Here is a 57,671-nt window from a genome sequence, read left to right as displayed (position 1 = left end):
GAACTGCGGGATCATCGTGATCTGGCCCGGGATCATCATCGTCGCGATGACGATCAGGAACAACGCGTTCTTGCCCGGCGCTCGCAGCCGCGCGAACGCGTAACCGACCAGTCCGCTGGACAGCACCTGCCCGGCCACCGCACCGACCGAGATGATCACCGAGTTCAGCAGGAACCGCTGCATCGGCAGTTCGGTGGAGAAGACCCGGGTGAAGTTCTCCCAGTGGAACTCGCGCGGGATGATCGTGAAGGTGTTGGCGTTGACCGTCTGGTCACTGGACAGCGCGATCGAGACCACGAAGACCAAGGGAACCGACAAGACGGCGGCGACAATGATCAGCGTGGCGTAACTCAACGGCGTGGCGCGGAACGCACGCACGGACATCTACCGCACCTCCGTTTCGTAGAACACCCAGCGGCGGGCGCTCCGGAACGCGATCAGCGTGAACACCATGATCACGGCGAACAGCAACCACGAGAGCGCGGACGCGTACCCCAGGTGGTAGAAGGAGAAGGCCTGGTCGAACAGCAGCGGAACCATCGTCTGGCTGGCGTTGTTCGGCCCGCCCTTGGTCAGGATGTAGACCTGTGAGAACACCTGGAACGCACCGATCAGCCCCATGATCAGGTTGAAGAAGATGATCGGGGTGAGCTGCGGGACGGTGATGCTCCAGAACTGCCGGATCGAGCTGGCACCGTCCACCTCGGCCGCTTCGTACAGTTCCCGCGGGATGCCTTTCATTGCCGCCAGCAACAAGACGGTCGCGCCGCCGGCACCCCAGACCGACAGCAGGATCAGGGCGGGTTTCACCCAGGCCGCCTCGAGCAGCCAGGACGGGCCGGGGATGCCGGCCAGTCCCAGCAGGTCGTTCAGCGGTCCGGACGGTGCGAGCACCATCTTGAAGATCATCGCGGTCGCGACCAGGGGGACCAGGGTCGGCAGGTAGATCAGCGTCCGGAACAGCTTGCGCATCCGGACCCGCTTGTTCAGCAGGTTCGCCAGCCACAGCCCGAGCACGAGCCCGAGCGGGACCGAGATCGCCGCGTAGTAGAACGTGTTCCACAGGGCCTTCCAGAACACCGGGTCGTCGGTGAGCAGGCGCCGGTAGTTGTCCAGGCCCACCCACTTCGGCGGCGTGAAGGAGTCCCAGTCGGTCAGCGAGAAGTAGATCGAGGCAACCATCGGGCCGAGCAGGAACACCACGAAGCCGATGATCCAGGGCGAGGCGAACAGGTAGAACCAGAGCGCCTCGCGGCGGCGGAGCTTCGACAACGTCGACATGCGGGGGCCTACCCCGCCGGCTTGATGACCGACTCGAGCTTCGCCTGGATCGCGGTCAGCGCGCTCCGGGCGTCGGTCTTGCCCAGCCAGAAGTCGGCCAGCCCGTCGTCGAAGGCCTTCTGCATCTCGTTCCAGGCCGGGATGAACGGCGCCCGGTAGATGAACTCGCTGGACTCGCCGAAGACCTTCAGGTCGACCGGCTTGGTCATCCAGGCCGGCTTCAGGAACGCGTCGCTCTTCTGCACCTCGATGGCGGCCGGGACGTCCTCGCCGGTGGCGATGATCTGCTGCTGGGCCGGTGGCGAGGTGAGGAACTCGATCGCCTTGAACGCGGCGTCCGGATTCTTGGTGGTCCGCGAGATGGCCAGGCCGCTGCCGAACGCCGTCACCGCCTGCTGCTTGCCCCGCCACAGTGGCGCGATGTCCCAGTCGATCGTGGCCTTGGACAGACCGTTGATCGCCCAGAAGCCGGTCGTGTTCACGGCGACCTTGCCACTGGCGAACGCCGCATCACCGCCGACGTCGGCGCCCAGATCGGCGTACTGCTTCTGAGTCGGTACGACGCCGTGCTTGGTGACCAGGTCACCGGCCCACTGCAGAGCCTCGATCACCTCGTCGGTGGCGACTGCGGGCTTGCCGGCGTCGTCGATGATCTTGCCGCCGTTCTGGTACACGAAGCTCCACCACTGCGCCCACCAGCCCGCTCCGGAGTATCCCCACTGCTTACCAGGCACAGTGAGTTCCTTGAAGGCGCCGAGGGCGTCGTCCCAGGTCCAGTCCGCGGTCGGCGCCTTGATGCCCTTGGCCGCGAACAATCCCTTGTTGTAGTACAGGATCATCGCGCCGGAGCGGTCCGGGATCGCGTACACCTTGTCCTGGTAGCTGTAGATCTTGCCGATCGAGCCGAACCGCTGGGTGAGGTCGAGGTTCGCCTTCGTCGCCAGGTCGTCCAGCGGCAGCAACTGGTTCTTGCTGGAGTAGACGTTCACGTTCTCGGCCACCTGCATGATGTCCGGGCCCTTGCCGCCCGCGATCATCGTCTGCACCTTCTGCGCGTAACCGTCGCTGGGGATCAGCTGCAGCTTCACCTTCAGCTCCGGGTACTTCGCGACCAGCAGATCGATCCGCTTCTGGTACGTCGCCTTGTCGTTCTCGCCGCCCCACACGGTCATCACGAGTTCGGCCGAGCTGTCGCCACCGGAGGCTTTGTCTCTGTCCGCGCCGCAGGCCGTCAGCGTGATCATGCCCGCGGACAGGCCCAGTCCGAGGAAGCCTCGACGCGAGAGACCCCCGTTCGACGTCGATGCCATCGCCGTGCTCCTTCCGATCCGGGTTGAGGTGGGGGTTAACCTAACCATCAGAAAAACTCTTGCCAAGACCTCGGCGAGGATCCGGCCGAATCGTGACCCGATTCCTGTTAGCGTGAACAACCCACCACCTGAAGGAGTTTTCGTGCCGATCGACGAATCCGCGCCGGGCCGGCTGCGGTGGACCGCCGGGGCGGTTGCCCTCGACCTGCTGACCGACCCGGCCGCGCCGGTCCGGGTCTGCTCGCTGCGTCCGGGCGCTGCGGAACTGCCGGCCGAGCAGCTCGCGGTCAACCTGGTCGAGCTGAACCTGGCCGGTCAGGGGCGGATCCATCAGCCGCCGGGGACCCGGCACCGCACCTACGCGGCCGCCGATGCGCTCCGCCTCGTCGAGGTCACTGAGCAGACGGATGCCGAGGGCAATGAAGTTCTGTTGGTTCGGCAGGCATCCCCGGACCTCGAGGTCGTGAGCCGGCTCGAGAGCTGGGCCGGTATATCGGTCCTGCGTGCGACGACCGAGGTGATCAACCGAAGCGACGGCGAGCTCACCTTGACCTACGTCTCGTCATTCGCGCTGGCGGGGTTCGGCGGTGGGCTGAGAGCGGGCACGCGGATCCACCAGGCGCGGAACTCGTGGTGTGCGGAGTTGCGCTGGCAGGTGCTGACGCCGGAGCAGGCCGGTCTGGTGAGCATCCTGGGCTCGGGTGATCCGAAGGACCGGTTCGCCGCAACCAATGCCGGCAGTTGGTCGGGCGCTGAACTGCTGCCGATGGGTGCCGTCGAGAATGTCGCCGACGGGCTGACGTGGACCTGGCAGATCGAACACCAGGGTGCGTGGCACTGGGAGCTCGGCGGACTCAAGGAAGATCTGTACCTGCAGGTGTCCGGTCCCACTGATGGCGAGCATCAATGGCGGCAACGCCTGGCGCCGGGGGAGTCGTTCACCGCGGTTCCGGTCGCCGTGGCGGTCACTCGTGGTGGTCTCGACGACGGGTTGCGCGCGCTCACGTCGTACCGGCGGGCGATGCGGCGGCCGCAGGCGGACCACAGCGAACTGCCGGTGATCTTCAACGACTACATGAACTGCCTGTGGGGTGATCCCACCGCGGCCAAGCTGACCCCGCTGATCAAGGCCGCCGCCGAGACCGGCGCGGAGTACTTCGTGATCGACGCCGGCTGGTACGCCGATGATTCGGGCTGGTGGGACACCGTCGGGGCCTGGGAGCCGTCGCAGGTCCGGTTCCCGGATGGCTTCGGCAAGACGATCCAGGAGATCCGCGACGCCGGCCTGGTGCCCGGGGTGTGGTTGGAGCCCGAGGTGGTCGGGGTGCGGAGCGAGATCGCCGACCAGTTGCCGCCGGACGCGTTCTTCTGGCGGAACGGACGCCGGATCGCGGAGACCGGTCGCTACCACCTCGACTACCGGTCAACCGCTGTTCGCGAGCGGATGGACGCGGTGGTGGACGGCCTGATCGCGCAGTACGGAGTCGGATACTTCAAAGTTCGACTACAACATCAACCTACCGGGCACCGACGCGCTCGGGGAGGCTCCGGGTGCCGGGTTGCTCGGTCACAATCGCGCCTACCTGTCCTGGCTCGACGGCCTGCTGGACCGCCATCCCGGGCTCGTTCTGGAGAGCTGTGCGTCCGGTGGCATGCGACCTGACTACGCGATGCTGGCCCGGATGACGTTGCACTCGACCAGCGATCAGGTCGATCTGGTCGCGTACGCGCCGATCGCCGCGGCAGCGCCCAGTGCGGTCACGCCTGAGCAGGGTGCGGTGTGGGCCTATCCACGGCCTGTGCACACTCCGGAAGAAGCCTCTTTCGCGCTCGTGAATGCGTTGCTGGGCAGGATTCATCTGTCCGGGCGGCCGGACGAAATGAACGCTGAGCAGCTCACCCGCGTCGCCGCGGCAGTTTCGATGTACAAGGAACATCGCTCGCTCATTGCGCGGGCGGAGCCGCATTGGCCGCTCGGTCTCCCGGGCTGGTACGACGAACAGCTCGCCCTGGCACTCGTGGGTGAGGACACCGCATTGCTGGCGGTCTGGCATCGCGGTGACGGCGCCACGACTGTCGACGTACCGCTGCCAGGTTCTTGGCGAACCGCGGACGTGCTCTTCCCGACCGACCTGCCGACCACCCTCGCCCTGGCTGATGACCGGCTCGGGGTGAGTCTCCCCGCCGGCCCGGCCGCACGGCTCATCCGCCTGCAGCGCTGACCGGGTCGAGGTCTTGACCTCCACCACTGTGAGCGCCAACATGTGAGCGCTAACAGTCGTCCGAGTCCCCGGAAGGGAAAGTTGTGATGAAGAGGTTTGTGGCCACCCTGAGTGGCGCCCTGCTGGTGCTCGGTCTCGCGGCCTGTGGCGGCGAGGGAGCGGGTGGGACGACGGACACGGCGAGTCAGCAGCCCGCGGACCTGACCATCGGCGTGTCGATGCCGACGCAGACGTCGGAGCGCTGGATCGCCGACGGCAAGTCGGTCAAGGAGAAGCTCGAGGCGAAGGGGTACAAGGTCGATCTGCAGTACGCGAACGACGACATCCCGACGCAGTCGCAGCAGGTCGACCAGATGATCACCCAGGGCGCCGACGTCCTGATCGTGGCCGCGATCGACGGCACCGCGCTCAGCGGCCAGCTGCAGGCGGCCGCCGACAAGAAGATCCCGGTGATCTCCTACGACCGGTTGATCCGCGGCAGCCAGAACGTCGACTTCTACGTGAGCTTCGACAACTACAAGGTCGGTGTCGCCCAGGGCAAGTCCTTGCTGCGCGGTCTCGGCCTGGAGAACGCCGACGGCTCGAAGGGCACCAAGACCGGACCGTTCAACATCGAGCTGTTCGCCGGCTCGTTGGACGACAACAACACCCAGTACTTCTTCAAGGGCGCCATGGACAGCCTGCAGCCGTACCTCGACAACGGCACGCTGGTCGTCAAGTCCAAGCAGACCAAGGTCGAGCAGATCGCCACGCTGCGCTGGCAGCAGGAGGCCGCGCAGAAGCGGATGGAGAACCTGCTGACGTCGAGCTACAACGACGGCGCCAAGGTCGCGGGTGTGCTCTCGCCGTACGACGGCATCTCGCGCGGCATCATCACCGCCCTGCAGAACGCCGGCTACGGTACGGCGGCCAAGCCGATGCCGGCGATCACCGGTCAGGACGCGGAGATCGCCTCGGTCAAGCTGATCAACGACGGCGTCCAGAGCTCGACGATCTTCAAGGACACCCGCAAGCTGGCCGAGGAAGCCGTCAGCACGGCCGAGGCGTTCCTGCAGAAGAAGACGCCCGAGGCCAACGACACCAAGACCTACGACAACGGCGTCAAGGTGGTACCGGCGTACCTGCTGCCGATCCAGGCCGTCTTCAAGGACGACGTGACGAAGGCGCTGGTCGACTCCGGCTACTACACGGCCGCGCAGGTGGCCGCCGGTAAGACCAAGTGACCGACGTACTGCTGGAGATGCGGGGAATCACCAAGAGATTCCCCGGGGTGATCGCGCTGCAGGACGTCTCACTGGAGGTCCGGCGGGGCGAGATCCATGCGATCTGCGGTGAGAACGGGGCCGGCAAGTCGACGCTGATGAAGGTGCTGTCCGGGGTCTATCCGAGCGGTAGCTACGACGGCGAGATCCGGTTCGACGGCAAGCCGGCCCCGTTCGCCGGGATCCGGGACAGTGAGGCCGCGGGGATCGGCATCATCCACCAGGAGCTGGCGCTGGTGCCGTACCTGTCGATCGCGGAGAACATCTTTCTCGGCAACGAGCGCCGCGGGGCCAGTGGGCTGATCGACTGGAACCGGGCCAACGCCGATGCCGCGGAACTGCTCGCCTCGGTCGGGCTGGACGAGCGCCCGGTCACGCCGGTGATCCAGCTCGGCGTGGGCAAGCAGCAACTGGTCGAGATCGCCAAGGCGCTGTCGAAGGAGGTCAAGCTGCTGATCCTCGACGAGCCGACCGCCGCGCTGAACGACGTCGACTCCGCGCACCTGCTCGACCTGCTTCGCCGGCTCCGCGACCGGGGCATCACCTGCATCATGATCTCGCACAAGCTCAGCGAGATCACCGCGATCGCCGACTCGACCACGGTGATCCGCGACGGTCGCACGGTCGAGACGCTGCGGATGCAGGCCGGGGAGATGACCCAGGAGCGGATCATCCGCGGCATGGTGGGGCGCGACCTGGACAGCTTCTACCCGGTTCGCGACTCCGCGCCCGGAGCGGAGGTGCTCCGGATCGAGGACTGGACGGTGTGGCACCCGGTGCAGCCGCGCAAGGTCGTCGACGGCGCCGGCCTGAGCGTGCGGGCCGGCGAGGTGGTCGGGATCGCCGGCCTGATGGGCGCGGGCCGGACCGAGCTGGCGATGAGCGTCTTCGGGCGCTCGTACGGCCGCAACATCAGCGGCCGGCTGTTCATGCACGGCCAGGAGGTCCGGGCGCGCACGGTGGCCGAGGCCATCAGCAACGGCATCGCCTACGCCACCGAGGATCGCAAGCGGTACGGCCTGAACCTGATCGCCGACGTCCGGACCAACGTGTCGGCGGCCGCGCTCGGCAAGCTCGCGCAAGCGGGCTGGGTGAACGGCCACGAGGAGATCAAGGTCGCGGAGACGAGCCGCCGGGATCTGAACATCAAGACCCGGACGGTGCTGGACGTCGTTGGCACCTTGTCCGGCGGCAACCAGCAGAAGGTCGTGCTGTCGAAGTGGCTGTTCACCGATCCTGACGTGCTGATCCTCGACGAACCGACCCGCGGCATCGACGTCGGGGCGAAGTTCGAGATCTACACGATCATCAACCGGCTCGTGGCCCAGGGGAAGGCGGTCGTCGTCATCTCGTCGGAGCTGCCCGAACTGCTCGGCACCTGCGACCGGATCTACACGCTGTCGGCCGGCCGGATCACCGGGGAGGTCCCGGTCCGGGAGGCGACCCAGGAAGGCCTGATGGCGCTCATGACCATGGAGAAGGAGCTCGCTGGATGAGCACGACCGAAGACCGGGAGGCCACGGTGGCCGAGAGCGCCCCGGCCGCCGCACTGCACGCCGGGACCAGCGATCCCCGGATGCTGATCATGCGCAACCTGCGCCAGAGCGGTATCTACATCGCCTTCGTCGTCATCGTGGCACTGTTCGCCGTGCTGACCGACGGCGTCCTGCTCAGCCCGGGCAACCTCACCAACATCGTGCTCCAGTACTCCTACATCCTGGTGCTCGCGATCGGCATGGTGATCCTGATCATCGCCGGTCACATCGACCTGTCGGTCGGTTCGATCGTCGCGCTGACCGGCGCGGTCTCCGCCGTACTGGTCATCCAGCACGGCCAGCCCTGGGCTGTCGGGGCGCTGGCCGCCATCGCGGTCGGGGTCGCGGTCGGTGCCTGGCACGGCATCTGGGTGGCCTTCGTCGGGATGCCGGCGTTCATCGTCACGCTCGCTGGCATGCTGTTGTTCCGTGGTCTGACGTTGCAGGTGCTCGACAACGTTTCGCTGTCGCCGTTCCCGACGGCGTACCAGAAGGTGGCCAGCGGCTTCCTGAACGGGCTGATCGGCGGCAATGGGTACGACGCGTTCACTTTGCTGATCGCCGCGCTCGCAGTCGGTGGGTACACGGTCAGCGTGTTCCGCACCCGGCTGGCCCGGATCCGGTACGAGCAGCCGGTCGAGTCGTTCCCGCTGTTCGTCGCCCGGGTGCTGCTGGTCGCGGCGATCGTCATGTACTTCGCCTGGCAGCTCGCCCACGCCCGCGGACTGCCGATCGTGCTGATCGTGCTGGCCGTCCTCGTGATCGCCTATGGATTGGTAACCAAGAGCAGCGTCTTCGGCCGTCAGGTCTACGCGATCGGCGGGAACCTGTCCGCCGCGATGCTGTCCGGGGTCAAGGTTCGCAAGGTCAACTTCTGGATCTTCGTCAACATGGGTTTCCTGGCCGGCGTCGCCGGTGTCATCTACTCGTCCCGCTCCAACGGCGCCCAGCCCGCGGCCGGCAACATGTTCGAGCTCGACGCGATCGCGGCGGCCTTCATCGGCGGTGCCGCGGTCGCCGGCGGTGTCGGTACCGTTGTCGGAGCAGTGGTCGGCGGCCTCATCATGGCCGTGATGAGCAACGGCATGCAGCTGATGGGTGTCGAGCAGTCGACCCAGTCCGTCGTCAAAGGCCTGGTGCTTCTGCTGGCCGTTGCCTTCGACATCTACAACAAACGCCGAGCCGGTGCCACCCGATGACCATCGCTGGACCCGCAGTACCGCGAAGACTCCCGTACGTCGCTCCGCTACCACTGAGCGCCGTCCGGTTCGATCCTGCGTCGATGCTGGGCAGCTGGCAGGAGCTCAACGCGGTGGCCACGATTCCCCATTGCCTGGACAACATCCGGCGTACCGGCGTGATCGAGAACTTCCGTCGGCTCACCGAGGACGACCCGCCGGGCAAGTTCTTGGGCTTCTGGTTCGCCGACTCGGATCTCTACAAGACGCTCGAGGCGATCGGCTGGGAGATGGGTCGCAGCGGCACCGGCCAGTGGGCAGAGGTGCTGTCCGAGGTGGCGGATCTTCTAGAGAACGTGCAGGAATCCGACGGCTACCTCAACACCTACGTGCAGGGGACCGCGGGCCAGGAACGCTTCGGCCGTCTTGAACAGAGTCACGAGCTGTACTGTGCAGGGCACCTCGTCCAGGCTGCCGTAGCTCTGCACCGCGGTGGCGGTGACGAGCGCATCCTCGCGGTCGCGCGCCGAGTGGCCGACCTAATCGTCGACCTGCCGTTGATCGACGGGCACCCCGAGGTGGAGACCGCGCTCGTCGAGCTCTACCGCGAGACGGGCGACGAGTCCTACCTGCGTGCAGCCGAGCTGCAGGTCGAGCGACGGGGGCAGGAGACCCTGACCGGCGGTTTCGGCCCGCCGTACTATCAAGACCATCTCCCGGTGCGCGAGGCGAGCGAAGCCACTGGGCACGCCGTACGGCAGCTGTATCTGGCCGCCGGCGTCAGCGATCTCTACCTCGAGAACGGCGACGAGTCGTTGCTCAAGGCAATGGAACGACTGTGGGACAGTGCCTTCGGCAGCAAGATGTACGTCACCGGGGGACATGGGTCACGGCACCGCGACGAGGCGTACGGCGATCCCTACGAGCTGCCGCCGGACCGTGCGTACGCCGAGACCTGCGCGTCGATCGCTGCCCTGCAATGGTGCTGGCGGATGCTGTTGGCAACCGGCCAGGCCCGGTATGCCGAGGAGATGGAGCGCGCACTCTTCAACGCCATCGCCGCCTCCATGGCGACGACCGGTACCGCCTTCTTCTACTCCAACCCGTTACAGCTCCGCACCGGTCACGACGGTTCGAGCGAGGACGCGCCGAGCGAACGGCTGCCGTGGTACGACTGCGCTTGCTGCCCGCCGAATCTGGCCCGGCTGCTCGCATCGCTGCACGGCTACGCGGCGACCTCGGATGTATCCGGACTGCAGCTGCACCTGCTCAGCGCGGGCACGTTCGCCACGGACACGATGACCGCCGTCGTCGAGACCGGCTATCCCTGGGACGGCGACGTCGTGGTCACCGTCAGCGGACAAGGCGAGCTGGCGATCCGGGTCCCCACGTGGGCAGCTGATGCCGATCTCACCGTGACCGGCGCGACGGTGCTCGTCGATCCGGAGCCGGGAGCGTATCTCCGGGTGGCTTGTGAAGACGGCGCGAGGGTGCGGCTGAAGCTCCCGATGACTCCCCGACTGATCCGTGCTGACGAGCGAGTCGATGCTGTCCGCGGCTGCGTGGCGATCGCCCGCGGGCCGATCGTGTACTGCGTCGAGCAGGCCGATCTCCCCGACGGCGTCCTCATCGAGCAACTACGTCTCGACACCTCGGTGCCGATCACCGAAGAACGCGTACCCGACGACCTGACTCCCGTCCGGCTCCGCCTCGCGGCCATCGCCAGACCGCTGGACACGGACCTGTACGCGGCGTACCAGCCAGACCTTCCAGCCGGTACGCCGATCACTGTCACCGCAATCCCGTACCACGCCTGGGCGAATCGTGGGCCCGGCGCGATGCGGGTCTGGCTGCCCGTAGCTACTGCCCGTTAGAACGGCCGACGTAGACGTTGCGGGCGCGGTAGTAGGTGTCACCGGAGCAGACGCGGAACTGGCCCCGCCCACTGAACCCACTCGGCGCGGAACCATCGACTGTGCGGACTGTGCCGTCGGCCCCGCATCCCCGCCAAACCGTAGCGTCCGAAAAACCGGAGGCAGGCTCTCCGATCTTTCGGACGTTGGGGGACCTGCCGGGTCAGAAGCCTTGGGCGAGACGGTGGTAGGCCTGGGACCAGCGGAGTTCCTGGGTGAAGCGGCGGGTGGTGGTGTCGGCGTCGATGACCGCGAGTTCGGTGCGGGTCATCTCGGCGAGGTCGGCGAGTTCCTCGACGCCGATCGCCGTACTGAGGACCGTGTGGTGCGGGCCGCCGGCGGTCAGCCAGGCTTCGGCCGAGGTGCGGAGGTTGGGGCGGGGCTTCCAGACGGCTCGTGCGACCGGGAGCTGGGGGAGTGGGTGGTCGGGTGTGATGACGTCGATCTCGTTGGCCACCAGGCGGAAGCGGTCGCCCAGGTCGGCCATACCGACGACCACGCCTGGGCCGGGTGCGGCGTCGAAGACGAGGCGGACCGGGTCTTCGCGACCGCCGATGCCGAGCGGGTGGATCTCGACGGTGGGCGTGCCGGCGGCGATGGACGGGCAGACCTCGAGCATGTGGGCGCCGAGGATCCGCTCCGCGCCGGGTGTCAGGTCGTACGTGTAGTCCTCCATGAACGACGTACCGCCGGGGAGGTTGCCGGCAGCAACCTTCAGCGTGCGCAGCAGCACGGAGGTCTTCCAGTCGCCCTCGCCGCCGAAGCCGTAGCCGTCGGCCATCAGGCGCTGTACGGCGAGGCCGGGGAGCTGGCGCAGTCCACCGAGGTCCTCGAAGTTCGTGGTGAAGGCGGTGAAGCCGCCGTCGGTGAGGAACGCGCGCAGACCGGCCTCGATCCGTGCGGCGTACCGCAGGGATTCGTGTCGCTCACCGCCGGGGCGCAGTTCCGGTACGACGTCGAAGTCGTACTCCTTGAGCAGCGTGTCGACGGCGGTGTCGGAGATCTCGTCGACGACCGCGACCAGGTCGTTGACGCCGTAGGTGTTGACCGAGACCCCGAAGTGCAGCTGGGCCTCGACCTTGTCGCCTTCGGTCACGGCGACGTCGCGCATGTTGTCGCCGAACCGGGCGACCCGCATCGTCCGCATGGCCGCGTATCCGGCCGCCGCGCGGGCCCAGACCGCGATCCGGGCCCGGACCGCCGGGTCGGCGACGTGGCCCGCGACCGTCGTCCGGGCGACGCCGAGGCGCGTCTGGATGTAGCCGAACTCGCGGTCGCCGTGCGCGGCCTGGTTCAGGTTCATGAAGTCCATGTCGATCGTTGCCCAGGGCAACTCGACGTTCGCCTGCGTGTGCAGGTGCAGCAGCGGGGTGCGCAGCGCGTCGAGGCCGGCGATCCACATCTTGGCGGGGGAGAAGGTGTGCATCCACGCGATCACGCCGATACAGGAGTCGCTGGCGTTCGCCTCCAGGCAGACCCGGCGGATCGAGTCCGCGTCGGTGAGCACCTCCTTCCACACCACTCGCGGGGCGAGATCGCCGGACGCTTGCAGTTGTTCGGCGAGATGGCGCGACTGGTCAGCCACCTGGCGCAGGGTTTCTTCGCCGTACAGGCCCTGGCTGCCGGTCAGGAACCAGACTTCGGTCGAGGTCACAGAGGTCTCCGTCATCGTTGGCCGTACACGTTCTGATAGCGGTCGTAGAGCCGGTCGACGTCGTCCGCGGCGATCGTGACCAGGTCGCCCGCGGACCGGGCGAGGTGCACGGTGCGGGCGACGTCCTCGCACATCACTGCCGCCTTGACGGCGGCTTTCGCGTCCTTGCCGATCGTGAAGACGCCGTGGTTGCGCATCAGTACGGCGGGGGAGCGGTGGCCGGCCAGTGTCGCCACGATGCCGCGGCCGATGTCGTCGTTCCCGATCAGGGCGAACGGCCCGACCGGGATCTCGCCGCCGAACTCGTCGGCCATGGCGGTCAGCACGCACGGGATCGGCTCGCCGCGTGCGGCCCAAGCGGTCGCGTACGTCGAGTGCGTGTGCACGACACCACCGACCTCAGGCATCTCGCGGTACACGTAGGCGTGTGCGGCGGTGTCGCTCGAAGGATCGAGATCTCCCTCCACCACCTTCCCGTCCAGGTCGCACACCACGATCGCGGCGGGGTTCAGGTCGTCGTACGAGATCCCACTGGGTTTGATGACGAACAGGTCCTCGCCGGGCACCCGGCCGGACACGTTGCCGGCGGTCCAGGCGACCAGGCCGTAGCGGACCAGTTCGGCGTGCAGCGCACAGACCTCTTCGCGGATCCGGCTGAGCGTCATCGGGCCACCTCGTTCCGGAGGGCGCGAAGCCGATGGAGTACGCCGCTGCCGCCGTGTCGCTCGCCCGCGAAATAGTCGTGCAGGGCGCGGTACTCGGCGTACAGACGGTCGTACACGTCGGCGCGGTCGGGGTCGGGGACGAAGGCCGCCTCGGTGCGCCCGCCCATGGTGGCGGCCGCGGCCTTGACGTCCGGGTAGGCGCCGGCGGCAACGGCCGCGTGGATCGCCGACCCGAGGGCAGGGCCCTGGGTGGAACCGATGACCGACAACGGCCGGCGCAGAACGTCGGCGTAGATCTGCATCACCAGCTGGTTCTTCAGCAGACCGCCGGCGACGATGAATTCGTTCACCGGTACGCCGGACTTGTCGAAGGCGTCGAGAATCGTGCGGGTCCCGAACGCGGTGGCCTCGATGAGCGCGCGATACGTGTCCTCCGGTCGGGTCTCGAGCGTCTGGCCGATCACCACGGCGGACAGGTCGTGATCGACGAGGACGGAGCGGTTGCCGTTGTGCCAGTCGAGCGCGATCAGGCCGTGTCGGCCGACCGGTTGCTGCTCGGCGAGCGCGGCGAGGTGGTCGTGCACGGTGACACCACGCTGCTCGGCCGCGGCGTGATACTCGCTGGGTACGCAGGTGTCCACGAACCAGCCGAAGATGTCGCCGACCGCCGACTGCCCGGCTTCGTAGCCCCACAGCCCGTCGACGATTCCGTCGCGGACGACGCCACACATGCCCGGTACTTCGGCCAGTTCCTCGGACGACATCACGTGGCAGGTCGACGTACCCATGATTGCGACCAGCTGACCGGGCCGTACGGCGTCCGCCGCGGCCGCGGTGACATGGGCATCGACATTGCCAACGGCTACTGCGATGCCTGCCGGGAGTCCGGTCAGAGCGGCCGCTTCGGTGGTGAGACGCCCGGCCCGTCCGCCGAGCGGAGACAACTGGTGCCCGAGCTTCTCGGTGAAATCACCGAAGGCGGGATTGAGCGCCTCCAAGTATTCCCGCGACGGGTAGCCGTCCTCGGTGTGGATGCCCTTATATCCGGTCGTGCAGACGTTGCGGGTCTCGACACCGGTCAACTGCCACACGATCCAGTCCGCCGCCTCGATCCAGCGATCGGCCCGGCGGTAGGTCTCCGGGTCCTCCTCCAGCACCTGCAGCCCTTTGGCGAACTCCCACTCCGACGAGATCCGGCCGCCGTACCGTGACAACCAGCGCTCGCCGCGTTGCTCCGCGACAGCGTTGATCCGGTCCGCCTGGGCCTGTGCCGCGTGGTGCTTCCACAGCTTGGGCCACGCGTGCGGACGGAACCACATCCCGTGCACCTCACAGAGCGGCGTACCGTCGGCAAGCGTCGGCAGGACCGTGCACGCAGTGAAGTCCGTGCCGATCCCCACCACCTCGTCCGCCGAGACGCCGGCCGCCGCGACCGCCTCCGGCACCGCATGCCGCAGGACGTCACGCCAATTGTTCGGCGCCTGCAGCGCCCACGCCGGCCCGAGCGTGATATCCGACCCGGGAAGCCGGTCCTCGATCACCCCATGCCGGTACTCGGACACCGCCGTCCCCACCTCGGCCCCGTCCGAGACCCGAACCACCACGGCCCGCCCCGACAAGGTCCCGAAGTCGACCCCGACGACGTACCCGCTGTGAGCGTTAACACTCTCAATCATGGCGTGCCCTCTACGATGCGGCCAGGGATGGCGTGGTGGAAGAACTGGAAGCAGTTAACGCTAACAGTCAACCCGCCGCAACGTCACGGGGGCAGAGCGAGTTGCTGCCTACGGTCTAGGTGCAGGACTACGTAAGGGCGGGAACTACGTAATTCTCACCGACGCGCGCGGTGCGCGGGCGCTGCGAGGCTGCTGGTCATGGAGCTGATGACGAGGGGACCGACACGGACGGCCCGGGGGACGCTGCTGGCGACTTCGATGGCGACGATCATGGCGGCGGCGATCATCGCGCCGAGTCTGCCGGAGATGAGCAGGTACTTCGGGTCCGCCGTACTGGTGCGGCTGGCGCTGACGATCACGTCGTTGGCGATCGCCGTGAGTGCACCGGTGGCCGGTCGCTTCGCCGATCGATGGGGGCGGCGGCGGTTGCTGATCGGGAGCTTGCTCCTGTACGCCGTCGCCGGGAGCGCCGGCTACTTCGCGCGGGACCTCGCGGTGCTGATCGCGACGCGGGTCCTGCTCGGGCTGGCGGTCGGCGGGATGATGACGACGGTCAGCGCGTTGATCACCGATTGGTTCGACGGTCCGCGGCGTGCTTCGTTCCTGGGGTTGCAGCAGGCGTTCGCCAGTTTGGGTGGCGTGATCTTTCTGCCGCTGGCGGGGCTGCTGGCCGCTGGGAACTGGCGATGGCCGTTCTGGATCTACGTCGTCGCCGCGCTCATCGTGCCGTTCGCGATCAGTTCGGTGCGGGACGAACGCCGTACCAGGGGAGTGGCCGTTTCGCTCTCTGAGCGGCCGACCGAGTGGCCGCGGGTGCTGGGGATCTATGCCCTGGCGTTGGGAGCGACGCTGGTGTTCTTCATGGCACCGACGCAGTTGCCGTTCCTGATGGCCAGTCTTGGCCTGGGGCCAGTGGTCACCGGCATCGTCGTGTCCGCCAGTACCGTGACCGGGATTCTTGGTGCGCTGGTGTTTCCGGCAGCGCGTCGCCGGTTCACGCCGGCGACCATCACCGCCGCGAGCGTGGTGCTGCTCGGCGTCGGCTGGTCGGTGATCGGCAGTACGGCGTCAGTCGTCGTGGTGCTGGTCGGGCTGCTGATCGGTGGTGCTGGCGTGGGCGTCGTCGTACCGAACCTGAACCTGCGGCTGTCCGAACTTGCCCGCAGCAGCCAACGGGCTCAGGTCCTCGGCGGTCTGGTATCCGGCATCTTCCTCGGTCAGTTCCTGTCGCCACTGGTGGCGCAACCTCTCATTCACTCCCTCGGCATCCGCGCGACGTTTGCCGCCAGCGGTCTGGTGATCGCCGTCGCGGGTGCGGCCGCATTGGTCCGATTTATTCACAACGAAAGGAAAGTTCGATGATCTACCACGGCAACCGATTCACCCTGAAGCCCGGCGCCGACCCCGAGCAGGTCGAGGTCGCGCTGGAGAGCCTGCGCAACCAGGGCCGCTCGATCCCGGCGGTCAAGTCGTTCGTCGTCGGCCGTGACTTCGGCGGCGAGTTCGAGTACGGCGCGACCTACGTGCTCGAGGACCTGGACGGGTACTGGGAGTACCTCGTCCACCCGGCCCATCTGAACACCGACCGGGTCGGGCTGCCCCTGGTCGAGAAGTTCGTGTCGTTCGACATCTCCGACGACGACGACCCGGAGCTTGGTGCCAAGATCGCGGCGCTGCACAAGCGGCGCTACGACACCATGCCGGACATCAACGACCTGGTGTCGAATCTCCCGGAGTACGTCGGCAGCGCCGCCCCGCAGGCCCACGACGCCTGAGCACTGCGTCAGAGGCGGATGGTCAGGTTTCGGGTGGCGCCGGCTGCGTTGCTGACGTCGGCGGTGATCTCCAGGCCGAGCAGGGTTCGCCGTACGCGGACTCCTTCGTCGGCCTGGACGATCGTGGCCCCGGGCAACAGTAGACGCAGGTGTACGACACCGGCCAGCTGGGTGGGATCGGAGAGTGCGAGGTCGAGTTCGCGACCGCGGGCTCTCCGAACCACTGAGCAGGGTGTGTCGGCAATGACTTCCGCAACCCGGCCGGGGGTCCAGAAGTTGGCCAGGAGGAGCTGGCCGCTGAGGATCGCTTGGGCGTCGGCGGTGTTGCGGAGGACGAGCAGCGGGCTGCGGCGGGCAAGTTGTTTGGTCTGTGCCACGGTTGCGCCGGGGGCGACGAGATAGCTGTACGTCGCGTTGGCCGGATTAATGCCGTGGTCGAGCCACATCGTCAGGTAGCGACGACTGATCGGTGTGGTGGGGCCGCCGGTGTTGATGTCTCGCCAGGAGCCGGTGCGGGTCTCGCGGTGCAGGTGCAGTTGGGGGCTGCCGTCGAGGAAGACGTAGCCGGCGACCCCGTCCAGTTGGGCCCAGCGTGCATCGACGGTCGCGGTGTCACCGAGTTGGGGGACCGCTGGGGATCCGTTGACGATCAGGGGGTTCGTGCCGTCGCTGTGCAGGTTGCGGTTCTCGACGATCGTCTCCACGGAATGACCGCTGGTGCTGGTGATGCCGGCACCGAGCGCTACGACGTACTGGTCGAGGCAGAACCAGGACTTTCGCGCTCGCATCGGTGCGGCGGGGCCTTGGAGATCCTGGCCGATGGCGGCGTACCCGGCGAGGGTGGCGCCGCCTACCCAAGTGGTGGTGGGCCGGGCCGCACCCCATTCGCCTCCTGCTTTTGGTGCCAGCGGCAACTTGTCGACCGTGGTCCCGGGGAGGCGGTAGCGATCCACGGTGGGCCAGAAGGCGTCGGCGTACTGGCCGTTGTCGCTGGTGTAGAGGTACGTCATCCCGGAGCCGCTGTGGAAGCCTTGGTCGTTCTCGCCGTTGCCGCATTCGTAGTACGCGATCCGCGCACTGGCCATCGAGATCGAGTACGCCCAGCCCGAGCGACGGTGGACTGAACGATCCATGCTCGCGAACAGGGTGTGGCCGTTCGGTTCGGGCGCCGCAGTCACACCCTGCAAGCTCTTGATCAGGGCGACGCGGGGAATGGTTGCCCCGGACAACACATTGCCGAACGTGTCGCGCTTGACCCAGCCGGCGACGGCCGCCCGCCATTGCGCTGCGAGTGCCGCGTCGACCCCGTTGGCCAGGCGCAGGATCGCCTCCATGGCGGTGTAGCTGTCGTTGTGATCGGACGCGTTGTAACGCGAGACCGCGCGGCCGCGGACGAAGTCCATCATCCGTGCGTCGTGCACGACCGGGAGGTACGCCTTGGCGACCGAGTCGAACAGGATCTGTCGCTTCGGGTCGGTGACCTCCCAGGGAGAGTTCGCCAGCAGGGCGAGGAGCTTGCCGATGCCGTTGAGCAGCACATGGCCGTAGGTTCCGGTGTAGGCGACCCAGGTGTGCTGGACGAATGAGCCGTCCCGGTAGAAGCCGTCGCCGCTGGTGACGTACTGCCAGGTGTCGCTGAGACCGTCGCGGGCGTGGGTGAGCCGGGTCTCGTCCTCGGTGACCAGCGATCGCACGATGATCGCCTGGCAGAGATCGACCCGGTTCGCGCCGGTCGAGACGATCGGACCGCGTTCGGGCGGGAACATCAGGTACGGGTCGGGGACGAAGTGGTCGATGGCCGCGCAGTACCGGTCGCGAGCCTCGGCCGGCAGCTTGTCGTAGAGCAGGACCATGATGTTCGCGAGCGGCCGGGTCGCGCCGATCTCCCACGACCACCAGTTGCCGAACTCGACCGTGGCCGTGCTGTAGATCAGCTGGTTCATGGATTCCAGGGCAGCCAGTACGTCGGTCAGCAGCGCGGCATCGGCGTGATACTTCGAGCCTGGGGTGGCCCACGCCGTCGCGAGTTGTTCGAGCCGGACGTAGGTGTTCGGGATCGACGGGTCGGCGGTCAGCGGCTGGTCGGTGAAGACGCGGGTCCGCAGCGGAGTGCGGTCGAGTTTGGCCAGCGTCGACACCACTGCGGAGTCCAGGCGCTGCAAGGCGGCTGCGTAGTCGGGGTCGGCTGGATCGATCGCGGTGCTACCGGTCAGGTCGGCGGCCCACTTCGCGCGCAGCGCGGCGAAGTCCGAGGGGGCCGCGGCGGCCGGGAGCTGAAGAGTGAGGGCGGCTGCGGCGGCGGTGGCGCCGGCCAGGAAGGTACGTCGATGCACGGGGATCTCCTGAGGCGGATTCAGGGGGTGTTCGCATGAGTGTGGGTCAGGTCATCCTCTGGGTCAACAGATTGATACGAATGAATTTCCGTCGACCAGCCCAGTAGAGTCAGCGCGTGAGCGGATCCGAGGTTCCCGCGGCGGACGCCAGACGCGGGCAGAAAGCACGGCACCTCGCGGGTGACCTGCGCCGCGGAATCGCCGAGCTGCGCTGGCCCGGCGGGAAACTGCCGACCGAGCAGCAACTGGCCCAGGAGCAGGGCGTCAGTCTCAGCACGGTCCGCCGGGCGGTCGATCTGCTGGTCCAGGACGGCCTGGTCTACCGGCGGCAGGGCTCGGGCATGTACATCGCGAGCAACGAGACCGGGCCGCTGATCGGCGTGGCCGTGCCGTCGATGACCTACTACTTTCCGCGCATCATCGTCGGGATCGAGCGCGAACTCGCTCGCCACGGGGCGCAGATGCTGCTGCGCTCCACGGAATGGGAGCCGGCGGCCGAGCGGCAGGCGGTCGATGCGCTCGTGCGCGCCGGCGCGGCCGGGTTGATCCTCGCGACGGAAGGACCCGGGCTGGACGATCCCGGCGTACCGGTGGTGCTGGTGGAGCGTGGGCTGGAGGATCCGAGTACGACGCACGAGTTCGTCGGGTCGAATCACGCCGCTGGGGCGCGGGCCGCGGTCGACCACCTGCGCGGACTGGGGCACGAGCGGATCGCCTACCTGGAACGGACGAGTCCGCACACGGCTCCACAGTTGCGGGCCGGACTTGGCGACGTACCGGTGGTGTCGGAGTCGCGGGAGCGGTGGACGAGCGCCGATGCCGACCGGTTCCTGGCCGAACTCGTGCGTGAGCGGGTGACCGCGGTCATCTGCTTCGCCGACCGCGAGGCGACCTTGCTGGTCAACGCGGCAGCGGTCAAGGGGATCTCGATCCCCGGCGACCTGTCGGTGATCAGCTACGACGACGAGGTCGCGGACCTGTCCGATGTCCCCCTGACGGCGGTCTCGCCGGCCAAGTTCGAGGTCGGCCGCATCGCGGTGGAGACCTTGCGCGCCCGGCTCGCCGAGCCCGGGTCCCCGCGACGCCAGGTCTCCCTGGTGCCCGAGCTCGTCGTCCGCGACTCGACCGGCCCGGTGGGTCAGTACTCGTAGGCGCCCGCGTCGTACGGCGCCGTACGGGCTCGGCCGTCGGCGTCCGTCGCCGGTGCGTCGGTGGTGGTACCGAAGCCGATCGCGGGACTGCCGGCCTTCAGATGCACGTTGCCGGCGGGATAGTCGACGAAGTACGTCGAGTAGTCGGTGCCGACCGTCAGATTGTTGCTGTGCCGGGCGTTGGTCGCGGCGCCGGTGTTGAAGGCGTGCGCAAGGTTGTTGCGGATGACGTCGTTGTCGGACGGGTTGCCGTCCTTCTGATCGGTCAGCCGGATCTCGCTGTCGGTGGCGGGTGCCGCGGGGACGACCGTGTTGTTGACGATCCGGCTGTTGTCCATGCCGTAGAGGCCGATCGCCAGACCGACTTCGACCATCACGACGTTGTTCTCGATGGTCCAGTTGTCGTACGGCCCGTCGTACGCGCCGATGCCCTGGACGGTGTATTTCCCGTTGTACTGAAAGGGAATCTTGGTGTATCTGGTCCCTTGGCGGCTGATGAAGACGTTGCCGCGCAGGACCACGTTCGTGATCGGCGTGAAGCTGCCGTCGCCCCGGTAGCTCTGGAACATGTCGCGGTGCGGCGGGTCGTCCTCGGTGCCCGGCGGTACGACGGCGTAGCTGTTGGTCGCGGTATTCCGCTCCAGCAGGCAGCCGCTGACCTTGCAGCGATACGCGTCCTCCCAGAAGTGATCGACACTGTTGCCTCGGACAACCGCTCCGGTCGCACCGGCGCCCGCGGTGCTCGTCCGCTCGAGCATGACTCCGTTGCGGACATTGCGAATCCGGTTGTTCAGGACCTGGTTGTTGCTACCGGCCACGAGTACCGCGGTACCGCTGCGGTTGACCCAGTCGTTGTTCGCCCAGCCGGCCGCACTGCTGTCACTCGCTGCCCGGATCTGGGAGTTCTGTACGACGTCATCGGTGGCGCCCGCGTCGAACTGGATCAGGTTGCCCGCCGTGAACGAACCGTCGGCTTCCTGCGGAGAAACCACCACGCCGTCGACGGTCCAGCGAGTAGCGCCGCTCTGGAAGCGCAGCGTGCGCATCCGTGGGGTCTGCCCCGGTTCGGCCCTGATGGTTCGGAGGCCGGAGGACAGGCCGCCGCGGATCACGGGGTTGCCGTGGTTGCCGCTGCGCAGATAGATCACGTCACCAGCCGCGAACGTGCGGCCGGAGTCGAAGACCTCCTGCAAGGTGCGCCACGGACTGGCGGCGGTCCCGGGGTTGGATGACGAGCCGGCTGCCGGATCGACGTAGTACGCGACGGCAGCCGGGGCGGCGTGGGCGGGTGTGAGCGAGGCGGCCAGTAGGACGAGGGCGGGCGCGACGAGACGCAGTCCGAACATTCGAAGCTCCTCCATGGGGCGGCGGCTGGGGATCTCGAACGAGTCTGATCCAGGTCCTGGACAGCGTCAATAATTCATCCGAATGACTTTTCCTCTGGGTCGCGGACTATGTCACCCTTCCTGCGCACCCAGTTCACCCAACTGCGCGCCACACACGACCCTGCGCGGTCGCGCCGCGCAGGCCCTGCAGATGTTCGGGGCCGGCGAGGGCTGCGATGCCGGGGTGGGCGAGCGAGGCGAAACCGAGGGTGCGGTCGGCGCGCCAAGGAGTTGACCAGGTAAGGCGGCGGATCATGTGGGCGGTGCCGGCTGGGGCGCCGGTCATGACCCAGAGATCGGGGTCGTGTTCGACGAAGCGGTTGGCGTGGCGGAGCCACGAGGCTGCTTGGTCGGGCCAGAGGACCGTTTGGACGACTTCACCGCCGGCAGCCGCCCAGGCTCGGGCGAAGGCAGCGACGGCGGGCGCGGTGCCGGGTCCGTGGCCGATGGCAACGGTGCGCGCGTCGTACTGGCGTGCAAGCCTTACCAGGCAGGCGATCTCCTCGGTTGTGTGTGGAGCCGGTACGTCGAAAGCGCCGTCGACGGCGTGGAGACGGGCGGGTGCGATCAGGGGTGATGGCATGTCAGGCGGCGTCGTGGAAGACGAGGGCGAGGGTGTGGCGTTCGCCGCTGCGGATGGCGGAGACGCCGTGGCGTATGGGGGCCGCGGACCAGCCTCGTTGTGAGGGGACCGGGCGGTCGCGGGTGGTGAAGACGTAGCCGTGGCCTTTGGGGAGAAGGGTTGCGGTGCCGCGTGACTGGGCGCGGGGGCGTTGCTCGAGGAGGAGGAACTCGCCTCCGGTGTGGTCGACACCTGGGTCGTTGAGGTTGATGACCACTTGCAGCGGGAAGACCAGGTCGCCGTACAGGTCTCTGTGGAGCGCGTTCCAGTCTTTCTGGTGGTACTTCAGCAGGATCGCAGTCGACTTCGTCTGGCCGGCCTGGTGGCACATGACGAGCCACTCGTCGAGGGTGTCGGGCCACGGAGCCTCACGGCCGAGCCTGGTCCACCAGTCGCGGGCGATCGGGAGGAGGCGGGGGTAGAGCGCCTGCTTGAGCTCTTCGATCGCGGCCGGGTACGGCGTTGCGAAGTAGCGGTACTCGCCTTCGCCGAAGCGGTGCCGGCCCATGTTCACGGTGGACCGGAAGGCGTCGTCGTTGGTGTAGAGGTCGCGGATGGTCGCGGTCTCGGTGTCGTCGAGCAGGCGGGGCAGCAGCGCTCCGCCGTACTCGTCGAGCTCCGCGGTGATGCTTGGCCAGTCCCCGTTCTCGACGCGATCTCGCCACGGTGCGGCCTTGGGGTTGCTCACAGCGCCTCCTGTCGGTTCGTTCGTCCGGCAACTGAACGTTCCGGGCGGGGGAGGTGTGAGTGGTTGACCAGTGGTTAGACCGATCCGAGCATCTTTCACGCTCACTTTTGACCTTGACTTTACCAGTTGGATAACCCATCTTTGCGGGGAGACGCCCCGAGACGAAGGTGTGAACCCATGGCTCGCTCAAGCAAGTTCCTGGCCGCAGGTGTGGTGGTGGCGGCCTTCGGGCTGGTTGCTCTTCCGGCGGAGGCCTCGGTGTCTTCGCCGGTGCTGGCCTATCAGGAGGAGGGGGCCGCGACGTCGCTGATCGCGGCCAGTGCCGGTGCCATCGAGATGGTGGGGGTCGATGGAGTCAACATCGCCTCGAACGGCGCGAGTGTCGGCCTGCCGGACTCGGCGGCGACCGGCCAGCTGGCTGCTGCCCATGCTCGCGGGAAGAAGGCCGAGTTCCTGATCGGAAACTTCTCGGAGTCGATCGGCGACTTCGACGAGTCCGCGGCGTACAAGCTGTTGTCGTCGACCGCGCACATCAACACGGTCGTCGGCACGTTGAAGAGCGCGGTGAACTCGCAGGGCTGGGACGGGGTCGAGATCGACCTCGAAGCGCTGCAGGCACGCGACCGGCCCGGGCTGGTCAACTTCATCAAGGCACTCAAGGCAGCGATTCCGGGGAAGCCGGTCGGTATCGCGGTCACCACCTTCACCACGGAGCAGGAGTTCCAGGACAACGGCTACGACCTGTGGGCGATCGGGCAGGCCGTGGACCGGCTTGTGCTGATGGCGTACGACCAGCACGGTTTCGGCGACTCCGGGCCGGGCTCGGTCGGCGCGTTGGCGTGGCAGTCGACCGGTCTCGACATCGTGCTGGGGGAGATGGACGGCCACAACGACAAGGTGATCCTCGGTGAGGCCGGCTACGGATACCGCTGGTACCAGGACTGGAGCAGCGGTCACGTCGACCAGGTGTCGGACGCCCAGGCGCGTTCACTGGCCGGCTCGAAAGCCGTCTGGGACGGTGCGGCGCACGAGTGGCACGCGACGTTGTCCGACGGATCGATCATGTGGTGGGCCGACGCCAAGTCGCTGGCCGACCGGCAGTCGCTGGTCACCGATCGCGGGGTGCACGGCTTCGCCGTGTGGGACCTCGGACTGTCCGATCCCATCACGCATTCCTGAACCAGCGAAGGAGAAACATGGCACGGCAACGAACGACCATCTTCCTCGTCACCGCCACCTCGATCGCCTCGCTGCTGGGCGGCGGCTCGGTCGCGGTCGGCTCGACCGGGCACGGCGATCACGGGTCAGCCCGCTGTGGGGTGCTGTTCGACGATTTCCTTTACCAGTCGTCGGCCGATCCTGCGCTGGCCGCGCACGGCTGGAATGCCCGCAGCGAGGTCGGTGGTCCAGGCATACCGGGCGCGAGCTGGCCGGCGAGCAACGTCTCTTTCGTCAAGCAGGACGGGCAGAACGTCGCTCAGCTCCGGGCGACGACCAACGGCACGGCGGCTGGGACGACGCACGCCGAACTTCGCCGTACGACGATGAATCTGCGCAACGGAACCTATGCGACCCGGGTCCGGTACGCCGACAAGCCGGCCGCCGGACCGGACGGTGACCACATCAACGAGACGGCGTTCGCGATCGGCCCGACGAAGTTCGACTACGACCCGATCTACAGCGAACTCGACTTCACCGAATACCTGCCGAACGGCGGCTGGGGCGAGACCGGCCCGATCAACTTCCAGACGAGTTATCACACGTTCCGCGAGGATCCTTGGGACGCGCGGTCCGCGGCCGACAACCAGGCCAGGTCACTCGACGGCTGGCATACCTATGTCACCCAGGTCGGTCACGGCCATGCGAAGTACTACATCGACGGCAAGCTCACCGCCGACCACACCGTCGACCAGGACGGCAACACGGTCCTGCCGCGCCAGGACATGAGCATGAACTGGAATCTGTGGTTCATCGATCTGGACGCGCATCAGGGCACGGCGACCAGCGAGTACCACCAGCAGATCGACTGGGCGTACTACGCCAAGAACGAGACGGTCTCGCCCTCACAGGCCGCGGCCCGCGTGACGTCGTACCGGAAGCACGACACGTCCTACCAGGACACCTTGATCAACACCGGGAGCTGCGAGAACTACCAGCCGCCGGAGCACTGATCGCGTTACCAGGCAGCCAGGAGGCGGGTCCGCGAATTCTCGAGGTGGGCCCGCATCGCCTGTTCGGCCCCGGGGTGCGGATGCTGCTGACGGTCCGTCGGGGATTCGGCCTCCATAACTCTGGGTAGCCTCGGAGCAAGACGGGTTGGTCCGGGGAGGCATGGTGCGGATCACGGTGTATTTGTTACGCCCGAGTGCGCAATTGGCAAAAGAGACTCTCCGGGACCACCGTCGCTTCAAGGAGTGCGCCGTAGTACGGCCAGGAGCCGAGGACGTCGAGTGGCGACTCTTCATGGACCCGGGAATTCCCCTGGATGCCGCGTGGCTGAAGCACGTCCGCCCGCTCTTCTCCGGTCCACCGCCGGTTGCCAGCTTTGGCCTGTCTCCGGGCGCGGTGCTGTTGGTCAAGGCGCACGGACGGGTTTTCGCGGTCACGTTCGGGACAGGCTTCCATGCCATCGATGACAGCCTGAAGGAACCTGACTTCGGCCTGCTCGTTGCTGCGAACTCGGTTGATCCGGCGCAGGTGATGCTGGCGGAGGCGCGAGGCATGGGGAAGGGACGGCGCAATGCGTTGAGTACGCTGCCGACGCCCAACGAGATGTTCGCCCTGGGCCTGCTGACCGACGAGGAGTGGGTACGGCGTTTCGGTGGGGTGGTCGAGCTCCCGGGCTTCGCACGCACGATCGCTGGAGCGGACTCATTGAGCCTTGCGATCGACCAATATCGCCTCGCCGATCTGCCGGCGACCTTGGGGAAAGCTCTCCAGCTCTGGCAGGCAAACGACTACAAAGCCCGCTTCCCGTTCCTGACTTACTTCCGTCGGATCGCCGACAAGGTACTCATTGCAGAGTTGGACGAGGCAGTCGAGACCCTCCTGTGCGCTCGCGATCCCGATGTCGGCTTCGCACTTCCGGATGAGCTTCGAGTCACCGCCGACTGGTACCGCGTTGCGAAGCGTCGGAAATCCTACGATGTCTACGAGTTGCTGACCGATGAGATCTACACGGCGATCGACGCAGTCGGCGGTTGGGAGGCTCCACTGACGACGGTCAAGGTCGAGTCCTACGACATGAACGGCGACCTCGTCAGCAGGTCGCGCCCTCTGAGGTCGTACGTGGTTGCGACGGTCGAGCGCCTCGTCGGGAAGGTCAAGCAGCAATACACCTTGACCGCTGGTATCTGGTTTCGGGTCGACCAGGAGTATGTCGAACAGGTCGATCGCTTCTTGAGTGCCAAGGTGCCCGATCTGACCGAGGTGCTCGGTTTGCCGGTCTGGGACGAGAAGTTCCTCGAAGAAAACGTCGTAGGTAAGTACGGCGAGCAGCGTTACAACATCTGGGTAGGGGATCGGCTCGGGTATGCAGTCCTGGACCGAGAGCTCTACCGAGGCAGAGCAGGAGAAAAGGTCGAGATCTGCGATCTGCTCACCAGGGCAAAGCACCTGATCTGCGTGAAGCGCATGGACGGTAGCGACAAACTCAGTCACCTGTTTCAGCAGGGATCAGTGTCTGCTCAGCTGGCTCTTGGCAATGACGACTACCAAGCCATGCTGATGAGTCGACTGCGCGAACTCGATCCGAGCGCCGAGTTCGGCGTCGCTCAGGAGTGGACCGTCGTGTATGCCCTGGCTACCAGCAAACCAGGTGTGCTGAAGGACATCATGTACTTCTTCTCGCGAGCAGCCCTGAAGATGCATGCCGAGGCGATCATCAGCCGCGGCTACAAGGTCGGAGTCGTCAAGATCGACCGCCTTGCCGGAACGCCGCCAGGCGCGTGACTCGGTCAGCCGGCGGACTATGCGCAACGCCGGCTGGCGCCGAGGTGGACCTCGACGCCTGATCCACGCACCGGTGCAGGCCTAGCCGCCGGATGAGCTCCTAGCCGAGGCGGCCCTCGCAGGAGGCTGTTGTGGCTGGGGCGATTCCGCCGTTGGTGGACCGGCCGGTGGGGTCGTAGTCGCTGGGGGCCGCGCGGAGGCCGGCGAAGGAGATCCAGCCTCGGTTGTCGGCGAGGTGGAACCAGATGTCGCTGTCCCACGGCGAGGGGTTGTTCGGATAGGCCACCTTGGCGTGGATCCAGCCGTTGACCGCGACGATCTCGTTGGCGCCGAAGCCGCCGACCTTCGCCGAGAGCGGGTCCGGGGCGCGCCGGATCGAGGCGCCGACCGGGTTCCAGCGGTTCTGCGCGTAGAGCTGGTAGCCCCCGCAGCCGCCGCTGAAGGCTGTTGTTTCGTGGCCGAGGAGGTGGTCGAGACCACGGTGAGCGGGCGGCCACCACCAGGGGGCGCTGCCGGCGGTCACGATGCCGGTGATCAGCGAGATGACGATCGCCTCGGTCCATCGGCTCCGTCGGGTCTGTGTCACAGCGGCCTCTCGCATCGATCAGGAAGGGCAGGTTCGAGGGTTCAGCAGTTGGGGATCTTGCCGTTGTGCCCGGCCGGGATCACGTAGCCCCGGAAGACCCAGCCGCGGGCCGGATCCTTGGGCTGTGAGTTGGCGAACTCTTTGCCGGTGGTCTGCGGCCAGTGGATCTTCAGCCAGACCGGCCCGACGCCCATACTCGGGTCGCCGTTGAACGACGAGCGCTGCTGGCAGTCGGCCCAGACGATGCCGCGGTTCCCGACCGACCCGAACTGCTCGTCGTCGGCCTCCGGTCCGGTCCGGACCATCAGCCCGAGCTTCCCGGTGTCGACGACGACGAACTGGTAGGGCCCGGCGCCGGCCGGGGCCGCGGTGGAGGCCTTGGCCATCTCCTTGCGGAACTCGGGGTCGGTGAGCGTCTCGTCGCCCATGATCTGCTGCACCGTGCAGCTGGACTGGTCACCGTTGATGTTGCAGCCGTTGTTGCCGACGGTGCCGGTGTTGTCGCTGTTGGCCGGGCCGTCGTCGTGCTTGACGAAGGCGGCCACGCCCCCGATGAGGGTTCCGAGCGCGAGCACGGCCGCAGCGACGATCGTCACGGTGCGCCCGATGCGGGGCTTCGAGGGCGGCGTCGGCGCGGGCGTGGGGGACGCTGATGGGGTGGGAGTCGAGGTGGACAAAGCAGCCTCCGAGATGAAGGTTGTGCACCGGCCTGCGTCGGGGGCGCAGCTCAGGCCGGATGCGCTCACTGCGTGGATGCCTCTCAGAGTCAGCGATCTTCACGCTGTAAGCAACAGTTTCCTGACAATTTTCGTCAGGAAATTGATAGGCAACGTTGTCAGTTTGTTGGTATACGCTATCCGAAAGTCGAGGAGGGCATATGCGGGACGATCTGCGGGACTGGTCCCGCGAGTTGACCGGCGCTCTGCAGGAGCGGCGCATCAGTAACAACGCGGCGGCGCAGCGGGTGAACGTCAGCCCGGCGACGTTCACGTCCTGGGCCAACGGCGTGACCCGCCCGAGCGTCGAGGCGCTCCCGGCCATCGCGCGGCTCACCGGGCTCTCGGTGTGGTACCTGCACGAGCTTGCGGGCTATCTGCCCGACAGCTACGCCCCGGCGACGGCGGTCATCCAGGCAACTGAGACTCAGCGCGGCCTGTACCGGTCGATCAGGCGATGGGCCGAGCAGTCGCTGGAGGCGACCGGGCTTACTCCGGCCGCCCACGCCGCCGGCTTGATCCTCGACCACGACAAGTCCTGGGAGCTGACGCTCCGGCCGAACGTGAAAGGTCAAGCTCACCCGATCGCGAGCCATACGCTGATCGGGCTGCGGCAGCCACGCGGCAATTCGCGACCGCTGCACGAGATCCGGCGTGAGCTGGACGCGGCGATCGGTCCCAGCCTGACGAGCCTGGGCGTTCGCTGGCGCAACCGACGGGTTCCCGGCTGGCCTGACGCGCCCGACCTGCTACTGGAGGTTCCCGAGTTTGAGCGCACCCGGGCGGCGACCAGGAGCGATGCCACCCCGACGCCCCTGCCGCCGGTCATCGCGGTGCTCGGCGTTCCGTATGCGCACGCCGAGTTGGTGGGCGCGCTGGCCGCCGATGCCGTCGGCTACGGCTACGTGAACTCCTATTCCGAGATCTGCGCGCGTTTCGAGCTCGGCCTGGGACCGTCGAACCAGGACGTCGCCGAGAGCGGCGCCCGGTTGCTGCAGACCAACCTGGAACGCCGGGACGGATTCCCGCGCCGGACAGTCTGGACCTGCGCCTACCCGGAAGCGTTCGAGGAACCCGTGATCGACGCCTTGGCGGAGCGGACCGACCAGTTCTTCGTCTATGTCAGGGTCGGTCCGAGGCTGCTGGAGTTCGGCGCGGACGTCTGGAAATACGACCTGGCGAAGTGCCGGGCGATGGCCGACCGCTTGGAGGCGTTCGCCGAGCGGATGGGTCCGCACCGGTGCGGCGTCGTCACGTTGACCGATACCGAGGTCTTCGCCCGGGACGCACAGGACGGCGTGACCGACCAGGCGGTGCGGGCGGCCGCGTCCTTGCTGGAGTTGCTGGATGTCCGGCCCCAGGACCGCACCGGGTATCTCGGCGACCTGTAGCTCGCAGGGATCCGTGTAACACGGCGTTCATCAGGGTGGAACAGGGCCGTCATGGGTAGTTGAAACTGTCGGACGTGGTGCGTTCAGGAACACCTGAGGGGACGACCGCGACGAAGGGGCAGGCAGTTGAGTTACAAGGCCGAGTACATCTGGATCGACGGGACCGAGCCGAGCGCGCGGTTGCGCTCGAAGACGAAGATCCTTGCGGACGGCGCTGAGCTGCCGGAGTGGGGCTTCGACGGGTCGAGCACCAACCAGGCACCGGGCGACAAGTCGGACTGTGTGCTCAAGCCGGTGTTCTCGTGCCCGGACCCGATCCGGGGCGGGGACCACAAGCTGGTGCTGTGTGAGGTGTACCTCGTCGACGGGACGCCGCATTCGACCAACAACCGGGCCAAGCTGCTGCCGATCGCGGAGCAGTTCGCCGAGCAGGATTCGTGGTTCGGGATCGAGCAGGAGTACACGTTCTTCCAGGAGGGACGCCCGCTCGGCTTCCCGGCGGTCGGCTTCCCGGCGCCGCAGGGACCGTACTACTGCGGTGTCGGCGCCGACGAGGTCTTCGGGCGCGAGATCGTCGAGAAGCATCTGGACGCCTGCATCGACGCGGGCCTGAAGATCTCCGGCATCAACGCCGAGGTCATGCCCGGCCAGTGGGAGTTCCAGATCGGCCCGGCGGGACCGGCCGAGGTCGCTGACCACCTGTGGGTGGCGCGTTGGCTGCTCTACCGCATCGCCGAGGAGTACGACGTCGCCGCGACGCTGGACGCGAAGCCGGCCAAGGGTGACTGGAACGGCGCCGGTGCGCACACCAACTTCTCGACCAAGGCGATGCGCGAGGGCTACGACGCGATCATCACCGCGTGCGAGTCGCTCGGTGCGCCGGGCAAGGTCGAGGAGCACATCGCCGGGTACGGCGACGGGATCGAGGAGCGGCTGACCGGCAACCACGAGACCGCGCCGCACGACGCGTACAGCTACGGCGTCTCCGACCGCGGCGCGTCGGTGCGCATCCCGTGGCAGGTCGAGGTCGACAAGAAGGGCTACATCGAGGACCGGCGCCCCAACGCCAACATCGACCCCTACAACGTCGCCCGCCTGATCGTGAACACCTGCTGCTCCGCGCTGGAGAAGGCCGGCCAGGTCTAGTAGCCGTACCTCCGCGCGGGCAAGGCCGGCCCGCGCGGAGCCGGGCGGGGGAGTGATCCCGCGCTGGAGTGCAGGCACGCGGACCGGCCCTGCCCCGGACGGGCGTACGCCCGGTCGATCCATCACCCAGTCAGCCGCCGTTGAGCGATCGCTCCGGCTTCAGGCGCCGCCGGCCGGTACGACATGTCTGAGGTTCAGGCGGTCGGGTACCGGCGGGGCGAGTCGTCTCGGGTGAAGGAGTTGTCGATGTCGTCACTGCACGCGCTAGTGCTGAGTTGTTCGTTGAAGAAGTCACCGGCGAAGTCGAGTTCGGAGCTGATCGGCCGGGAGTTGCTGGCCGCGCTCGCGGATCACGACGTCGACGGTGAACTGGTCCGGGTGGTCGATCACGACGTCCGGTTCGGGGTCAGCGTCGACGAGGGCGACGGCGACGAGTGGCCTGCGCTGCGCGAGAAGGTGCTGGCCGCGGACATCCTGATCATCGCGACGCCGATCTGGATGGGGCAGCCGGCCAGCGTCTGCAAGGTCGTGCTCGAGCGGCTGGACGCGGAGCTGGCCGAGAAGGACGACCAGGGCCGGCCGCTGGTCTACGGCAAGGTCGCGATCGTCGGTGTCGTCGGGAACGAGGATGGCGCCCATCACGTCTGCGCCGAGGTGTTCCAGGCGCTGAACGACGTCGGATTCACGGTTCCCGCGGCCGGAGCGACGTACTGGGTGGGTGAGGCGATGGGATCGGTGGACTACAACGACGCCGGCCCGAAGCCGGACACCACCGGTACGACGACCAAGACCGCCGCGGCCAATGCCGCACACCTGGCTCGGCTCCTGCGAGCCGACGCCTACCCCGCAAGCTGAAGGAGAGAATTTCGATGAGCAAGATCGCATTCCTGGTCGCCGCCGAAGGGATCGAGCGGGTCGAGTTGACCGAGCCTTGGAGGGCTGTGCAGGAGGCTGGTCACGAACCTGTGCTGGTGAGCCCGGACGAGGGCGAGGTGCAGACGTTCGACCACCTGACCGCGGCGGAGAAGTTCCCGGTCGACCAGGTGGTCGCCAAGGCCGCCGTCGACGACTTCGCCGCGCTCGTTCTTCCGGGCGGTGTCGCGAACCCGGACGCCCTGCGTCGCGACGAGAAGGCGGTTGCCTTCGTCAAGGACTTCGTTGCCTCCGGCAAACCGGTGGCCGCGATCTGCCACGCCCCGTGGACCTTGATCGAGGCCGACGCCGTCCGCGGCCGGACCCTGACGTCGTGGCCCAGTCTGCAGACCGACCTCCGCAACGCCGGTGCCAGCTGGGTCGACCAGGAGGTGGCGGTCGATGGCAACCTCATCACCAGCCGCAACCCCGATGACCTCCCCGCTTTCTCCGAAACCCTCCTGAAGGCGCTCAGCTGACTCACGGTTCTCCTTCGGTTAGGAGGATTCGACTTTGGTCGGATGCCGGTGGCCCGGGATGTCTCTAGCCTCCTGGGCATGACGAAGTCTGGGGATGCGCCGCTCGAGCCGGTCGCTGCATTGTGGGTACGGCGGGCGGTCGTGCTGCTGTTCGTGAATCTGGTCGTGAGCGCGGCGTTCGCCGTACTGACGGTGGCGTTCGCGACCAATGTCGTGGACTACCAGCTGGCGGCGGGTAGTGCGAAGACGGCCGAGGAGCTGCGGATCTCGCTGTGGATCCGGGCGGCGATGGTGCTGGTGATCGCTGCGTTCTACTGGTTCATCGCGCGGCGCATGCTCCGTGGCCGGCGCGGCGCGTATGTCCGGGTTCGGACCCTGTCGCTCGCCGGTCTTGTCGCCGTCAGCTACCTGTTGGCGACCGCCGCGTACCCGCTGTGGCTGCGCGGGGTGCAGGTCATCCAGTGGCTCGTGTTGCTGGCCCTCGTGATCGTCACCAACCTCCGCCCGGTGCGAGCCGCGTTCCCACGCCCGCCCAAGGCCCCGCGCGAGAAGGGCTCCGGCAAGGCAGCGTGGAGCCTGGTCCTGCTCACGCCGCTGATCGCGGAGTTCTCCCTCGGCACTGTGCCGGTGCGGATGCTCTACCTGGTACTCCTCTACATCCCGATCTACGGCGCCGGAACCCTGCTGATCCGCGAACTCGCCCGCCGCGTCGGAGGCGGCTGGCCCACGATCGCGGTGCTGGGTCTCTGTTACGGCCTCCTCGAGGAAGGGCTCGCGCTGCAGAGCCTGACCAGTCCACACCTGTACGGCGCTGCCGAGTGGGGACCGCGGTGGCTCGGGATCAACACGACGTACACGGAACTGAATCTGCCGTACCACGTGGTCTTCAGCGTGATCGTCCCGATCGCCTTGGTCGAGCTCATCTTCCGCCGCAACGGTCGCCAGCCCTACCTGCGTCGTGGCGGTATGGTGCTCGCCGGATTCGTGACGTTCCTCGGTGCTGTCCTGCTCCGCCTGGCCGTGCCGCTGTCGGAGGACCCCGGCTACCAGATGTCGCTGGCCGCGATCCTGACCGTCCTCGCCCTCATCGTCGTGGCCGGCATCGTTGCCCTGCGCATCCTCCCGCGCCACCGCTTCGCCGTACCGGCTGCTGCCCGAGTGCCAGCACCGGCCGTGGCTGGACTAATCGCCGGTACGGCGTCCCTCGCGTTCCTCGCCCTGTTGTTCCCGATCGGCGATGCCCGCCAACCGGCCTTTGCCCACGGCAACTGGGTTCTCATCCCGATGGTCGTCGCCGCCGTGATCGCGATCGGCGTCGCCCGCCAACTGGCCCGCTGGAGCGCCTCCCCGGAGTGGACCGAACGGCACCGCCTCATCGTCGTCGGCGCCGCCCTCGTCGGTCACTCGATCTTCGGCCTCATCACCCGTGCCAAGACTCTCCCTGACCAACTCGTGATGGCCGCAGTCATCGCCGTCACCGCACTCGTCATCGTCAAACTCGCCCGCCGCGACACCGTCCAGCCCGCAGCCGTGCCTGACGGCCTTCCAGCGGACTGACCGATTTGCCGGATCGGCAACAAAGCGTGCCAATTCGGGCTGGACGAAGGATGCTGGTGCCATGACGACAGCAGAAGAGCACTGGGACGCCCGGTACGCCGAAAGCACCCGGATCTGGAGCGGTAAGCCGAACGTGGCGCTGGTGGCCGAGGTGGCCGGGCTGGAGCCCGGGCGGGCGCTCGACCTCGGGTCGGGTGAAGGCGGCGACGCGATCTGGCTGGCCCAGCAGGGGTGGCACGTCACCGCGGTCGATGTCTCGCCGATCGCGCTCAGCCGGGGTGCCGAGCACGCCAAGGAGTCTGGTGTCGAGGACCGGATCGACTGGCAGCACCACGAGCTCGGCAAGACGTTCCCCGACGGATCCTTCGACCTGGTGTCGGCGCAGTTCCTGCACTCGACGATCGACCTGCCGCGCGAGGAGATCCTCCGGCAGGCCGCCGAGGCGGTCGCGGTCGGCGGCGTACTGCTGGTCGAAGGACACCTCGAGTTCCCGGACAAGTCCCGCCACGAGGCGCATGGCGACGTCCATTTCCCGACCCCCGCCGAGGTGGTCGCGGACCTCGGCCTCGACGACGGCCGCTGGGAGATCCTGACGAGCGCCGCGCACGACAGCCTCAAGGTGATCGACGGCAAGGAGTTCCACTACCAGGACGGCACCGTGAAGGCCCGCCGCCTTCAGTAGCCGAAGCCGCGGGTTCCGGACAAAGACCACGCGCGACTGACGGGGCCGCGTACCGACGGACGGGTAGTGGTCGGCGTGACAGACGAGGGTACGGCGTGGGGCGACGGCGATTCGGGGGCATCTGGGGGCCACTACCAGTTGGTTGGTACGGCTCAGGCGCCGCCGCGGTCGTCGATCGGTAGCGGGCGTGGTCGAACGGGGTTCATCGCAGTCCTCCTGGGACGGTTGTCGGGCGTGTTCGACCTTTGTAGGCGGAACTCGTGGGGACCGGTCCCCAGGTGCACTGCGCGTTCCCTACGATGGAGGGATGGTTCCTGGGGATCTCGTCGCGGATCGCTACCGCCTGGAGGCCGAGCTCGGCCGAGGGGGCATGGGGAGTGTGTGGCGCGCCTTCGATCTGCACCTGGGGCGTGAGGTCGCGCTGAAGCGATCCGTGGGGGAGAGCTCGGGCCACATCCGCCGCGAGGCCCGGGTCGGGGCGGGGCTGATGCACCCCAACGTCGTCGCGGTCTTCGACAGCGTCACCGACAACGGCGCGCAGTGGCTCGTCACGGAGTACGTGCCCGCGCGCAGCCTGGATCAGATCATCGAGGCCGACGGTCCCCTTCCCGAGTCTCGGGTGCTCGGGATCGGCGCCCAGCTGGCGGCGGCGCTGGTCGCGATCCACCAACGCGGCATCGTCCATCGCGACCTCAAGCCGGCGAATGTGCTGATCGCCGATGACGACGTCGCGAAGCTGACCGACCTCGGTATCGCGCGCTGGACGGAGATCACCCAGAGCGGTGGCGCCCAGCTGACCGGCACGCTGGGGTACGTCGCCCCTGAGGTCGCCAATGGTGCCGAGGCGACCGCAGCCTCCGACGTCTTCGCCCTCGGCGCCACCCTGTACGCCGCCGTCGAGGGCGGCTCGCCGTGGGGTGACGGTGCGGACGGGCCGTTCGCACAGATGCGCCGAGCCGCCGAAGGCCAGCCGCTCCCCTACGAACGGGCTCGAGAGATCGCGCCGCTGCTGGACGCCTTGATGGCCCGCGAGGCCGCGAACCGCCCGACCGCCACGGAAGCCCTGGCGATGCTGCAAGGCGGCGACGACGCCCAAGCCCGCGTCAAGCGGAAGCGCAGCCCGCGACGCACCAAGATCCTGTACGGCGTGGGCGTGCTGGCGGTCTGCACCGCCTTACTGGCTTGGTATCTGCCCCACCGCCCGGACACGCAACCGCCCGCAACACCGCAGGCCGGTCCGGATCTGACCAAGGCCGATCCCTGCGCGGCGATCTCGCTGGACGCCCTGCGTGAGTTCGGTACGCCGTTCGTGGATCCGGAGGTGCTGAACTTCGGTAGCTGCATCGCCACGACGACCCTCAAGGATCACGGGGGCAAGATCCAGAGCGTCCTCGACCTGATGGGCCCCGACCCGTCCCCGGATCGTCCGGTCACGCCCGGTCAGCTGGGCGCCATCGAGCGACCTCCGCCCGAGGAGGACGGGGCCTGCAAGCGCAGCATCACCCTTGCCGACACCAATCGCGTCGTCATCACGACCCACAACAACCAGGACGCCGACAAGGCGCCGATGTGCCTGGTCTCGGAGACGCTACTGGGCGACACCTTGACCATGCTCGCCAAGGGACCGCTGCCGGCGCGGAGCTGGGAGTTCCCGCCGCAGTCACTGGAGCACGTCGACGCCTGCACACTGCTCGCCGGGCCGCAGATCAGCCAGGAACTCGGCAAGGTCCCCGCGGCGGAGAAGGACTTCGGTGGCTGGGGCTGCGGCTGGAGCGGCGACGACGATCACGACATCAGCATTCGCTTCTCCCGCGAATGGCCGATCATCGCGGATCCGGAGGTCGGTGGCACGGTCGTCAAGATCGGCAACCGGTTCGCGCGCCTGATCCCGGAGAAGGACGACAAGACGGCCTGCGAGGCCTGGGTCGTGCATCGCAACTACCCGCCCCGCGTGCCCATCCCGGACGTCACCGAGAAGAGCTACGACGAGGTGGTCGTCGTACGGCTCGACGATCCGACCTCGCCCACGGCCGCCGCGACCTGTCAGGCGACGCGGACCTTGGCCGAGGCCGTGGTGCGATCGCTGCCTGGTCCCGCATGACCCCGGATCCCGCGCGAGCGAAGTACAACCAGCTGCGGAGTCTGCGGCACGGGCCGGGGGAGCCCCAGCCGGGCACCCTCAGCGCACTGACGATCAGCGAGAACATCGTGCTGCCTCCGACGCCTGGCGCTGAGGCCAGCTTCGGGCGGAACCGTCTCGACGTGGACCTGTGTGTCGGTGAGGACGACCTCCGGATCAGCAGGGTGCATGGGGTCTTCACTTATCAGCACGGCTACTGGTGGCTGCGCAATGTCGGTCGGCTGCCGATCCGGGTGAACACCGTCCTGCTTCACACCGGCAGCGAGCCGCTTCCGTTGGCTGTCGGCTACACCACGATCTTTCTGCGCGGCAACCGGCAGCGCGAACATCTCCTGGAGGTGCTGGTCTCCGATGGCGAGGACAGGGCGTCGCAGCCACGACCGAGCCAGATGACCGTGCCGCCGAAGCGGTGGCGGCTGACCCCGGAAGAGCACGTCACGCTCACGGTCATGGGTCAGCGCTACCTCGCCTACGACCCGCATCCGATGCCGTTGACCAGGCAGCAAACCGCCGCCGAGCTCGCCGAACTGCGGCCGCGCGAGGCTTGGACCGCGAAGCGGGTCGAGCACATCGTGTCGCGACTGCGGCAGCGGCTGTCCGATTCCGGAGTTGCCGGCCTGCGCCGTGAGGAGGTCGGCGAACCGATCGGTCTCACGCTCACCGTCAACCTGATCCGGGAGCTCATCCAGTCCACGACTCTGGTGCCGATGGACCTCGAATGGCTCGAACTCCCACCGGACAGCTGACGAAGTTTGGCGGTGGGCCTGCTCATCGGGGATCGTACGGTCTGTGACCGCTCCCTTGCGCGTCGATTTGCTCGGCCCCTTGGTCGTGCGGCGCGGTGAGACCTCGTACGAACCTGGGCCGCTGCGCCAGCAGGCATTGTTTGCTGTGCTCGCGTTGCAGGCCAACCGGGTGTGCACGGCCGAGGAGCTGTTCGACGCGGTGTGGGCCGACAAGCCACCGGCCAGTGGGCTGCGGGTGCTGCCGTCGTACATCTATCGGCTGCGCAAGGTCCTGCCGCTCAAAGGTTTGCTGGAGACGACGCGGGAGGGCTACATCCTGCGGCTGCCCGAAGAGGTCACCGATGTCGGCCGCTTCGATGCCGCGGTGCGGACCGCGGTCGCTCGCCAGAAGGAGGGCGACACGGCTGCTGCCGCTGCGAGTTATACCGAGGCACTCGAGTTGTTTCGGGGTGAGCCGCTGAGTGGGTTGCCGGGGCACTATCTGGCGGTGCATCGGCAGCGGCTGGTGGAGCGGCGTTACAAGGTGCTGAGTGATCGGATCGAGCTGGACCTGGCCGGTGGCCGGCACGCGGATATCACTCCGGAGCTGGTGGCCGTCGTGGCCGAGCGGCCGCTCGACGAACGGCTGGCCGGCCAGCTGATGCTTGCCCTGTACGCCGGTGGCCGGCAGGCCGAGGCGCAAGCCGTTTACACGTCGACGCGGGACACGCTGGTTGATCAGCTCGGCGTCGAGCCCGGCCCTGAACTGCGAGCGACCCACCAACGGATCCTGCGCAACGAGAGCACGGCATCGACCACCAAGGACGAGCTGCCGTATCAGGACGCCGCCTTCGTCGGACGCGACCGGGAACTGGCCGCGATCGTTGCGGCGCTCACGCCGGCCGAGCGCAGTGCGCCACCGGTTGTCGCAGTGGCCGGCATGGGTGGCGTCGGCAAGACGGCACTCGCGATTCGGGCCGCGCGAGAGGCCGCCGATGTGTACCCGGACGGATTGCTCTACCTGCAGTTGCACGGCCACACTCCTGGCCGCGAACCGCTGGCCACCCAAGCAGCGCTGGATCATCTGCTGAGCAGCATCGGTGTCAACCCGGAGCGGATCCCGCGAGACCTGGACAGCCAGGCCGCGCTGTGGCGATCCGAGGTCGCCGGTCGCCGGCTGCTGATCGTCCTGGACGACACCCCCAGCAGCCGGCTGATTCTGCCTTTGTTGCCTGGGGCATCAACTTGTGGCGTCCTGGTCACCAGCCGCCGGCAGCTGACCGGGCTCGACACACCCGAACAGTTCTCACTCGACGTCCTCGATCCTGCGGATGCGGCGAGACTCTTGGCCGACGTCATCGGCGCCGCTCGTGCAGCCGAGGTTCCGGAGGCGACCCGCGAGCTGCTGGAGCGCTGCGGGCAGATGCCGCTGGCGATCCGGATCGCCGGTGCCCGGCTGCGGCACCGCCCGGCCTGGACGGTCGAACACCTCAACCAGCGGCTCCAGGCCCAGGACCGGCGTCTGGACGAACTCAGCATCGACGGCCGCGGCGTCCGATCGACCTTCGCGATGTCGTACGAGCAGCTCAGTCCCGAGCAGCAGACGATGTTCCGCCGCCTCAGCCTGCTGCCGGGTCGCGACCTCGACCGGTACGGCGCGGGCGCGCTCGCCGACGTGGATCCGCTCGACGCGGGACTCGTGCTGGAGGATCTGTTCGACGCCAACCTGCTCCTGCAGCCGGCGGCCGATCGCTTTCAGTTCCATGACCTGTTGCGTCAGTACGCCACTGAGTTGAGTCAGCAGACCGATCCGGAGCCGGAGCGGCGTGCTGCCCTCGAGCGCCTGCTGGAGTACTACCTGCAGACGGCAGACCGGGCGAGTCTGCTGCTGACCAAAGCGAAGTTCATCCGGCTCGGCGACCGTCCGCGCGTCGATGGGCCCGAGCTGGCGACGTCCAAGGAAGGTCTGCTCTGGGGCGACCGGGAGAGCGGCAACATCTTCGCCGCGCTGCAGCGGGTGGCCGACGGATCCGCCGACGAGTGGAGCTGGCTGCTGGCCGGTGTGTTCGCACGGCACTTCCACGAACGTAACCAGGTCCATCAGCGTGACGCCCTGCTCGAACTCGGTCTGGCGGCTGCTCGCCGGCTCGGCAACCACGAGGCAGAGGCACGGCTCCGGTGGCGGATGGCCAATTTCATCAAGGTTCAGGAGGGACCGCTGCGCAGCATCGAGCTGGTGCGCGAAGCGCTCGACCTGATGCCCGACGACGGCGACGCCGTACTGCGGGTGGAGCTTCTCGACGGGCTCGCCCAGCTGCTGCGGCTCGTCGATCCCGGCGACGAGGCGATCGCGGCGCACACCGCGGCGCTCGAACTCGCGGAAGCGATCGGCGACCGGCGGATGCTGACCTACGCGACGATGGAGCTGGCGATCACCCAGGGCGCCCGGCACGAGCACCAGGAAGCGCTGGAGTCGTACCAGCGCGCGCTGACGATGGCGCGGACCAACGACGACCGTTCCCTGCAGCCGCATCTGCTCAACGGCATCGCCGAGTCCTGCAACGGACTCGGCCGTCCGGACGAGGCCATCGAGGCGGTCACCGAGTCGCAGCGGATCGCCGAGGAGATCGGGATGCGTTACAGCCAGATGGACTCGTTGTGCCAGCTCGGTGCGGCGTACTGCCTGCTGGGCGACTACGACCGGTCGATCGAGATCCTGCAGCGGTCGCTGAACATCTCACTCGAGATCGCCGACGTGTATGGCATCGACGAGGCCCGCTTGCAGCTCGGCCGTACCTATCTAGCGGCCGGTCGGCTCGCCGACAGCCGGTCGCAGTTCGGTGCGGTGGTCGCCAGCGCTCAGGACAGTCACCGAGCCCGGATCGCGGCGCTCGGCCTCGACGGGTTGGCGGCTTGCGCCGAGGCCGAAGGCACGGACGACGAAGCGGCCGCGCTCCTCGACGAGGCTCTGGACAGGCTTGGGCCGATGACCCCGTTGCATGCGGCCGATCTCCGTCGCCGCCGTGCCGCGATCGACGGGTCAGACTAGGACCGGCCCGGATCACTTGACGCGATCCGGGCCGGCCGGGGCGGGACTAGGGGTAACTGACCACGTTCACCGGGACTGTGCCCGGTGGGGTCACGGCTCCGGTGTCGTTGATGACGTGGGTGATGGTGCCCTGGTAGTTCAGGGACACCGTGCAGAGACTGTGGAAGCGCACTCCTGCGTTGGTGGGTGCCTCGAAGGCGTTGTAGGCGCTGACCGAGGGGTTGACGTTGAAGAAGTTGTAGCTGCCCATGCCCCAGGCCTCGTGTGAGGTCACGTTGTCGCCGACCTTGTACGCCGCGTACCCGTTACGGCCACTCGGCCGGTTCCAGCTCGCCTGGTTCGGGACGTCGTACGGCATCTCGTTCTGGAAGAAGATCGTCTTGCCACCTTGGCCGTTCCAGATCACCTGGGTCTTCTGGTAGTGCTCGACGAACAGGCCGGTGGCGAGCACATTGTTGCCGTTGACAAGCAATCCGGTGTCGGCGGTCGCCTGGGTCCAGCCCCAGGTGCCCGCGTTGCCGTGGTCGGCGCGCCAGGCCCAGATGTGGTCGATGAGCGTGTTGTTGCTGTTGACAACCAGGCTGGTCGTGGCGTGACCGGCGATCGAGCCGCCGATCCGGAAGAACACATCTTGGAGTGAGGTCGGGTTGGAGGCGTGGCTCGCCGATGAACCCGACGGGCCGACGGTCAGCAGTGCCGCGGAGTTCGTCGTACCGGCGTCGAAGAGCAGGCCCTTGATCCGGACGCCGTCGACGTCGGCGACCTGCATCGCGTTGACCCCGTTGTCCGGGATCAGCGTCGGGTAGCCGATGCCCAGTACGACGGTGTTGGCCCTGGTCACGTTGAGGGTCTGGTTGAGGTGGTAGACGCCGGGCGTGAAGAACAGGTTGCAGCCCGCCGACAGCGCCGAGTTGATGGTCGACGCGGTGTCGCCGGCCTTCACGACGTAGAACTGGCTCATCGGAATCGACGTACCGGGGGTGGAGCCGTTCGCCCAGCTCGCGCCGGACGCGTTGGTACGCAGCGACGGCGTGAAGACGCGGTACTTACCGGCGCTGTCCAAGTAGAGGTACGGGACATCTCGCGAGACCGGCGTGGTCGCGAGAGTCGTCTCGGGCGGGTTCGGGAACGTGGTCGGGGGAGCGCCCGGCGTACCGGAGAAGACCATGTTCCAGACGCCACCGGCCCAGCTGCCGAGGTTGCTGTCGCGGGTGTACCACTGCTGCTGGGAGATGGACGCGGTCTGGCCGGACACCTTGGTGTCGGCGATGTAGCCGCCGCTGGCGAAGCCGTAGCTCGCCGGGTAGAGCTGCAGGTTGCCGCGGATGTCCATCCGGCGGAACGGCGCCGCCTGCGCGACCGCCCAGCGGTTGGAGCCGCCGATCGGGTTCACGGCCATGTTCTCGGCGGAGCGCCAGAAGTTCTGCAGGGCAACGCCTTGGTCGGACTCGTTGAACGCGTCGACGGTGATGGCGCCGTTGATGACGACGTCGCCGGGGTTCTGGCCGAGGCCCGCGACCGAGGTGTAGTAGCCGACATCGTCATGCACGCTGTAGGAGCCGGGCTTGAACAGATGCGCCACCCGACGGTTCGCCATCTGCGCGGTCAGCGTGTCCTTCTGCGCGTTGAAGTCCGCATCGAGCTGCGCCTGGATGGTCGTCGACGACATGCTCGGGTCGAAGATGCGCGTGTTCGGACCGAAGTTCGGTACGTCGGGCTGCGTCGTACAGCTGACCGGTGCACTACCGATCGTGTACGTCGCACTGCCCACCGCGGAGTTCGTCAGCCCGGACTTGAGACCGATCGCGTTGACCGTGCGCGACGACGGCACGCTGATCGGACCGCTGTACAGCGTCGACGAGGCCGTCGGCGTGGATCCGTCCACCGTGTAGCGAATCGTCGAGCCGGCGGTGGCCGTCGAGATCGTCACCGTCTGCGCGGTCGTGTAGTTGCCGCCGGCGGGGGAGAAGGTCGGCGTCTCGACCGCCGGCGTGGTCGTGCCGCCGTGGGTGTAACTGAAGTGCGGAGTGTCGTACTGCGGCCCGCTCTTCTCGTAGGTGAACCAGTAGTCGACCACCGTTCCCGACGACAGACCGCTCACGGTCTTGCGCCAGGTCCCGCCGCTGAGGTCCATCCGGAGGTTCTGCTGGCCAAGGCCTGCGACCGTGTAGTGCACGTCGACGTAGACCGCCGCCGTGGTCGGGGTGAAGGCGATCTGGGCCTGGGTCGCGTTCAGCGACGTGACCGACTGCGTGTAGTCGTCGGCCGCCGTCGCTACGCCACCCACCAGGAGGGTCGAGCAGACGGCCAGAACAAGCGCGACGATCGCCGCACGCCAATGAGTACGACTTCGTTCGATCACGGGGTACCACCTCCGGGCGGAACAGGGCGGGTGACTGCAGTCATGTGAGAGCGCTCTCACATGAGCGGACAGTAAGCCGGGACCCACGCTGAGGGGAAGGGTTCGGTCGCAGGCGGTTGTTCGTAGCCCACCCACGGGCCCGCCGGGCAAACGGTTGATGAATTACTTTAGGAACTTGCGTTTCTTATTCGGGACGGTGGGGATACTGCGGGCAATCGCACTTGTCATATCTGGAGGAACCCCTATGAGATTCCGCCCCGTCTCATCCGTTCTGACCGCGGTCGCGCTGCTGGGGGCCGGTCTGCTGCCGGCCGTCGAAGCATCCGCCGTACCGCAGGCTGCGCCCGGTGAACCGTCCGGGCTGACCGTTCGCGAGACCGCGGCGGCGGCGCCCGCGGCCGGGAAGCGGGTTGTCGGCTACTTCACCGAGTGGGGTGTCTACGACCGCAACTACCACGTCAAGAACATCAAGACGAGCGGTTCGGCGGCCAAGCTGACCAACATCGTCTACGCCTTCGGCAACACCACCAACGGCCGCTGCACGATGGGTGACAGCTACGCCGCCTACGACAAGGCGTACGACGCGGCGGGGTCGGTCGACGGTGTCGCGGACACCTGGGACGCCGGAGCACTGCGCGGCAACTTCAACCAGCTGCGGAAGCTGAAGCGCGAGTTCCCGAACATCAAGGTGGTCTGGTCCTTCGGCGGCTGGACCTGGTCCGGCGGCTTCACGCAGGCCGCTCAGAACCCGACGGCCTTCGCCGACTCCTGCTACAGCCTGGTCAAGGACCCGCGCTGGGCCGATGTCTTCGACGGTATCGACGTCGACTGGGAGTACCCGAACGCCTGTGGTCTGTCCTGTGACACCAGCGGCCCCAACGCGTTCAATAACGTGATCACCGCGCTGCGGAACCGCTTCGGCTCCTCGGCTCTCGTCACCGCCGCCATCACCGCGGACGGCACCAACGGCGGCAAGATCGACGCCACCAACTACGCGGCGGCCGCGAGCAAGCTCGACTGGCTGATGCCGATGACATACGACTACTTCGGTGCGTTCAACGCGCAGGGCCCGACCGCTCCGCACTCACCGCTCACGTCGTACAGCGGGATCCCGACCGCCGGCTTCTACAGCGACGCCGCGATCCAGAAGCTGAAGAGCAAGGGCATCCCGGCCTCGAAGCTGCTGCTCGGCATCGGCTTCTACGGTCGCGGCTGGACCGGCGTCACCCAGGCCGCTCCCGGCGGCCGTGCAACCGGCGCCGCACCCGGCAAGTACGAGGCAGGCATCGAGGACTACAAGCTGATCTCGACCCGCTGCCCGTCCAACGGCACGGTCGGCGGTACGGCGTACGCGTTCTGCAACGGACAGTGGTGGGGCTACGACACCCCTGCCACCATCCGCAGCAAGATGACCTACGCCAACGGCCAGGGCCTCGGTGGCGCGTTCTTCTGGGAACTGTCCGGAGACACCAGCAACGGCGCCCTGATCACCGCGGTCAAGACGATCGGCTGACGCCGTACCGGCGGCGCCCGGGGAGCTCCCCGGGCGCTGTTTCGTTGCGCGTGGCAACTGGATTTGCCGGCGCCGGGCCGCGAGGATCGAGCGATGTCGACTGTGTTGCCCGCGGTGCTGGCGATCTTCCTCGGCGGTGCGCTGGCCTTCGTCCTGCTGACGCCGTTCGTCTATCGCACCTATCGGCGACGGGGTGAGCTCGGCTTCTGGCCGACAGTGCTCGCGTTCGGCTCGCTGCTGTACGGGCTGGCGCTGGTGGCGTACGTGCTCTTCCCGATTCCGGCGATCGACGCGGCCTGGTGCTCGGCGCACACCGCGCTCACGCATCCGCAGTTGAACCCACTTCAGTTCGTGGACGACATCGCGAAGTACCACAGCAGCCTGCTCGCCAATCCGGCGGTGCAACAGCTGGTCTTCAACGTCTTCCTCTTCATCCCACTCGGCGCGTACCTGCGGCACTACACGCGACGTGGTCCGCTGACGATCGTGGCGATCGGTCTCGGCGTCTCGCTGGCGATCGAGCTGACCCAGCTCACCGGCAACTGGTTCCTGTTCCGGTGCCCCTACCGGTTGTTCGACGTCGACGATCTGCTGACCAACACCGTCGGTACGGCGCTGGGCCTGCTCTTCGCGCCACTGCTTTCGCTGCTCGATCGTCGTCGCCACGGGGTCACCGCCGACGAGCCGCGGCCGGTGACGGTCTGGCGCCGGTTGCTGGGCATGGTGGTCGACTTCGTGGCGGTGACCGCGTTCGGCGGCACCTTCGCCATCCTCACCAACCTGGTCTACCACGGTGTCACCGGCGGCTGGCTGGATGGCGGTGCCGGTGGACGACTGGTCAACCTGACGCTCACCACGTGGTTGCCGGTCATCCTGCTGTTGGCCCTCCCGGCACTGAGCCGGCGGCAGGCGACGATCGGTCAGCTAGCCGTTCGGCTGCGCCGGGTGCGGCCGGGCGGTGGGCCGGCTCGCGGGCGGATGGTGGTGGCTCTGTTCTGCGGGACCTTCGGGTACTTCGTCTTCTACAGCCTGGGCGATTACGTGCCGGCGCTCGAGCGGCTGGCGCAACTGCTACCGCTCGCGACATTCGTCCTGGTGGTCTTCCGCAAGGATCGCGCCGGTCTGTCCGGACTCGTGAGCGGGCTGAGGCTGGAAGACGATCGCGGCTGATGCATGGACCGGGGTACTGGGTGAACTGTCACGGGGGACCGGTGGATCGTCTGCCGGAGTGAACGAAAGGAACCACCACCATGCTTTTCCTTCTGTGGATCATCGCCGCCATCCTGGTCATCTCCGGGATCGTCTCGATCGTGCGCGGCGGACTGATGTGGGGAATCATCCTGATCGTGGTCGGCCTGCTGGTCGGTCCGGGTGGAGTCAGCATCTTCAACTGATCCGCGGTATGCCCGCGGACCCTGGACAGCGATCTGGGGAGCATCCACCCCCCGAAGCGGGCGTGGATCCTCCCCGAACCAGCTCGGTCCCGGGCTGGAATCCTCCCCAAACCGGTTTGGGGAGGATTTTGTTCGCGCTCGCACGTGCTGTCAGGACTTGCGGGCGGCGCGGAAGAGCAAAGCACCCGCGGCTGTCGCCACCCCGGCCGCGGTCGCGGTGAGTACGTTGCGGTGGCGTGAGGACCAGAACTCGAAGCTCCGGCTGGTGGCCTTGTCGTCGAAGGCGCCGTGCGCGCCGAAGTCGCGATCGGCGTCGGCCGGCTTCCAGAGGTTCTCGGCGTCGGGCTTGGTGAGTTCGCTGTTCTGCTGGGATTCGTAACCGGTCCGGGCCAGGTAGCGATCGAGCAGCCCCGGGACGAACTTGTTGGCGATCAGCGTGCCCAGGGTCGGACCGCCGATCCAGTACTCGCGACGCTGCGGATGATCGGCCGCGAAGACGACCGCGTCGGCGGCGACCTCGGGCTGGAAGATCGGCGGGACGGGTTGCGGATGCTCGGGCAGCCGGGACAGCACCCAGGAGAACTGCGGGGTGTTCACGGCCGGCATCTGAACCATCGTGACATGCACATTCGTCTTGTCATGCAGGAGTTCCGACCGCAGTGAGTCGTGGAACCCCTGGATCGCGTGCTTCGCTCCGCAGTACGCCGATTGCAGCGGGATCCCGCGGTAGGCCAAAGCCGACCCGACCTGGACGATCGTGCCGCGATCACGCGGCTTCATCCGGTCGAGCGCCGCCCTGGTCGCGTACACGTACCCCAGGTACGACACCTCGGTGACGCGCTTGAACTCGCTCGGCTCGATCTCGGTGAACGGCGCGAAGACGCTGGTGAAGGCGACGTTGACCCACACGTCGATCGGCCCCAACTCGGCCTCGACCCGGGCCGCGGCCGCCTCCACCTCGTCGTACTCGGCCACATCGACCGCGATCGGCAACGCCGTACCGCCGGCTGCCTCGACGTCACGTGCCGCGGCGCGCAACCCTTCCGCACCCCGCGCGAGCAGCGCGACCTTGGCCCCGCGCCGGGCGAACGCGATCGCGCTCGCCCGGCCGATTCCGGCGCTGGCGCCGGTGACTACGACAACCTGGCTCACAGCTCTCCTTCGCTCTCAACCTTCTTCTTCAACTCGTTCTTGGGCAGTCCCGACGTTCCGGAGATGTCCGCGTTCGCCGCCTGCGTCAGGAGCTGGTCGCGCGTCATGTCGCCGGGCTGCTCGCCGAGATGCTTGGCACGGCTCGTCGCGAAGGCATCCGCGAGCTCGGTACGGCGTTCGGCCGACAGGTTGCTGCGCATCCCGGGCAGGAGCTTCGTCTCCTCTTCCTCGACGTGATGCGAGATCGCGTCGACGAGGTTCTGCAGCACCTTGTCGAAGTCCGGCGACTTCGGATCGGTGTCGGCGAGCTTGGCCAGCAACTTGTCGGCCTCGATGTGCTCCTGCTGGCTGTGCGAGACCTCTTCCTTCTCGCCCGCCTCCGAGGCGGCGACCGGGTAGACCTCGGCCTCCTCGGCGCGGCTGTGCGCGGTCAGTAGCGTGGTGAGCACCGGCAGCAGCGTCGGTCGCTTCTCCGGGTTCTCCTTGAGCTCATCGAAGAGCCGCTCGGCCTCTCGGTGGTCCTGCATGATCAGGTCGACTACGTCCGCGGTCATGGTGCTCCTTCGTGCGTCATGGTTCGGTGCTTTCCGGTACCCAGGCGGAACCAACGTGTACGGCGGGACGCGCAGGGGCACGGGAAAGCCATGCGACTCACGGAGACGGCCGATATCTGGTGGAAGAACGCAGTGATCTACTGCCTCGACGTCGAGACCTTCTTCGACACGAACGGCGACGGCTCGGGTGATCTGCGCGGCGTCGGCCAGCGGATCGATCATCTGGCCGATCTGGGCGTGACGTGTCTGTGGCTGATGCCGTTCTATCCGACGCCGGACCGCGACGACGGCTACGACATCACGGACTTCTACGGCGTCGACCCGCGGCTCGGCACCCACGGCGATCTGGTCGAGCTGCTCACGCTGGCGCAGGATCGCGGGATCCGGGTGATCGCGGACCTGGTGGTCAACCACACCTCGAACGAGCATCCGTGGTTCCAGAGCGCGCGGTCGTCGCCGGATTCGCCGTACCGGGGCTGGTATGTCTGGCGCGACGAGCCGCCGGCGAACCAGCACGAGGGGATCGTGTTCCCGGACCAGGAGACGAGCCTGTGGGAGTACGACAAGAAGGCGGGGCAGTACTACCTGCACCAGTTCTACAAGCATCAGCCGGATCTCGACATCGCGAACGCGGAGGTGCGCGAGGAGATCCAGCGCGTGATCGGCTTCTGGGCCGAGCTCGGTCTGTCGGGGTTCCGGGTGGACGCCGTACCGTTCCTGCTCGACACGTCCGGTGCGGTCGACGCGGGCAACCTGCCGGATCCGCATGGGTACCTGCGCGACCTTCGGGCGTTCCTGGAGCGGCGGCGCAGCCAGTCGATGCTGCTCGGCGAGGTCAACCTCAAGTATCCCGACGTACGGCGCTTCTTCGGTGACGAGGACGGCGACGAACTCACGATGTGCTTCGACTTCATCGGGATGCAGGCGCTCTACCTGTCGCTGGCCCGCAACGACCCGGCCTCGTTGGTGAAGGCGTTGCGCGAGCGTCCGCTGGCCGCGAAGCAAGGCCAGTGGGGCACGTTCGTGCGCAATCACGACGAGCTGACCCTGGACAAACTGTCCGATGCCGAACGGCAAGAGGTCTTCGACGCCTTCGGCCCCGACAAGGGTATGCAGCTGTACGGCCGCGGTCTGCGCCGGCGGCTGCCACCGATGCTGGACAACAACCAGGCCCGGATCAAGATGGTCTACAGCCTGCTGTTCTCGATGCCTGGGACGCCGGTGCTCTTCTACGGCGAGGAGATCGGGATGGGGGAGAACCTCGCGATCGAGGGCCGACGCGCTGTCCGTACTCCGATGCAGTGGACCGACGGACTCAACGGCGGCTTCTCCACGGCCGACCCGTCGCAACTCGCGGCGCCGGTCACCGAGGGCGAGTTCGGCCCGGCGAACGTCAACGTGGCCGCTCAGCGCCGCGATCCGAATTCACTGCTCAACTGGATCAAGCTGCTGGTACGGCGGTATCGCGAAAGCCCGGAGTTGTCCTGGGGCGAGTGCACGATTCTCGATCACAACTCATCGACCGTCTTCGCGCATCGCTCGACGTACGAGGACGGCGTGATTGTTGCCGTGCACAACTTTGCCGACGAGTTCGTACAGGTGAAGCTCGAGGTCGCGGACGCCGGGGCGGATCTCCGCGCGGTCGATCTGCTCCGGGCCGGGACGACCGACGTGGCCGCGGACGGCACGTTGTCGCTGGACCTGGAGCCGCACGGAGTCCGTTGGCTACGCGTCGTCGGACCGGACGACCGCTACATCATCTGAGGCCGCGGCCCTCGGCCAGCAACGCGAGGCGCTGCAGCGTCTCCGCGTTGCGCACATGCAGGATCGGGTCGGCGATCTGGGCCGGGATGAGCGTCGCCGGCCCCTTCGTCATGTGCTCACGCATGACGAGGTGACAGACGCCGTCCTTCTCGGTCGCCTCGAACTCGACCCTCCCCTCACCCGTCGGCCAGGCCCGCACCTTCAGTTCGAGCAGCCGTAGCGGCTCGTACCGGGTCACGGTCGTCGCATCGTTGATCAGCAGCGGCCAGGCGCCGACCGAGTGGTGAATGCTGTGCCCGGGCTCCGGCCAGCCCGGCTCGACGTCCCGGATCCGGGAGGCCCCGACCACCCACGCGGCATAACTCCACCCGTCGGTCAGTACGGCGAACACGTCCTCGACGGACGCGTTGATCAGGCGCTCGGTTTCACTCATGCGGGTCCAGTACCCCCGGCTCAACCCTTCCGGGCGTGGAACAGCGCGGCGCGGGCGGCATTGGAACCGCAGGCCCCGTGCACTCCACCGCCGGGATGCGCTGAGGCGGAGGCGAGGTAGAGCGACTTGATCGCGGTTTCGGACCGGCCCAGACCGGGCATCGGCCGGAGAAACAGTTCCTGGCGCAGGCCCGACGTACCGCCGTTGACGGCGCCGCCGACCAGGTTGGCATCGCGGCGTTCGAGCTCACGCGGGCTGAGGATCCGGCGCGCGGTGATCCGCTCGGCGAACCCTGGCGCGAATTGCTCGACCCGAGCCTCGATCCGCGCAGCCATCAACTCGGCCTCGGCGTCATCCCAGTGCCCGGTCAAGGCGCCGCCGGCGTCACCGCGCGTCTCCTGCGGGACGTGCGTGTAGGCCCAGGCGGACTCCGTGCCGGCCGGAGAGCGGGTGGCATCGGCGGTCGTCATCTGGCCCATCAGGAGGAACGGCCGGTCAGGGATGTACCCGGCGGCGAGCTGCCCGGACCATCGCCGTAGATCCGCGACCGAGTCCGCGAGATGCGCCGTACCGGGCGCCAGTGCGGGCTGCTCCCGCCACGGAATCGGTGAGCTCAGCGCCCAGTCGACCTTGATCGTGCCGGGATCCCACCGGAACGCCCGCAACCGCTGGTGCACATGCTTCGGTAACTGCTCGCGCGGAATGAGGTCCCGATACAACGCGGGCGCCGAGACATCCGCGAGCACCGCCCGCGCGGCGCCGTACTCGGTTCCGTCAGTTGTCCGTACGCCGATCGCCCGGCCACCGCGGATGAGGATCCGATCGACGCGAGCCTGGCAGACGACTTGGCCGCCATGCGCGACGAACCGTTTGACCAGTGCCTGCGAGAACTCACCAGCACCACCGCGTGGAACGGGATACCCGTACTGCTGCGCGATCATCACCAGCAGCCACCCCATCAACCCCGACCCCGGTGCCGTCGGAGCGATGTCGGCATGCTGCGAATTGGTTGCCATCAGCATCTTTGCGGCCTCGCCCGTGAACCGCCGATCGCCGACCCACTGGGTCGGTCCGAGCAACAGCTGCAGCCGTTTCCACCCCCGCACCCCCAAGAGGTGTCGCAGTACGCCGGCCCCGGCGCGTACCGGCGGGAACGGACTGAGCAACGCATCGATCACAGCCGGCCCGACACGCTCCCAATCGGAGTAGAGCTCAAGCCAAGCCTGCCCATCACCGGCCTGCAGCGTGTCCAGCGCGGCAGCCGTGTCAGTCGGATCGGGATGCACCAGCGCCCATCCGCCACCCGAGACCGGGTTCCCCACCGGCGCGGGCGCGTTGGACCACTCGAGCCCATACTCGCCGAGGTTCAAATTCTTGATCGTCGGCGACACCGCGGCCAACGGATAGAACGAGCTGAACGTGTCGTGTACGAACGCCGGATCGACCTCGGTCGAACTCCGCACCCCACCGCCCACCGCGTCGTTCGCCTCGAGCAGGACAACGTCCCACCCGGCATCGACCAGCAGGTTCGCCGCCACCAGCCCGTTCGGGCCCGCACCGACCACGACAGCATCACTCACAGTCTGTCGGTGCCCAGCCGCAAACGGTGCCAAGCCAACGATTGATTGTTCGGCGAGCTCTTGCGCTCGGGCGGATCGGAGCCTACTTTTCCGACTAATCATTAGGAAAGTTTCCTAACGGTTGAGTCTCTGCAGCTTCCTTTACCGCCCGGAGGACACCGCTGATGTCTTATCTACTTCGTGGGCTGACCGCTGCGGCGGTCGTTGCCTCTGCACTGTTCGTCCCACCTGCTCCGGCCGCGCAAGCGGCCGACACCTTGCTCTCCCAGGGGAAGCCCGCCACCGCGTCGTCCGTCGAGAGTAGTGGGTTCGCGGCCGGCCTGGCCGTGGACGGAAACGCCAGTACTCGGTGGGCCAGCGTCGAAGGTCATGATCCGGAGTGGATCAGGGTCGACCTCGGCGCCACCGCGACCATCTCCCGCGTCAAGCTGAACTGGGAGGCGGCGTACGGGAAGAGCTACAAGATCCAGACGTCGGCCGACGGTTCGACGGGCTGGACCGATGTCTTCTCGACCACGACCGGGAACGGCGCGACCGACGACCTGACCCTGTCGGGCAGCGGCCGGTACGTTCGCGTCTACGGGACCGCGCGCGGGACGTCGTACGGGTATTCGCTGTTCGACTTCGAGGTCTACGGGACGACGGGCGGCAACCCGGGTGACACCACACCCCCGAGTACGCCGACCGGTCTCGCGGCCACGGGGACCACGTCGAGCAGCGTTTCGCTGGCGTGGAACGCGTCCACGGACAACGTCGGCGTGACTGGGTACGTCGTTTATCGCAACGGCACCGAGGTCGCCACCAGCGCCGGCACTACTTACACGGACACCGGCCGTACGGCGTCGACCAGCTACACGTACACGGTCAAGGCACGTGATGCGGCCGGCAACCTGTCCGCGGTGAGCAACTCCGTGACGGCGACCACGCAAGCCGGTGGTGGCGGCGGAGGACCCGCCGTACCGTTCGGCAGCCACCAGTTCCCGTACGCGGCCGGCATGCTGAAGCCGTCGGGCTCGCAGGCCACGATCGACCAGAAGGTCGTGGACTACTACCAGGCGTGGAAGTCGGCCTTCGTCAAGCAGAACTGCGGCAACGGCTGGTACCAGATCATCTCGCCGGACGCCGATCACCCGTACGTCGCCGAGGCGCAGGGCTACGGAATGGTCATCACCGCGACCATGGCCGGTGCGGACCCGAACGCCAAGACGATCTTCGACGGCCTGGTCAAGTACATGCTGGCCCACCCGTCGGTGAACAACGCCGACCTGCTGGCCGCCGAGCAAGACACGTCCTGTAAGAGCGTCAACGGTTCGGACAGCGCGACCGACGGCGACATGGATGTCGCCTACGGCCTCCTGCTCGCCGACAAGCAGTGGGGGAGCACCGGCACCTACAACTACAAGCAGCTCGCGATCAAGCACATCAACGCGATCAAGGCGAGCGAGATCAACCCGAACACGAACCTGCTCACGTTCGGCGACTGGAGTACCTCCGGTGACTCCACCTACAACATGTCCCGCACGTCGGACTGGATGATCGACCACTTCCGCGCCTTCAAGACGGCCACCGGCAACGCGGTCTGGGACACCATCCGCACCAAGCACCAGACCGTGACCACGTCCCTGCAGAACAACTACGCGGCCAGCACCGGCCTGCTACCCGACTTCGTCATCAACACCAACAGCACCCCGAAGCCGGCCGCCGGCCAGGTCCTGGAGGACCCGAACGACGGTCAGTTCTGGTGGAACGCCTGCCGCGACCCGTGGCGGATCGGCGCCGACGCGGTCACCAGCGGGGATGCCGCCTCGCTCGCCTCGGCCCGCAAGCTCAACACCTGGATCAAGTCGAAGACCGGCGGCAACGCGAGCAGCATCGCCACCGGTTACAAGCTGAACGGAACCGCGATCGACTCCAGCAGCGACGCGGCCTTCTTCGCGCCGTTCGCGGTCACGGCGATGACGGACTCCGGCAGCCAGGCGTGGCTCGACGCCATCTGGAACAAGATGCTGACCACGCCGGTCGACACCAGCAGCTACTACGCGGCCAGCATCCAGCTGCAGGTCATGATCACCGTCACCCAGAACCACTGGGTGCCGTAACCACCGATGCCCGCGCGGTCTCGGCCGCGCGGGCACTGCCCGATCAGGCCGGTGCGGCTCGGTAGGCGTTGCCCGAGGCGTTCGGGGTCGCGCCGTTGCACAGGCCGGTCGGGAAGACCTGGGTGTTGAGGGTGAACCAGGCGTAGCGCTCGACGAAGCTCTTCCCGGCCAGCATCGCGGTCGACCGCTTGATGAAGTCGACCTGCTGGGCCTCACTCGGGTAGCGGGCCGTGCCGGTGGACCAGTCGACCAGCGCGTACTCGGTGATCCAGACCGGCTTGTTGTAGCGAGCGCGGACCGCGTTCACGTAGCTCTCGAGCTGGCCGGTCGCATTCGAGGAGAAGTCCCCGCCGTACCAGTGCAGCGGGATGAAGTCGACGCGATAGCCACGCGCGGCGGCGCCGGACATGAAGCGATCCAGCCAGCCGCCGGGATCGGCCCCACCGTACGCGACCGCGGGTGCACCGAGCCGCATGCCGGTCGCCTGGAGCTGCGGCCACAGGTTCAAGGCCTCGTCGACCGACATGTTGGCCTGGCCGCCCATGTCGGGCTCGTTGAAGCCGAGCAGCGTGCTGCCGTTGGCCTTGGCGTCGTTCAGGGCTCCGGAGTTGACCGATCCGCGCCCCCAGATCATCGGGACGAACTCGACGCCGGCCGGCTTCGCGACGCCCTGGGGGTTGGTGGCCCAGGAGTAGAACCAGCTGGCGTTGACAGCGGTCAGGGCCTGCGAGGCGCCGGCGACGTTGTTGGTGCTGGCACCTTTCTTGGTTGCCAGGACCTGGGCGTTCGACGGTACGGCGAGGACGAAGGACAGCAGGACGGTCAGAGCGACCAGAAGCGTTTTTCGCATGGGTGAACTCCCTGGGGGCGGTTCACCCGAGCGTCGCAGACCCTGACAGCGTTGACATCAGCTCAGCCCAAGGACTGTGGTTGTTCAGCAGGTTCTACGGATGTACGTCGGACTCCCGGGAGCGGTGACCTCGCGGTCGCGCAGGACCACGCTCAGTCGGCCGCCGAACGCCGTACAGGCTTTGCGGAGGCCGTCGGCGGTGTACTCGACGACGAGGACGTTGTCGGCGAAGGCCTCGGCGTACGTCGCACACTCGTCGTACTGGCCGCACTCTTCGGAGACGGCGAAGTCGAGCCCGACGGTCTTGCGGTCGGCGGCGAGGTCAGCCGTGTTCTTCTGGCCGATCGCCAGGCTGCGGCTGTGCGCGTGCTCAGCGAGCAGGGTCAGCAGTGCCTTGGCGTGGTCGGGCGTCAGTAGTCCCTTGGACCGGGTGTAGCTGTCGTAGTTGTCCGGCTCGATGGCCTTGTAGCCGCTCGCGGCGCAGCCGTCGATCCAGGTGCTCAGCTTGGCCGCGATCCGTGTCCGCTTGTCAGCCGTCCGCAGGTCGAGCAAGGGCTCGTCCCAGTCCTCGTCGATCACGAGCTTGCCGGCGCCGTCGCGGAGCAGTAGGTCCTGATCCCAGTCGCCGTCCTCGCCGGGCTGGGTCTGGAACGCGTTGACGTAACAGACGTTGTACAGGCCTTGGACGATCGGCGCGGTCCGGTCCCGGACCACGACCTTGACATCAGCGGCCGGCGGATAGGGCCCACCGAGCTGATAGTCGAGCCCGGCGTGAAGCGGCGGAGCCTCGATGGTCGCCGCTGGTTCGGATGCCTTGGGCAACTGGTTCACCACGATGAGGCCGGCGGCAAGCACCACGACCACGGCCAGCCCGATCAGCACGATCCGACGGTTCGCCACGCGGTCACCTTAGCCCCTTCGCTGTCTAGACTCCTGTGATGCAGTACGCCAACGAGCAGGACCGGTACGACGCCATCCACGCGAGCACGCTGGCCAAGTTACGGCCGCCGCGCGCCGACCTCGCCGTACTGGAGGGCGAGGCGCTGGTCCGCAAGCTCACCGAAGAGGCCCTGGCCGAGTACTACGACGACCAGATCGCCGCCAACCACGCCTGGGACTACGTCGAACGCCAAGTCCGCCGGGCCGTCGACGAGGCGTAATGCCGGGGGTGGGGGAGCAGGACGCGGCTGTCGCGAGGATCCTCGCGCAGTACCGGACGCCCGCGGACCGGATGGCGGCGCTCGAACGGAGCTCCGAGTTCGGTTACGGCCTACACGCCGCCAGCGACGAGCAGGCGGAGATCGCCACCGTCGCGAGCTACCTCCAGGTCCAGCAGCGCAGTTGGCGCGCTGAGCTCGCGAGCCGGGATGCGGGCAACCCGCCGCAGCGGCCCGGCTGGGAGGCCTTTCAGCAGGCGATGGACGACTTCGTCCCCGAGGTCGAGCGCACCCAGCCGAACTGGTTCCTGCAGGAGAACGGCTACAAGGTCACGGGTACGAACCAGGACGAGCTGAACGCCATCGCCGCAGCCCGCGAGCACGCACCGCGTGACGACCCGCAGCAGCAGTTGGGCATCACCTATCAGCGGGACACGACGTACGCGATGCTGCCCGACGGAGCGATCTCCAAGCACGTCGGCTCCTTCGACGCCGGTACGACGGCCGCCGCGGCTGCTGGTTGGGTCGGCCACGTGGTCCGGGTACACGTGGATGCCGACGAGTTGCGGCTGCGGGTGACGGGTGTGACCGAGGACGGGGCGATCCAGGGGGCGGTGCTCGCCGGCCCGGTCGGCAACCGCGGGCTGACGGTGGGCTCGCCGGTGTCGTTGCAGAAGAACGGGTCGACCGGTGAGCTGACGATTGACGGGGAGTCCGCGGGCAGCGACTGGAAGGCGACGTTCGAGACCTTCGCCTATCACCAGGGGTATACCCGGGTGAACGAGGGCGTCGGCATGCACGTGCCCGGCGCCGGTCGGCCCGAGAACCGCAATCGTGGCCCGAGCCGCGCGGTCAACGACGAGCTGTTCGACCAGATCCGGACGGTCTACAACAACGTGGAGGCGCCGGAGCAGGGATACGCCCGGACGCTGGGGCCGACGCGGACCCGGCTGAACTTCCACGAAGCCGGGTGGGATCTGCACGTGCCGCCGCACCGCAGGCTCGGCGGCGATGCCATGTTCACGGAGGCCGAGCACCCGGACCCAGCGCCGTACAAGCCCGACCTGCCGGTGGCGGCGACGATCGACGTCAGTGACCCCGGCTGGTACCACGAGTTGACGAACTCGACACCGGACCGCTTCGTCGGCGGCCGCTCGAGCAGCGCCGCCCTCTACCTGTCCGCCGCAACCATGCTCGTGCAGGAAGACCGTCTCTCGACCGACGAGGCCCAAGACCTGATGGCGTTCGCCGTCGCCGACATGGTCGCCAGCGGCGAACACAGCATGCCCGAATGCATGATCAGCGTCGTCATGGCCGCCGACAGCGCCGAACCCTGGCAGGACACCCCACTCAACCTCACCAAAGAGACCCCACCCCTGAAGGCCTGGCTCCACCTGGTGGGTCCCGAGACCAGGGACGAGATGCGCACCGAGGCCAAGGCCGGACTACAACAGGTCCTCGCGAACCCGTCGCCCGATCCGAGGGTCGTCAAAGGCCTGACCATGATGGTGAAGGCGACGAACGAGTACGACCGCGAGACCGGCGAGCTGAACAAGGCCCTGCAAGCCGGCCTCAACCCCACCCCCGCAGGTGCCCAGCGAGTGGCCACCTCTCCGGACGCGCGCCCGCGCGCGAGCGCCGCCGTACAAGAAACCGACCGCACCCGCTAACGCCCCGACCTCCGTGCCGCGCCGGCCCGCGCGGGTGAGCCGGTACGCCGGGGTGCCCCGTGCCCCGTGCCCCGTGCCCGGTGCGCGGTTGGGCCGGGGAGCGGAACTGACCTCAATCGACAGGCAGAACTCCCCAGCGCCTCCTGTCCCCGGCCACCACTGATACCCGGAGACAGGAAGTCGTGGCCGGAGACGGCGGACACCACGCCTCCGACGATCCCAAACGCTCTCCTGCCACCACTGGTAGCGCGACAGCGATCCCGCGACGAGAAGACGGCCGCGTCCTTGACCGGGTCGGCCGCGACCGGGCTGCACGAGCAACGTGAGCGGTCGTAGCCCCGCTCCGTGGTGGTCGCCGTCTGGCGGTCGTCCTCCCCAAACCGGTTTGGGGCGCCGAGTTGGTTTGGGGAGGATCCAGGACGGGTTCGGGGTGTCGATCCTCCCCAGATGGACTTTTCGGGGGACAGGCGTCTCCTCGAACCGGTTTGGGGAGAGTTCGAGGGGGAGGGGGTGGCGGCGGTGATCGTGCGGGAGGCGGGCCGAAACTGCCTGGCGGAGCGTTGGGGGACCCCGATTTGCATCCGTCTGGTGAATGACAGTAATGTTCTTCTTGTTGGGAGCGAGTGCAGGACGCGGAAGCGGCCGGACCTCCTGACCACCCTCTAAGGAAGCGTAGCTGAGACGCGTCTACGGACTCGGATCGGCCGCTGAGACACGGGTGACTGGGACGAAAACGGCCGATTTGACCGGCTGGAATCGAAACAGTAATGTTTGGCGGGTTGCCCCGGAGCTTCGAATGAGAGTTTGAAGCGCGGTGTGCGTCCGATTCTTGAGAACTCAACAGCGTGCCGAAAGTCAATGCCGAAATTAAAGCATTAACCCCGTGCATAGACAGTGGCGAATCTCCGGGCCCTGGGTCTTCGACCTTTTGGGTGTGGGGTTTGTTTTGTCTGTGTTCGGATTCCTTTGAATGTAATTTCTGGATTCAGTCAGTTTGATTGTCTCTGATGTTCAAAGGATCAACCGATGTTGTTGACTATGTCGGATTCCTTCGGGGGTTCGGCTTGTCTATATTTTTCAACGGAGAGTTTGATCCTGGCTCAGGACGAACGCTGGCGGCGTGCTTAACACATGCAAGTCGAGCGGTAAGGCCCCTTCG

47 protein-coding genes and 1 rRNA gene (1 of these 48 running past the window's edge) are annotated in these 57,671 nt (G+C 67.3%); 29 read left to right on the top strand and 19 right to left on the bottom strand.

Annotation, left to right across the window (positions count from 1 at the left end; translation table 11 throughout):
* The 3 genes in view from ACIA49_RS32575 to ACIA49_RS32565 are tightly spaced (at most 8 nt apart) and all read right to left on the bottom strand, a layout consistent with a single transcriptional unit that may run on beyond the window.
* A protein-coding gene (locus ACIA49_RS32575) for a carbohydrate ABC transporter permease (RefSeq protein WP_396381697.1) crosses the window boundary here: on the bottom strand, window positions 1-384 show its 5' end (the start). 468 nt of this gene lie to the left of the window's left edge; only the first 384 of its 852 coding nucleotides appear in the window; it begins with the start codon at window positions 382-384; its stop codon lies off the left edge, out of view.
* Window positions 385-1,281: a carbohydrate ABC transporter permease gene (locus ACIA49_RS32570; RefSeq protein ID WP_396381695.1), complete on the bottom strand. Its 897-nt coding sequence runs from the start codon at window positions 1,279-1,281 to the stop codon at window positions 385-387.
* A gap of 8 nt (window positions 1,282-1,289) precedes the next feature.
* The gene (locus tag ACIA49_RS32565; protein WP_396381693.1) at window positions 1,290-2,591 is read right to left on the bottom strand and encodes an ABC transporter substrate-binding protein; all 1,302 of its coding nucleotides are present in this window, start codon (window positions 2,589-2,591) and stop codon (window positions 1,290-1,292) included.
* Between the two features lie 142 nt (window positions 2,592-2,733).
* Here ACIA49_RS32565 and ACIA49_RS32560 point away from each other — a divergent pair, with 142 nt between their 5' ends.
* The 6 genes from ACIA49_RS32560 to ACIA49_RS32535 all read left to right on the top strand — a co-directional run bounded on the left by ACIA49_RS32560 (window position 2,734) and on the right by ACIA49_RS32535 (window position 10,662).
* Entirely contained in the window at window positions 2,734-4,254 is a 1,521-nt protein-coding gene (locus ACIA49_RS32560; protein WP_396381692.1) for an alpha-galactosidase, read from the top strand.
* Window positions 4,244-4,813, top strand: coding sequence for a hypothetical protein (locus ACIA49_RS32555; RefSeq protein ID WP_396381690.1), 570 nt, complete (start codon window positions 4,244-4,246; stop codon window positions 4,811-4,813). Before ACIA49_RS32560 ends, ACIA49_RS32555 begins: the two co-directional genes overlap by 11 nt.
* An 86-nt stretch (window positions 4,814-4,899) precedes the next feature.
* Entirely contained in the window at window positions 4,900-6,036 is a 1,137-nt protein-coding gene (gene chvE, locus ACIA49_RS32550; RefSeq protein ID WP_396381689.1) for a multiple monosaccharide ABC transporter substrate-binding protein, read from the top strand.
* Window positions 6,033-7,571, top strand: a complete 1,539-nt coding sequence (mmsA, locus tag ACIA49_RS32545) for a multiple monosaccharide ABC transporter ATP-binding protein (protein WP_396381688.1) — start codon at window positions 6,033-6,035, stop codon at window positions 7,569-7,571. Before chvE ends, mmsA begins: the two co-directional genes overlap by 4 nt.
* Window positions 7,568-8,809: a multiple monosaccharide ABC transporter permease gene (gene mmsB / locus ACIA49_RS32540; protein WP_396381687.1), complete on the top strand. Its 1,242-nt coding sequence runs from the start codon at window positions 7,568-7,570 to the stop codon at window positions 8,807-8,809. Before mmsA ends, mmsB begins: the two co-directional genes overlap by 4 nt.
* Window positions 8,806-10,662 carry a glycoside hydrolase family 127 protein gene (locus ACIA49_RS32535; protein ID WP_396381685.1) on the top strand — a complete coding sequence of 619 codons (1,857 nt, stop codon included), beginning with the start codon at window positions 8,806-8,808 and terminating at the stop codon, window positions 10,660-10,662. The genes mmsB and ACIA49_RS32535 overlap by 4 nt, the downstream gene beginning before the upstream one ends.
* A 202-nt stretch (window positions 10,663-10,864) precedes the next feature.
* On the opposite strand, the gene araA is transcribed toward ACIA49_RS32535, so the two are convergent.
* The 3 genes from araA to araB are packed head-to-tail and all read right to left on the bottom strand — an operon-like array spanning window position 10,865 to window position 14,696.
* Window positions 10,865-12,370, bottom strand: a complete 1,506-nt coding sequence (araA, locus tag ACIA49_RS32530) for an L-arabinose isomerase (RefSeq protein WP_396381684.1) — start codon at window positions 12,368-12,370, stop codon at window positions 10,865-10,867.
* Entirely contained in the window at window positions 12,367-13,020 is a 654-nt protein-coding gene (locus ACIA49_RS32525) for an L-ribulose-5-phosphate 4-epimerase (protein ID WP_396381682.1), read from the bottom strand. The genes araA and ACIA49_RS32525 overlap by 4 nt, the downstream gene beginning before the upstream one ends.
* Entirely contained in the window at window positions 13,017-14,696 is a 1,680-nt protein-coding gene (gene araB / locus ACIA49_RS32520) for a ribulokinase (RefSeq protein WP_396381681.1), read from the bottom strand. The genes ACIA49_RS32525 and araB overlap by 4 nt, the downstream gene beginning before the upstream one ends.
* Window positions 14,697-14,894: 198 nt before the next feature.
* On the opposite strand from araB, the gene ACIA49_RS32515 reads away from it, so the two are divergent.
* Window positions 14,895-16,058: an MFS transporter gene (locus tag ACIA49_RS32515; protein WP_396381680.1), complete on the top strand. Its 1,164-nt coding sequence runs from the start codon at window positions 14,895-14,897 to the stop codon at window positions 16,056-16,058.
* Window positions 16,055-16,471, top strand: coding sequence for a Dabb family protein (locus ACIA49_RS32510; RefSeq protein WP_396381679.1), 417 nt, complete (start codon window positions 16,055-16,057; stop codon window positions 16,469-16,471). The genes ACIA49_RS32515 and ACIA49_RS32510 overlap by 4 nt, the downstream gene beginning before the upstream one ends.
* Before the next feature lie 8 nt (window positions 16,472-16,479).
* On the opposite strand, the gene ACIA49_RS32505 is transcribed toward ACIA49_RS32510, so the two are convergent.
* A complete protein-coding gene (locus ACIA49_RS32505; protein WP_396381677.1) occupies window positions 16,480-18,804 on the bottom strand; it encodes a polysaccharide lyase 8 family protein in 2,325 nt (774 codons plus the stop codon).
* A 116-nt stretch (window positions 18,805-18,920) separates the two neighbouring features.
* Here ACIA49_RS32505 and ACIA49_RS32500 point away from each other — a divergent pair, with 116 nt between their 5' ends.
* A complete protein-coding gene (locus ACIA49_RS32500) occupies window positions 18,921-19,955 on the top strand; it encodes a LacI family DNA-binding transcriptional regulator (protein ID WP_396381675.1) in 1,035 nt (344 codons plus the stop codon).
* On the opposite strand, the gene ACIA49_RS32495 is transcribed toward ACIA49_RS32500, so the two are convergent.
* The 3 genes from ACIA49_RS32495 to ACIA49_RS32485 form a co-directional block, all read right to left on the bottom strand.
* A complete protein-coding gene (locus ACIA49_RS32495; RefSeq protein ID WP_396381673.1) occupies window positions 19,943-21,301 on the bottom strand; it encodes a choice-of-anchor Q domain-containing protein in 1,359 nt (452 codons plus the stop codon). The genes ACIA49_RS32500 and ACIA49_RS32495 overlap by 13 nt on opposite strands.
* 133 nt (window positions 21,302-21,434) lie before the next feature.
* Window positions 21,435-21,923, bottom strand: a complete 489-nt coding sequence (locus ACIA49_RS32490; RefSeq protein ID WP_396381672.1) for a hypothetical protein — start codon at window positions 21,921-21,923, stop codon at window positions 21,435-21,437.
* A 1-nt stretch (window position 21,924) separates the two neighbouring features.
* Complete coding sequence (locus ACIA49_RS32485) at window positions 21,925-22,650, bottom strand: 2OG-Fe(II) oxygenase (protein WP_396381670.1); 726 nt, start codon at window positions 22,648-22,650, stop codon at window positions 21,925-21,927.
* 177 nt (window positions 22,651-22,827) lie between these two features.
* Between ACIA49_RS32485 and ACIA49_RS32480 the strand changes: the two genes are divergently transcribed.
* The 3 genes from ACIA49_RS32480 to ACIA49_RS32470 all read left to right on the top strand — a co-directional run bounded on the left by ACIA49_RS32480 (window position 22,828) and on the right by ACIA49_RS32470 (window position 26,601).
* Window positions 22,828-23,829: a glycosyl hydrolase family 18 protein gene (locus tag ACIA49_RS32480; RefSeq protein ID WP_396381668.1), complete on the top strand. Its 1,002-nt coding sequence runs from the start codon at window positions 22,828-22,830 to the stop codon at window positions 23,827-23,829.
* A gap of 17 nt (window positions 23,830-23,846) precedes the next feature.
* Window positions 23,847-24,821 (top strand): glycoside hydrolase family 16 protein, encoded by a 975-nt coding sequence (locus tag ACIA49_RS32475; RefSeq protein ID WP_396381666.1) that lies wholly within the window; start codon window positions 23,847-23,849, stop codon window positions 24,819-24,821.
* A 163-nt stretch (window positions 24,822-24,984) separates the two neighbouring features.
* Window positions 24,985-26,601 (top strand): DUF6119 family protein, encoded by a 1,617-nt coding sequence (locus ACIA49_RS32470; protein WP_396381665.1) that lies wholly within the window; start codon window positions 24,985-24,987, stop codon window positions 26,599-26,601.
* 100 nt (window positions 26,602-26,701) lie between these two features.
* On the opposite strand, the gene ACIA49_RS32465 is transcribed toward ACIA49_RS32470, so the two are convergent.
* The gene (locus ACIA49_RS32465; RefSeq protein WP_396381664.1) at window positions 26,702-27,187 is read right to left on the bottom strand and encodes a hypothetical protein; all 486 of its coding nucleotides are present in this window, start codon (window positions 27,185-27,187) and stop codon (window positions 26,702-26,704) included.
* 41 nt (window positions 27,188-27,228) lie between these two features.
* Entirely contained in the window at window positions 27,229-27,783 is a 555-nt protein-coding gene (locus tag ACIA49_RS32460) for a hypothetical protein (RefSeq protein WP_396381662.1), read from the bottom strand.
* Between the two features lie 281 nt (window positions 27,784-28,064).
* Here ACIA49_RS32460 and ACIA49_RS32455 point away from each other — a divergent pair, with 281 nt between their 5' ends.
* The 9 genes from ACIA49_RS32455 (at window position 28,065) to ACIA49_RS32415 (ending at window position 39,984) form a co-directional block, all read left to right on the top strand.
* The gene (locus ACIA49_RS32455) at window positions 28,065-29,294 is read left to right on the top strand and encodes a helix-turn-helix domain-containing protein (protein WP_396381660.1); all 1,230 of its coding nucleotides are present in this window, start codon (window positions 28,065-28,067) and stop codon (window positions 29,292-29,294) included.
* Window positions 29,295-29,420: 126 nt separating this feature from the next.
* A complete protein-coding gene (gene glnII / locus ACIA49_RS32450; RefSeq protein ID WP_396381658.1) occupies window positions 29,421-30,440 on the top strand; it encodes a glutamine synthetase in 1,020 nt (339 codons plus the stop codon).
* Between the two features lie 246 nt (window positions 30,441-30,686).
* The gene (locus ACIA49_RS32445; protein WP_396381656.1) at window positions 30,687-31,295 is read left to right on the top strand and encodes a flavodoxin family protein; all 609 of its coding nucleotides are present in this window, start codon (window positions 30,687-30,689) and stop codon (window positions 31,293-31,295) included.
* 14 nt (window positions 31,296-31,309) lie between these two features.
* Entirely contained in the window at window positions 31,310-31,831 is a 522-nt protein-coding gene (locus ACIA49_RS32440; protein ID WP_396381654.1) for a type 1 glutamine amidotransferase domain-containing protein, read from the top strand.
* Window positions 31,832-31,909: 78 nt separating this feature from the next.
* Window positions 31,910-33,388, top strand: coding sequence for a hypothetical protein (locus ACIA49_RS32435; RefSeq protein WP_396381653.1), 1,479 nt, complete (start codon window positions 31,910-31,912; stop codon window positions 33,386-33,388).
* Window positions 33,389-33,449: 61 nt separating this feature from the next.
* Complete coding sequence (locus ACIA49_RS32430; protein WP_396381651.1) at window positions 33,450-34,070, top strand: SAM-dependent methyltransferase; 621 nt, start codon at window positions 33,450-33,452, stop codon at window positions 34,068-34,070.
* 307 nt (window positions 34,071-34,377) lie between these two features.
* A complete protein-coding gene (locus ACIA49_RS32425; RefSeq protein WP_396381650.1) occupies window positions 34,378-36,171 on the top strand; it encodes a protein kinase in 1,794 nt (597 codons plus the stop codon).
* Window positions 36,168-36,956, top strand: coding sequence for a hypothetical protein (locus ACIA49_RS32420; protein WP_396381648.1), 789 nt, complete (start codon window positions 36,168-36,170; stop codon window positions 36,954-36,956). Before ACIA49_RS32425 ends, ACIA49_RS32420 begins: the two co-directional genes overlap by 4 nt.
* A 43-nt stretch (window positions 36,957-36,999) precedes the next feature.
* Window positions 37,000-39,984, top strand: a complete 2,985-nt coding sequence (locus ACIA49_RS32415) for an AfsR/SARP family transcriptional regulator (protein WP_396381646.1) — start codon at window positions 37,000-37,002, stop codon at window positions 39,982-39,984.
* A gap of 46 nt (window positions 39,985-40,030) precedes the next feature.
* Here ACIA49_RS32415 and ACIA49_RS32410 read toward each other — a convergent pair whose 3' ends face one another.
* Window positions 40,031-42,346 (bottom strand): chitobiase/beta-hexosaminidase C-terminal domain-containing protein, encoded by a 2,316-nt coding sequence (locus tag ACIA49_RS32410; RefSeq protein ID WP_396381644.1) that lies wholly within the window; start codon window positions 42,344-42,346, stop codon window positions 40,031-40,033.
* Window positions 42,347-42,590: 244 nt separating this feature from the next.
* Here ACIA49_RS32410 and ACIA49_RS32405 point away from each other — a divergent pair, with 244 nt between their 5' ends.
* The 3 genes from ACIA49_RS32405 (at window position 42,591) to ACIA49_RS32395 (ending at window position 45,253) form a co-directional block, all read left to right on the top strand.
* A complete protein-coding gene (locus ACIA49_RS32405) occupies window positions 42,591-43,859 on the top strand; it encodes a glycoside hydrolase family 18 protein (RefSeq protein ID WP_396381643.1) in 1,269 nt (422 codons plus the stop codon).
* 93 nt (window positions 43,860-43,952) lie between these two features.
* Window positions 43,953-45,029 (top strand): VanZ family protein, encoded by a 1,077-nt coding sequence (locus ACIA49_RS32400; RefSeq protein ID WP_396381642.1) that lies wholly within the window; start codon window positions 43,953-43,955, stop codon window positions 45,027-45,029.
* A gap of 80 nt (window positions 45,030-45,109) precedes the next feature.
* Window positions 45,110-45,253 carry a GPGG-motif small membrane protein gene (locus tag ACIA49_RS32395; RefSeq protein ID WP_391546007.1) on the top strand — a complete coding sequence of 48 codons (144 nt, stop codon included), beginning with the start codon at window positions 45,110-45,112 and terminating at the stop codon, window positions 45,251-45,253.
* Between the two features lie 150 nt (window positions 45,254-45,403).
* Here ACIA49_RS32395 and ACIA49_RS32390 read toward each other — a convergent pair whose 3' ends face one another.
* Both ACIA49_RS32390 and ACIA49_RS32385 read right to left on the bottom strand, forming a co-directional pair.
* Window positions 45,404-46,405: an SDR family oxidoreductase gene (locus ACIA49_RS32390; RefSeq protein ID WP_396381641.1), complete on the bottom strand. Its 1,002-nt coding sequence runs from the start codon at window positions 46,403-46,405 to the stop codon at window positions 45,404-45,406.
* A complete protein-coding gene (locus ACIA49_RS32385) occupies window positions 46,402-46,959 on the bottom strand; it encodes a hemerythrin domain-containing protein (RefSeq protein WP_396381639.1) in 558 nt (185 codons plus the stop codon). Before ACIA49_RS32385 ends, ACIA49_RS32390 begins: the two co-directional genes overlap by 4 nt.
* Window positions 46,960-47,049: 90 nt before the next feature.
* Between ACIA49_RS32385 and ACIA49_RS32380 the strand changes: the two genes are divergently transcribed.
* Window positions 47,050-48,723 (top strand): alpha-amylase family protein, encoded by a 1,674-nt coding sequence (locus tag ACIA49_RS32380; protein WP_396381638.1) that lies wholly within the window; start codon window positions 47,050-47,052, stop codon window positions 48,721-48,723.
* On the opposite strand, the gene ACIA49_RS32375 is transcribed toward ACIA49_RS32380, so the two are convergent.
* On the bottom strand, window positions 48,716-49,156 hold the full coding sequence (locus ACIA49_RS32375; RefSeq protein ID WP_396381636.1) for an SRPBCC family protein: 441 nt from the start codon (window positions 49,154-49,156) through the stop codon (window positions 48,716-48,718). The genes ACIA49_RS32380 and ACIA49_RS32375 overlap by 8 nt on opposite strands.
* Window positions 49,157-49,176: 20 nt before the next feature.
* The gene (locus ACIA49_RS32370) at window positions 49,177-50,736 is read right to left on the bottom strand and encodes a phytoene desaturase family protein (protein ID WP_396381634.1); all 1,560 of its coding nucleotides are present in this window, start codon (window positions 50,734-50,736) and stop codon (window positions 49,177-49,179) included.
* 164 nt (window positions 50,737-50,900) lie between these two features.
* On the opposite strand from ACIA49_RS32370, the gene ACIA49_RS32365 reads away from it, so the two are divergent.
* On the top strand, window positions 50,901-52,835 hold the full coding sequence (locus ACIA49_RS32365; RefSeq protein ID WP_396381632.1) for a glycosyl hydrolase family 8: 1,935 nt from the start codon (window positions 50,901-50,903) through the stop codon (window positions 52,833-52,835).
* A 43-nt stretch (window positions 52,836-52,878) separates the two neighbouring features.
* Here ACIA49_RS32365 and ACIA49_RS32360 read toward each other — a convergent pair whose 3' ends face one another.
* Together ACIA49_RS32360 and ACIA49_RS32355 are read right to left on the bottom strand one after the other, a co-directional pair.
* Window positions 52,879-53,685 (bottom strand): glycoside hydrolase family protein, encoded by an 807-nt coding sequence (locus ACIA49_RS32360; RefSeq protein ID WP_396381631.1) that lies wholly within the window; start codon window positions 53,683-53,685, stop codon window positions 52,879-52,881.
* Between the two features lie 84 nt (window positions 53,686-53,769).
* Window positions 53,770-54,585: an endo alpha-1,4 polygalactosaminidase gene (locus tag ACIA49_RS32355; RefSeq protein ID WP_396381630.1), complete on the bottom strand. Its 816-nt coding sequence runs from the start codon at window positions 54,583-54,585 to the stop codon at window positions 53,770-53,772.
* Between the two features lie 38 nt (window positions 54,586-54,623).
* Between ACIA49_RS32355 and ACIA49_RS32350 the strand changes: the two genes are divergently transcribed.
* From ACIA49_RS32350 to ACIA49_RS32340, 3 genes are all read left to right on the top strand, one after another.
* Complete coding sequence (locus ACIA49_RS32350) at window positions 54,624-54,845, top strand: hypothetical protein (protein ID WP_396381628.1); 222 nt, start codon at window positions 54,624-54,626, stop codon at window positions 54,843-54,845.
* The gene (locus ACIA49_RS32345; protein WP_396381626.1) at window positions 54,845-56,512 is read left to right on the top strand and encodes a hypothetical protein; all 1,668 of its coding nucleotides are present in this window, start codon (window positions 54,845-54,847) and stop codon (window positions 56,510-56,512) included. Before ACIA49_RS32350 ends, ACIA49_RS32345 begins: the two co-directional genes overlap by 1 nt.
* 1,077 nt (window positions 56,513-57,589) lie before the next feature.
* Window positions 57,590-57,671, top strand: a 16S ribosomal RNA gene (locus ACIA49_RS32340); the annotation flags it as partial.

The organism is Kribbella sp. NPDC051587 (assembly GCF_044453945.1).
Lineage (GTDB): Bacteria > Actinomycetota > Actinomycetes > Propionibacteriales > Kribbellaceae > Kribbella.
The sequence above is the reverse complement of the archived record's forward strand: the minus strand, read 5'-3'. Positions and strand labels throughout refer to the sequence as shown.

Excerpts from the sequence above, each read along its gene's own strand:
- ACIA49_RS32570 (WP_396381695.1), bottom strand. The coding sequence starts at position 1,281 with ATGTCGACGTTGTCGAAGCTCCGCCGCCGCGAGGCGCTCTGGTTCTAC.
- ACIA49_RS32565 (WP_396381693.1), bottom strand. The coding sequence starts at position 2,591 with ATGGCATCGACGTCGAACGGGGGTCTCTCGCGTCGAGGCTTCCTCGGA.
- ACIA49_RS32555 (WP_396381690.1), top strand. The coding sequence starts at position 4,244 with ATGCGACCTGACTACGCGATGCTGGCCCGGATGACGTTGCACTCGACC.
- chvE (WP_396381689.1), top strand. The coding sequence starts at position 4,900 with ATGAAGAGGTTTGTGGCCACCCTGAGTGGCGCCCTGCTGGTGCTCGGT.
- mmsB (WP_396381687.1), top strand. The coding sequence starts at position 7,568 with ATGAGCACGACCGAAGACCGGGAGGCCACGGTGGCCGAGAGCGCCCCG.
- ACIA49_RS32535 (WP_396381685.1), top strand. The coding sequence starts at position 8,806 with ATGACCATCGCTGGACCCGCAGTACCGCGAAGACTCCCGTACGTCGCT.
- araA (WP_396381684.1), bottom strand. The coding sequence starts at position 12,370 with ATGACGGAGACCTCTGTGACCTCGACCGAAGTCTGGTTCCTGACCGGC.
- ACIA49_RS32525 (WP_396381682.1), bottom strand. The coding sequence starts at position 13,020 with ATGACGCTCAGCCGGATCCGCGAAGAGGTCTGTGCGCTGCACGCCGAA.
- araB (WP_396381681.1), bottom strand. The coding sequence starts at position 14,696 with ATGATTGAGAGTGTTAACGCTCACAGCGGGTACGTCGTCGGGGTCGAC.
- ACIA49_RS32515 (WP_396381680.1), top strand. The coding sequence starts at position 14,895 with ATGGAGCTGATGACGAGGGGACCGACACGGACGGCCCGGGGGACGCTG.
- ACIA49_RS32510 (WP_396381679.1), top strand. The coding sequence starts at position 16,055 with ATGATCTACCACGGCAACCGATTCACCCTGAAGCCCGGCGCCGACCCC.
- ACIA49_RS32495 (WP_396381673.1), bottom strand. The coding sequence starts at position 21,301 with ATGTTCGGACTGCGTCTCGTCGCGCCCGCCCTCGTCCTACTGGCCGCC.
- ACIA49_RS32490 (WP_396381672.1), bottom strand. The coding sequence starts at position 21,923 with ATGCCATCACCCCTGATCGCACCCGCCCGTCTCCACGCCGTCGACGGC.
- ACIA49_RS32480 (WP_396381668.1), top strand. The coding sequence starts at position 22,828 with ATGGCTCGCTCAAGCAAGTTCCTGGCCGCAGGTGTGGTGGTGGCGGCC.
- ACIA49_RS32475 (WP_396381666.1), top strand. The coding sequence starts at position 23,847 with ATGGCACGGCAACGAACGACCATCTTCCTCGTCACCGCCACCTCGATC.
- ACIA49_RS32455 (WP_396381660.1), top strand. The coding sequence starts at position 28,065 with ATGCGGGACGATCTGCGGGACTGGTCCCGCGAGTTGACCGGCGCTCTG.
- ACIA49_RS32445 (WP_396381656.1), top strand. The coding sequence starts at position 30,687 with ATGTCGTCACTGCACGCGCTAGTGCTGAGTTGTTCGTTGAAGAAGTCA.
- ACIA49_RS32440 (WP_396381654.1), top strand. The coding sequence starts at position 31,310 with ATGAGCAAGATCGCATTCCTGGTCGCCGCCGAAGGGATCGAGCGGGTC.
- ACIA49_RS32435 (WP_396381653.1), top strand. The coding sequence starts at position 31,910 with ATGACGAAGTCTGGGGATGCGCCGCTCGAGCCGGTCGCTGCATTGTGG.
- ACIA49_RS32430 (WP_396381651.1), top strand. The coding sequence starts at position 33,450 with ATGACGACAGCAGAAGAGCACTGGGACGCCCGGTACGCCGAAAGCACC.
- ACIA49_RS32425 (WP_396381650.1), top strand. The coding sequence starts at position 34,378 with ATGGTTCCTGGGGATCTCGTCGCGGATCGCTACCGCCTGGAGGCCGAG.
- ACIA49_RS32420 (WP_396381648.1), top strand. The coding sequence starts at position 36,168 with ATGACCCCGGATCCCGCGCGAGCGAAGTACAACCAGCTGCGGAGTCTG.
- ACIA49_RS32405 (WP_396381643.1), top strand. The coding sequence starts at position 42,591 with ATGAGATTCCGCCCCGTCTCATCCGTTCTGACCGCGGTCGCGCTGCTG.
- ACIA49_RS32400 (WP_396381642.1), top strand. The coding sequence starts at position 43,953 with ATGTCGACTGTGTTGCCCGCGGTGCTGGCGATCTTCCTCGGCGGTGCG.
- ACIA49_RS32395 (WP_391546007.1), top strand. The coding sequence starts at position 45,110 with ATGCTTTTCCTTCTGTGGATCATCGCCGCCATCCTGGTCATCTCCGGG.
- ACIA49_RS32385 (WP_396381639.1), bottom strand. The coding sequence starts at position 46,959 with ATGACCGCGGACGTAGTCGACCTGATCATGCAGGACCACCGAGAGGCC.
- ACIA49_RS32380 (WP_396381638.1), top strand. The coding sequence starts at position 47,050 with ATGCGACTCACGGAGACGGCCGATATCTGGTGGAAGAACGCAGTGATC.
- ACIA49_RS32375 (WP_396381636.1), bottom strand. The coding sequence starts at position 49,156 with ATGAGTGAAACCGAGCGCCTGATCAACGCGTCCGTCGAGGACGTGTTC.
- ACIA49_RS32365 (WP_396381632.1), top strand. The coding sequence starts at position 50,901 with ATGTCTTATCTACTTCGTGGGCTGACCGCTGCGGCGGTCGTTGCCTCT.
- ACIA49_RS32360 (WP_396381631.1), bottom strand. The coding sequence starts at position 53,685 with ATGCGAAAAACGCTTCTGGTCGCTCTGACCGTCCTGCTGTCCTTCGTC.
- ACIA49_RS32350 (WP_396381628.1), top strand. The coding sequence starts at position 54,624 with ATGCAGTACGCCAACGAGCAGGACCGGTACGACGCCATCCACGCGAGC.
- ACIA49_RS32345 (WP_396381626.1), top strand. The coding sequence starts at position 54,845 with ATGCCGGGGGTGGGGGAGCAGGACGCGGCTGTCGCGAGGATCCTCGCG.